This is a genomic window from Candidatus Pelagibacter sp. PS_11 (genome assembly GCF_059417975.1).
This window is the reverse complement of record NZ_CM182075.1, coordinates 1258120-1314887: the sequence shown is the minus strand read 5'-3', so window position 1 is coordinate 1314887 and position 56768 is coordinate 1258120. Positions and strand designations below refer to the sequence as shown.

General features: G+C 28.3%; 62 protein-coding genes and 1 pseudogene (2 of these 63 only partly in view). 31 read left to right on the top strand and 32 right to left on the bottom strand.

Features of this window, described 5'->3' with window-relative positions:
• The 6 genes in view from lnt to AC5SLT_RS06925 are tightly spaced (at most 9 nt apart) and all read right to left on the bottom strand, a layout consistent with a single transcriptional unit that may run on beyond the window.
• Positions 1-1149, bottom strand: the 5' portion of a protein-coding gene (lnt, locus tag AC5SLT_RS06950; protein WP_494591882.1) for an apolipoprotein N-acyltransferase. Its footprint begins 396 nt before the window's first position; the window shows 1149 of its 1545 coding nt (coding positions 1-1149); the start codon lies at positions 1147-1149; its stop codon lies off the left edge, out of view.
• A 1-nt stretch (position 1150) separates the two neighbouring features.
• Positions 1151-1612: an rRNA maturation RNase YbeY gene (gene ybeY / locus AC5SLT_RS06945; protein ID WP_494591880.1), complete on the bottom strand. Its 462-nt coding sequence runs from the start codon at positions 1610-1612 to the stop codon at positions 1151-1153.
• The gene (locus AC5SLT_RS06940) at positions 1605-2606 is read right to left on the bottom strand and encodes a PhoH family protein (protein WP_011281670.1); all 1002 of its coding nucleotides are present in this window, start codon (positions 2604-2606) and stop codon (positions 1605-1607) included. Before AC5SLT_RS06940 ends, ybeY begins: the two co-directional genes overlap by 8 nt.
• A 2-nt stretch (positions 2607-2608) precedes the next feature.
• On the bottom strand, positions 2609-3976 hold the full coding sequence (gene miaB / locus AC5SLT_RS06935; RefSeq protein WP_494591878.1) for a tRNA (N6-isopentenyl adenosine(37)-C2)-methylthiotransferase MiaB: 1368 nt from the start codon (positions 3974-3976) through the stop codon (positions 2609-2611).
• Complete coding sequence (locus AC5SLT_RS06930; RefSeq protein WP_415278291.1) at positions 3954-4364, bottom strand: Fur family transcriptional regulator; 411 nt, start codon at positions 4362-4364, stop codon at positions 3954-3956. Before AC5SLT_RS06930 ends, miaB begins: the two co-directional genes overlap by 23 nt.
• Before the next feature lie 9 nt (positions 4365-4373).
• Complete coding sequence (locus AC5SLT_RS06925; protein ID WP_494591876.1) at positions 4374-4760, bottom strand: peptidase M22; 387 nt, start codon at positions 4758-4760, stop codon at positions 4374-4376.
• Between the two features lie 7 nt (positions 4761-4767).
• Between AC5SLT_RS06925 and AC5SLT_RS06920 the strand changes: the two genes are divergently transcribed.
• Positions 4768-5766: a polysaccharide deacetylase family protein gene (locus AC5SLT_RS06920; RefSeq protein ID WP_484013902.1), complete on the top strand. Its 999-nt coding sequence runs from the start codon at positions 4768-4770 to the stop codon at positions 5764-5766.
• Here AC5SLT_RS06920 and AC5SLT_RS06915 read toward each other — a convergent pair.
• The 4 genes from AC5SLT_RS06915 to murJ all read right to left on the bottom strand — a co-directional run bounded on the left by AC5SLT_RS06915 (position 5763) and on the right by murJ (position 9984).
• The gene (locus AC5SLT_RS06915; RefSeq protein ID WP_494591874.1) at positions 5763-6686 is read right to left on the bottom strand and encodes a glucosaminidase domain-containing protein; all 924 of its coding nucleotides are present in this window, start codon (positions 6684-6686) and stop codon (positions 5763-5765) included. The two genes, AC5SLT_RS06920 and AC5SLT_RS06915, sit on opposite strands and share 4 nt — an antisense overlap.
• A gap of 175 nt (positions 6687-6861) precedes the next feature.
• On the bottom strand, positions 6862-7404 hold the full coding sequence (locus AC5SLT_RS06910; RefSeq protein WP_494591873.1) for a NifU family protein: 543 nt from the start codon (positions 7402-7404) through the stop codon (positions 6862-6864).
• Positions 7405-7457: 53 nt separating this feature from the next.
• Entirely contained in the window at positions 7458-8459 is a 1002-nt protein-coding gene (gene trpS / locus AC5SLT_RS06905) for a tryptophan--tRNA ligase (protein WP_494591871.1), read from the bottom strand.
• Position 8460: 1 nt separating this feature from the next.
• Positions 8461-9984 carry a murein biosynthesis integral membrane protein MurJ gene (gene murJ / locus AC5SLT_RS06900; protein WP_494591869.1) on the bottom strand — a complete coding sequence of 508 codons (1524 nt, stop codon included), beginning with the start codon at positions 9982-9984 and terminating at the stop codon, positions 8461-8463.
• Positions 9985-10034: 50 nt separating this feature from the next.
• Here murJ and AC5SLT_RS06895 point away from each other — a divergent pair, with 50 nt between their 5' ends.
• Positions 10035-12323 carry an NADP-dependent malic enzyme gene (locus tag AC5SLT_RS06895; protein ID WP_494591868.1) on the top strand — a complete coding sequence of 763 codons (2289 nt, stop codon included), beginning with the start codon at positions 10035-10037 and terminating at the stop codon, positions 12321-12323.
• On the opposite strand, the gene AC5SLT_RS06890 is transcribed toward AC5SLT_RS06895, so the two are convergent.
• Positions 12320-12913 (bottom strand): BON domain-containing protein, encoded by a 594-nt coding sequence (locus tag AC5SLT_RS06890; RefSeq protein WP_494591866.1) that lies wholly within the window; start codon positions 12911-12913, stop codon positions 12320-12322. The two genes, AC5SLT_RS06895 and AC5SLT_RS06890, sit on opposite strands and share 4 nt — an antisense overlap.
• Positions 12903-13766 carry a 16S rRNA (cytidine(1402)-2'-O)-methyltransferase gene (rsmI, locus tag AC5SLT_RS06885; protein WP_494591864.1) on the bottom strand — a complete coding sequence of 288 codons (864 nt, stop codon included), beginning with the start codon at positions 13764-13766 and terminating at the stop codon, positions 12903-12905. Before rsmI ends, AC5SLT_RS06890 begins: the two co-directional genes overlap by 11 nt.
• A 32-nt stretch (positions 13767-13798) precedes the next feature.
• Here rsmI and AC5SLT_RS06880 point away from each other — a divergent pair, with 32 nt between their 5' ends.
• The gene (locus tag AC5SLT_RS06880; RefSeq protein WP_494591862.1) at positions 13799-14950 is read left to right on the top strand and encodes an ABC transporter substrate-binding protein; all 1152 of its coding nucleotides are present in this window, start codon (positions 13799-13801) and stop codon (positions 14948-14950) included.
• Here the strand turns inward: AC5SLT_RS06880 and rdgB are convergent.
• Positions 14934-15536 (bottom strand): RdgB/HAM1 family non-canonical purine NTP pyrophosphatase, encoded by a 603-nt coding sequence (rdgB, locus tag AC5SLT_RS06875; RefSeq protein WP_494591861.1) that lies wholly within the window; start codon positions 15534-15536, stop codon positions 14934-14936. The two genes, AC5SLT_RS06880 and rdgB, sit on opposite strands and share 17 nt — an antisense overlap.
• Before the next feature lie 36 nt (positions 15537-15572).
• Here rdgB and AC5SLT_RS06870 point away from each other — a divergent pair, with 36 nt between their 5' ends.
• From AC5SLT_RS06870 to AC5SLT_RS06845, 6 genes are all read left to right on the top strand, one after another.
• Positions 15573-16208, top strand: coding sequence for a nucleotide exchange factor GrpE (locus AC5SLT_RS06870; RefSeq protein WP_494591860.1), 636 nt, complete (start codon positions 15573-15575; stop codon positions 16206-16208).
• A 62-nt stretch (positions 16209-16270) separates the two neighbouring features.
• A complete protein-coding gene (dnaK, locus tag AC5SLT_RS06865; RefSeq protein WP_494591858.1) occupies positions 16271-18214 on the top strand; it encodes a molecular chaperone DnaK in 1944 nt (647 codons plus the stop codon).
• Between the two features lie 32 nt (positions 18215-18246).
• A complete protein-coding gene (gene dnaJ, locus AC5SLT_RS06860; RefSeq protein WP_494591856.1) occupies positions 18247-19377 on the top strand; it encodes a molecular chaperone DnaJ in 1131 nt (376 codons plus the stop codon).
• 36 nt (positions 19378-19413) lie between these two features.
• Positions 19414-20190, top strand: coding sequence for a 4-hydroxy-tetrahydrodipicolinate reductase (gene dapB / locus AC5SLT_RS06855; protein ID WP_494591855.1), 777 nt, complete (start codon positions 19414-19416; stop codon positions 20188-20190).
• A complete protein-coding gene (gene nth, locus AC5SLT_RS06850; RefSeq protein ID WP_494591853.1) occupies positions 20190-20843 on the top strand; it encodes an endonuclease III in 654 nt (217 codons plus the stop codon). Before dapB ends, nth begins: the two co-directional genes overlap by 1 nt.
• 1 nt (position 20844) lies before the next feature.
• Positions 20845-21774, top strand: a complete 930-nt coding sequence (locus AC5SLT_RS06845; protein WP_494591851.1) for an adenosine kinase — start codon at positions 20845-20847, stop codon at positions 21772-21774.
• Positions 21775-21780: 6 nt separating this feature from the next.
• On the opposite strand, the gene AC5SLT_RS06840 is transcribed toward AC5SLT_RS06845, so the two are convergent.
• A complete protein-coding gene (locus AC5SLT_RS06840; RefSeq protein ID WP_494591849.1) occupies positions 21781-22362 on the bottom strand; it encodes a winged helix-turn-helix domain-containing protein in 582 nt (193 codons plus the stop codon).
• Positions 22363-22394: 32 nt separating this feature from the next.
• Between AC5SLT_RS06840 and AC5SLT_RS06835 the strand changes: the two genes are divergently transcribed.
• Entirely contained in the window at positions 22395-22871 is a 477-nt protein-coding gene (locus tag AC5SLT_RS06835) for a L,D-transpeptidase family protein (protein ID WP_494591847.1), read from the top strand.
• Here the strand turns inward: AC5SLT_RS06835 and AC5SLT_RS06830 are convergent.
• On the bottom strand, positions 22868-23530 hold the full coding sequence (locus AC5SLT_RS06830; RefSeq protein WP_494591846.1) for a YggS family pyridoxal phosphate-dependent enzyme: 663 nt from the start codon (positions 23528-23530) through the stop codon (positions 22868-22870). The two genes, AC5SLT_RS06835 and AC5SLT_RS06830, sit on opposite strands and share 4 nt — an antisense overlap.
• On the opposite strand from AC5SLT_RS06830, the gene AC5SLT_RS06825 reads away from it, so the two are divergent.
• Entirely contained in the window at positions 23525-24073 is a 549-nt protein-coding gene (locus AC5SLT_RS06825) for a thiamine phosphate synthase (protein WP_494591845.1), read from the top strand. The two genes, AC5SLT_RS06830 and AC5SLT_RS06825, sit on opposite strands and share 6 nt — an antisense overlap.
• Positions 24074-24082: 9 nt before the next feature.
• Positions 24083-25633 (top strand): tetratricopeptide repeat-containing sulfotransferase family protein, encoded by a 1551-nt coding sequence (locus tag AC5SLT_RS06820; RefSeq protein WP_494591844.1) that lies wholly within the window; start codon positions 24083-24085, stop codon positions 25631-25633.
• A 61-nt stretch (positions 25634-25694) separates the two neighbouring features.
• Here the strand turns inward: AC5SLT_RS06820 and AC5SLT_RS06815 are convergent, their stop codons facing one another.
• Entirely contained in the window at positions 25695-26720 is a 1026-nt protein-coding gene (locus AC5SLT_RS06815; protein WP_494591843.1) for a hypothetical protein, read from the bottom strand.
• Positions 26721-26894: 174 nt separating this feature from the next.
• Here AC5SLT_RS06815 and AC5SLT_RS06810 point away from each other — a divergent pair, with 174 nt between their 5' ends.
• The 4 genes and pseudogenes from AC5SLT_RS06810 (at position 26895) to holA (ending at position 31516) form a co-directional block, all read left to right on the top strand.
• Entirely contained in the window at positions 26895-27467 is a 573-nt protein-coding gene (locus AC5SLT_RS06810) for a DUF3576 domain-containing protein (protein WP_494591842.1), read from the top strand.
• 46 nt (positions 27468-27513) lie between these two features.
• Positions 27514-30068 (top strand): annotated as a pseudogene (gene leuS / locus AC5SLT_RS06805) (leucine--tRNA ligase).
• Positions 30068-30517, top strand: a complete 450-nt coding sequence (locus AC5SLT_RS06800) for a hypothetical protein (RefSeq protein WP_494591841.1) — start codon at positions 30068-30070, stop codon at positions 30515-30517. Before leuS ends, AC5SLT_RS06800 begins: the two are co-directional and overlap by 1 nt.
• Positions 30518-30520: 3 nt before the next feature.
• A complete protein-coding gene (holA, locus tag AC5SLT_RS06795; RefSeq protein WP_494591840.1) occupies positions 30521-31516 on the top strand; it encodes a DNA polymerase III subunit delta in 996 nt (331 codons plus the stop codon).
• On the opposite strand, the gene AC5SLT_RS06790 is transcribed toward holA, so the two are convergent.
• The 9 genes from AC5SLT_RS06790 to hemE form a co-directional block, all read right to left on the bottom strand.
• Positions 31506-32354: a ParB/RepB/Spo0J family partition protein gene (locus AC5SLT_RS06790; RefSeq protein WP_494591839.1), complete on the bottom strand. Its 849-nt coding sequence runs from the start codon at positions 32352-32354 to the stop codon at positions 31506-31508. The genes holA and AC5SLT_RS06790 overlap by 11 nt on opposite strands.
• Positions 32354-33148, bottom strand: coding sequence for a ParA family protein (locus tag AC5SLT_RS06785; RefSeq protein WP_494578050.1), 795 nt, complete (start codon positions 33146-33148; stop codon positions 32354-32356). The genes AC5SLT_RS06790 and AC5SLT_RS06785 overlap by 1 nt, the downstream gene beginning before the upstream one ends.
• 8 nt (positions 33149-33156) lie before the next feature.
• Complete coding sequence (locus AC5SLT_RS06780) at positions 33157-33798, bottom strand: 16S rRNA (guanine(527)-N(7))-methyltransferase RsmG (protein WP_494591837.1); 642 nt, start codon at positions 33796-33798, stop codon at positions 33157-33159.
• Positions 33798-35669, bottom strand: a complete 1872-nt coding sequence (mnmG, locus tag AC5SLT_RS06775; protein WP_494591835.1) for a tRNA uridine-5-carboxymethylaminomethyl(34) synthesis enzyme MnmG — start codon at positions 35667-35669, stop codon at positions 33798-33800. The genes AC5SLT_RS06780 and mnmG overlap by 1 nt, the downstream gene beginning before the upstream one ends.
• 165 nt (positions 35670-35834) lie before the next feature.
• The gene (gene mnmE / locus AC5SLT_RS06770; RefSeq protein ID WP_494591833.1) at positions 35835-37166 is read right to left on the bottom strand and encodes a tRNA uridine-5-carboxymethylaminomethyl(34) synthesis GTPase MnmE; all 1332 of its coding nucleotides are present in this window, start codon (positions 37164-37166) and stop codon (positions 35835-35837) included.
• Between the two features lie 68 nt (positions 37167-37234).
• Positions 37235-38503 (bottom strand): transcription termination factor Rho, encoded by a 1269-nt coding sequence (gene rho, locus AC5SLT_RS06765; protein ID WP_006997560.1) that lies wholly within the window; start codon positions 38501-38503, stop codon positions 37235-37237.
• Positions 38504-38569: 66 nt separating this feature from the next.
• A complete protein-coding gene (hemJ, locus tag AC5SLT_RS06760) occupies positions 38570-39004 on the bottom strand; it encodes a protoporphyrinogen oxidase HemJ (protein WP_494591831.1) in 435 nt (144 codons plus the stop codon).
• Positions 38997-40031: a ferrochelatase gene (gene hemH, locus AC5SLT_RS06755; RefSeq protein WP_494591829.1), complete on the bottom strand. Its 1035-nt coding sequence runs from the start codon at positions 40029-40031 to the stop codon at positions 38997-38999. Before hemH ends, hemJ begins: the two co-directional genes overlap by 8 nt.
• The gene (gene hemE / locus AC5SLT_RS06750; RefSeq protein ID WP_494591827.1) at positions 40032-41033 is read right to left on the bottom strand and encodes a uroporphyrinogen decarboxylase; all 1002 of its coding nucleotides are present in this window, start codon (positions 41031-41033) and stop codon (positions 40032-40034) included. It abuts the gene before it with no gap.
• A gap of 284 nt (positions 41034-41317) precedes the next feature.
• Between hemE and AC5SLT_RS06745 the strand changes: the two genes are divergently transcribed.
• From AC5SLT_RS06745 to dnaQ, 5 genes are read left to right on the top strand one after another with little or no spacing between them, the layout of a single operon-like run.
• Positions 41318-42142, top strand: coding sequence for a pyruvate, water dikinase regulatory protein (locus AC5SLT_RS06745; RefSeq protein WP_494591825.1), 825 nt, complete (start codon positions 41318-41320; stop codon positions 42140-42142).
• Complete coding sequence (locus tag AC5SLT_RS06740; RefSeq protein WP_494591823.1) at positions 42135-42722, top strand: Maf family protein; 588 nt, start codon at positions 42135-42137, stop codon at positions 42720-42722. Before AC5SLT_RS06745 ends, AC5SLT_RS06740 begins: the two co-directional genes overlap by 8 nt.
• Positions 42719-43516 (top strand): shikimate dehydrogenase, encoded by a 798-nt coding sequence (gene aroE, locus AC5SLT_RS06735; protein WP_494591821.1) that lies wholly within the window; start codon positions 42719-42721, stop codon positions 43514-43516. Before AC5SLT_RS06740 ends, aroE begins: the two co-directional genes overlap by 4 nt.
• Positions 43513-44082, top strand: a complete 570-nt coding sequence (gene coaE / locus AC5SLT_RS06730) for a dephospho-CoA kinase (RefSeq protein WP_494591819.1) — start codon at positions 43513-43515, stop codon at positions 44080-44082. Before aroE ends, coaE begins: the two co-directional genes overlap by 4 nt.
• Position 44083: 1 nt before the next feature.
• The gene (gene dnaQ / locus AC5SLT_RS06725; RefSeq protein ID WP_494591817.1) at positions 44084-44755 is read left to right on the top strand and encodes a DNA polymerase III subunit epsilon; all 672 of its coding nucleotides are present in this window, start codon (positions 44084-44086) and stop codon (positions 44753-44755) included.
• On the opposite strand, the gene AC5SLT_RS06720 is transcribed toward dnaQ, so the two are convergent.
• The gene (locus tag AC5SLT_RS06720; RefSeq protein WP_494591815.1) at positions 44748-45170 is read right to left on the bottom strand and encodes a protein-export chaperone SecB; all 423 of its coding nucleotides are present in this window, start codon (positions 45168-45170) and stop codon (positions 44748-44750) included. The two genes, dnaQ and AC5SLT_RS06720, sit on opposite strands and share 8 nt — an antisense overlap.
• Complete coding sequence (locus AC5SLT_RS06715; RefSeq protein ID WP_494591814.1) at positions 45154-45576, bottom strand: FxsA family protein; 423 nt, start codon at positions 45574-45576, stop codon at positions 45154-45156. The genes AC5SLT_RS06720 and AC5SLT_RS06715 overlap by 17 nt, the downstream gene beginning before the upstream one ends.
• A gap of 58 nt (positions 45577-45634) precedes the next feature.
• Between AC5SLT_RS06715 and AC5SLT_RS06710 the strand changes: the two genes are divergently transcribed.
• Both AC5SLT_RS06710 and AC5SLT_RS06705 read left to right on the top strand, forming a co-directional pair.
• Positions 45635-46228, top strand: coding sequence for a Tim44/TimA family putative adaptor protein (locus tag AC5SLT_RS06710; RefSeq protein WP_494591812.1), 594 nt, complete (start codon positions 45635-45637; stop codon positions 46226-46228).
• Positions 46229-46750: a Smr/MutS family protein gene (locus tag AC5SLT_RS06705; protein ID WP_494591810.1), complete on the top strand. Its 522-nt coding sequence runs from the start codon at positions 46229-46231 to the stop codon at positions 46748-46750.
• On the opposite strand, the gene hslU is transcribed toward AC5SLT_RS06705, so the two are convergent.
• Positions 46740-48107 (bottom strand): ATP-dependent protease ATPase subunit HslU, encoded by a 1368-nt coding sequence (gene hslU, locus AC5SLT_RS06700; RefSeq protein WP_494591808.1) that lies wholly within the window; start codon positions 48105-48107, stop codon positions 46740-46742. The two genes, AC5SLT_RS06705 and hslU, sit on opposite strands and share 11 nt — an antisense overlap.
• Positions 48107-48622 carry an ATP-dependent protease subunit HslV gene (gene hslV, locus AC5SLT_RS06695; RefSeq protein WP_006997574.1) on the bottom strand — a complete coding sequence of 172 codons (516 nt, stop codon included), beginning with the start codon at positions 48620-48622 and terminating at the stop codon, positions 48107-48109. Before hslV ends, hslU begins: the two co-directional genes overlap by 1 nt.
• A gap of 91 nt (positions 48623-48713) precedes the next feature.
• Here hslV and hisB point away from each other — a divergent pair, with 91 nt between their 5' ends.
• From hisB to AC5SLT_RS06660, 7 genes are read left to right on the top strand one after another with little or no spacing between them, the layout of a single operon-like run.
• A complete protein-coding gene (gene hisB, locus AC5SLT_RS06690; RefSeq protein WP_018413686.1) occupies positions 48714-49304 on the top strand; it encodes an imidazoleglycerol-phosphate dehydratase HisB in 591 nt (196 codons plus the stop codon).
• Positions 49305-49309: 5 nt separating this feature from the next.
• Positions 49310-49936: an imidazole glycerol phosphate synthase subunit HisH gene (gene hisH / locus AC5SLT_RS06685; protein ID WP_271767318.1), complete on the top strand. Its 627-nt coding sequence runs from the start codon at positions 49310-49312 to the stop codon at positions 49934-49936.
• A 2-nt stretch (positions 49937-49938) separates the two neighbouring features.
• On the top strand, positions 49939-50658 hold the full coding sequence (gene hisA / locus AC5SLT_RS06680) for a 1-(5-phosphoribosyl)-5-[(5-phosphoribosylamino)methylideneamino]imidazole-4-carboxamide isomerase (protein ID WP_271767316.1): 720 nt from the start codon (positions 49939-49941) through the stop codon (positions 50656-50658).
• Positions 50651-51406, top strand: a complete 756-nt coding sequence (hisF, locus tag AC5SLT_RS06675) for an imidazole glycerol phosphate synthase subunit HisF (RefSeq protein WP_271767314.1) — start codon at positions 50651-50653, stop codon at positions 51404-51406. Before hisA ends, hisF begins: the two co-directional genes overlap by 8 nt.
• Before the next feature lie 2 nt (positions 51407-51408).
• Positions 51409-51714, top strand: a complete 306-nt coding sequence (gene hisE, locus AC5SLT_RS06670) for a phosphoribosyl-ATP diphosphatase (protein WP_271767312.1) — start codon at positions 51409-51411, stop codon at positions 51712-51714.
• Positions 51714-52079 carry an HIT domain-containing protein gene (locus AC5SLT_RS06665; RefSeq protein ID WP_494591806.1) on the top strand — a complete coding sequence of 122 codons (366 nt, stop codon included), beginning with the start codon at positions 51714-51716 and terminating at the stop codon, positions 52077-52079. The genes hisE and AC5SLT_RS06665 overlap by 1 nt, the downstream gene beginning before the upstream one ends.
• A complete protein-coding gene (locus tag AC5SLT_RS06660) occupies positions 52076-52579 on the top strand; it encodes a GNAT family N-acetyltransferase (RefSeq protein ID WP_271767308.1) in 504 nt (167 codons plus the stop codon). The genes AC5SLT_RS06665 and AC5SLT_RS06660 overlap by 4 nt, the downstream gene beginning before the upstream one ends.
• Here the strand turns inward: AC5SLT_RS06660 and AC5SLT_RS06655 are convergent, their stop codons facing one another.
• Positions 52580-53134, bottom strand: a complete 555-nt coding sequence (locus AC5SLT_RS06655; RefSeq protein ID WP_494591804.1) for a LolA family protein — start codon at positions 53132-53134, stop codon at positions 52580-52582.
• On the bottom strand, positions 53134-55224 hold the full coding sequence (locus tag AC5SLT_RS06650) for an FtsK/SpoIIIE family DNA translocase (protein WP_494591803.1): 2091 nt from the start codon (positions 55222-55224) through the stop codon (positions 53134-53136). Before AC5SLT_RS06650 ends, AC5SLT_RS06655 begins: the two co-directional genes overlap by 1 nt.
• A 65-nt stretch (positions 55225-55289) precedes the next feature.
• Here AC5SLT_RS06650 and AC5SLT_RS06645 point away from each other — a divergent pair, with 65 nt between their 5' ends.
• Positions 55290-56384, top strand: a complete 1095-nt coding sequence (locus AC5SLT_RS06645; protein WP_494591801.1) for an FAD-dependent monooxygenase — start codon at positions 55290-55292, stop codon at positions 56382-56384.
• 1 nt (position 56385) lies between these two features.
• Here the strand turns inward: AC5SLT_RS06645 and AC5SLT_RS06640 are convergent, their stop codons facing one another.
• Positions 56386-56768 carry the 3' portion of an LON peptidase substrate-binding domain-containing protein gene (locus AC5SLT_RS06640; protein WP_271766961.1) on the bottom strand. 250 nt of this gene lie beyond the right edge of the window, so the window shows 383 of its 633 coding nt (coding positions 251-633); its start codon lies beyond the right edge, outside the window; the stop codon is at positions 56386-56388.

Genomic DNA, 56768 nt, shown 5'->3' with positions numbered 1-56768 from the left:
TATCTTGTCATTTTTTATTAAAAGTGCTTTTTGGTTCTCACCTTTTGAAAAAGATTGGTAATCATTGGTTACTGTTTTAAGTCCTATTAAACTAAGTACCGATTCAAATGGAGTAAACTCTCCAAATGGCACTAAATTAATTTTGTTATAACTATGAATTAAATCCAATTTATTATTAAAAATCGCCATTGAATTAAAAAATAAATTTTCACTATTTTTAATTTTTACACTATTTAGACCCATGATAATTAAATCATCACTCGAAAAACTATTTGAAAATAATTCCTTATATATATCCATATCTCTTAAATAACTGTCTGGAATAATTCCTTCAGGCCATAAAAAAATCATTGGTTCTTTTTTTTCTGGATTACTCAAGGTAATTAGTTCTTGGATAATCTTTAATTCATCCTGCTTTGAATAAAATCGGTCTAAACTAATATTGGGTGATACGGCTCTTATTGTAAAATTATTTTTAATATCAGCTGTAGTATTAAATTGATTATATTTTAAATTGCCAAAAACTAAAAAACCTACAGAAATTATTATAAAAAAAAAACAGACAATAATTTCTTTTCTGGTTTTTCTTAAGATAAATACAGATGGAACAGTAAATAAAGATATACAAATTAAATTGAAAGAATAAGTCCCAATAAGTGAAAGAATTTGAATAAAATAAATACTTTCTGAAAAACTAAAAGCAATTAAATTCCATGGAAAACCAGTAAGTATAGACCCTCTAATAAATTCAATAGATCCACATAAAATTGAAAAAATAAAAAATGTACTAACAACATCTCTAGAATAAAAAACAGAAAACAAATAAGTTATTAATCCATAAAATATTGCAAGAAAAGCAGGAAATAAAACTATAGCTATTGGTATTAAAAATTTAAAGCTTTCATCAAAAGTTAAGGAAATTGCAATCCAATATAAACTACATAAAAAATAACCAAAACCAAAAAACCATCCATATTTAAAGAAGGATTTATTTTTTGGATTAGTTTTTTTTTGTGTAAAAAGAAAAATAAAAAATAACGAAAAAGTAAAAAAATTAATTATAAAATAATTATAAGGTGGCAAGCTGTAAGAGCTGATAGCACCTAAAAAAAATACATATAATATGTTTAAAAAATTTTTTTTAAGCAAGTTAAACAACTTTTGTTTTAATGAATTTATAAATTAAATCTTCTTCTTTGATCATTTTTTGAAAGTCTTTTAGTTTTATATGATCGTGTCCTAATAAATGAAGAAATCCATGAATAAAAATTTTAATGACTTTTTGTTTAAACTCTAAAATGCTTATATTTTTTGGTTTATTCATAAACTCATAGCTAATTACTATATCACCAAGATAATTTGATTTTTTTGGGTTAAATTTTTTTTCAAATGGAAATGATAATACATCTGTAGGTTTATTTTTATTTCTAAAATCTTTATTTAGCTTTTTAATATTCTTATTATTTGAAAGTAAAATTGTTAGATCTATTTTTTTACCGATAAATTTATATTTTTTTGGAAAAAATTTTAGAATAGAATCAAAAAAAATTTTATTTCTTTTGATTTTTTTGCTCCAGAGAGTGCACTCCGAAACTACATCAATTTTAATCATTTTCTTGGTCAGAGTACGCTTTTACAATCTTAGATACCAAAGGATGTCTCACCACATCTGAATGATCAAAATCTACAACTGAAATTTCTTTTAAGTGTCCAAGTAATTTCTTAGATCTACTTAGGCCTGACATGTTTTTATTTGGTAGATCTATTTGAGAAGGATCACCATTTATAACAATTTTAGAATTCTCACCTATACGTGTTAAAAACATCTTAATTTGAGTATCTGTTGCATTTTGGGCTTCATCTAAAATTGCAAAAGAATTCTTTAACGTTCTTCCTCTCATGAAAGCAAGTGGTGCTATTTCAATATCACCAATTTCAATCATTCTCTGTATTTTTTCAAAATCAAATAAATCATAGAGAGAATCATATAGAGGCCTTAAATAAGGATCTACTTTCTCCTTCATATCTCCTGGTAAAAAACCAAGTCTTTCACCAGCTTCTACCGCTGGTCTTGATAGAATAATTCTTTCAATCTTTTTATCAAGCAACATAGTTAATCCAACTGCTACTGCTAAAAAAGTTTTACCTGTTCCTGCAGGGCCTGCAGATATGACAATATCACTTTGTCTTAAAGCTCTAACATATTCTTTTTGCCTCTCTGATCTGGGGATAACAGATTTCTTTGGTGTTTTAATTATGTCAGAAACATTTTGATTTTTTACTTTTTCTTCAATCATAAATTTATCTATAGATGAGATTATATCTTTTTTTTCAATACTGCCATTATTAATAAATTGATTTGCAAGAAATTGAATAGCATTTTTTGTAATTTCGTTTTGTTCTGGGGTTGATTTTATTAAAATAGAATTTCCCCTTGAATAAAGATTTGTATTAGTAATTTTTTCAAGTTCTTTTAAATTTTCATTAAACTCACCAACAACACCCATTAATAAATCATTATCATGGAAGATAACACTTAAAGAGTTATTATCAGAGTATACAAATTTTAATGTTGAATTAATTTTTTTTGAAACTGTATTATTCAATTTTAAGCTACCTTTTTTTTAGAGCTTTCGGTTAATTTTCCAAAAAGACTATTTTGATTGCTACTTGTTATTTCGACTTGCACAAGTTTTCCAATATTTTCTATATTACCATCAAAAATTACTGATGTCATATATTCTGTTCTGCCAAATAACTTAATCCCATCTTTCATTTTATTTTCTACTAGAACATTTAAAATTTTATTTTCTAGAGATTTATTTTTTTGTATTTGGTTATTAAATAATTTCTCCTGAATTATCTCTAATCTTTGTTTAGATTTTTTTTGATCCACAAGTGTTAAATTTGCAGCAACGGTTCCTGGTCTTGGGCTAAAAATAAACGAATAAGAGTTGATAAATTTTATTTTTTCAATTAGTTCCATTGTCATTTTAAAATCTTGCTCATCTTCTTCTGGGTATCCAATAATAAAATCACTGGAAAACTCAATTTTTGGGTTAATCTTCCTAAGTTTTTCATAAACTAGTAGGTATTCTTCAATGGTGTGTTTTCTATTCATTAGATTTAAAATTTTATTTGATCCACTTTGTACCGGTAAATGTACAAGAGGCATCAGTTTAGATGATGTCTTATAAACATTAATCAAACCATCTGTCATATCCTTAGGATGAGATGTTGTGTATCGAATTCTTTCAAGTTTATCAAAGCTATCCAATTTGATTAGCAAATCTGATAGTCTATATTCTTTACCTTCCTCATCATAACTGTATGCGTTTACATTTTGACCTAACAATATAATTTCTTTTGCACCACTTTGAACCAATTCTTTTGCTTCATTTATGATTTGGTCAAAAGGTCTGGAGTATTCTGGTCCACGAGTATAAGGCACTACACAAAAATGACAGAATTTATCACAACCTTCTTGGATTGTTAAAAATGAAGAGACTTTACTGTCTTTATTTTTAATCTGACTTAAATAATTAAATTTAGAAATTGTATCAAATTCTGTTTCTTCCTCTTTTTTTTTGTTTTTTAAATGATTTAATATTGCCTCATTTATTTTATGGTAAGACTGTGGACCAATTACAATATCAATATAAGGTTCTCTTTTTAACATTTCTTGATTTTCAGCTTGAGCGACACAACCAGCAACAATTACAATTGGTTTTTTTTTCTCTCTAAAAATTTTTTTGACTCTTCCTATTTCATGGTAAACCTTTTCTTTTGCTTTATCACGAATATGACAGGTGTTTAAAAGATAACAATTTGCATCCTCATATTTTTCAGTTTTTTCAAAACCTATTTTTTTTACAGTATCAAATATACGATTTGAATCGTATTCATTCATTTGACAACCGAAAGTTTTAATAAAAATTTTTTTTACCATTATGTTAGGGCTTTTTTTTAACCCCATATAATTCTAATTTGTGATCAACTAATCGATAACCGTATTTATCAGCAATTTTTTCTTGTAGCTTTTCTATCTCTTCATCCACAAATTCAATAATTTCTCCTGATTTAACATCAATTAAATGATCATGATGTCCTTCATTTAATTCCTCGTATCTAGCTTTGCCTCCTTTAAAATCATGTTTAGCTAAAATTCCAGACTCCTCAAAAAGTTTTACTGTTCTATATACTGTGGCAATACTTATTTTTGGATCAATCTTTGAAACTCTATTATATAGTTCATCTACATCTGGATGGTCATTAGACTCTGACATTACTTTTGCGATAATTTTTCTTTGATCCGTTAGTTTAACACCTTTAGCTAAACATTTTTGTTCAATATTTTCTGACATTTTTTAATTTTAACTTAAATAAATAGGATTAATCAAATTCTTTTTAATTTTAAATTTTTCACATAAACTAGGGACTTCTTCATACTTAACTTCTTTAAATCCTTTAAAATCTTCAAAACTAAAACAATAATAATTGATTTTTTGTGTTAGAAATAAAGCTTTAATCGTCGCTAATGAATTTCTAATTCCCGCAAAACTACCAGGTCCTCTGTTAACATAAATAATATCAATTTGATCTAAAGTAGAGGAATTTACCTTTAAAAAATCATTAATTAAGATCATTAATTTTTCAAAATTAATTTTGCTATTTTCATGAGTACAAGTATAAATATTTTCACTAACTATGAGTGTTAAAAAAATTTTATCTCTTGTGGCATCTACTATTAAATTTTTCATTATAATAATGTTATTTGCTATCAATTCTAAAGCAGAAGAAAATAATATCAAATATTATTCTGAAGATAGTGGCATTCTTTCTTTGATGTATCACCGATTTGATGAAAATAAATATCCTTCAACAAATATACAAATGGATATTTTCAAAGAACAAATGTCTATAATCAATACCTCAAATTATAAATTTTTTGATCCACAATACTTACAAAAAGAATTTAATTTTCCAAAAAATAAAAAAGAAATACTTATCACTGTAGATGATGCGTTCTTATCTTTTTATAAAATTGCGTGGCCATATTTGAAAAGAGAGAAAATTCCTTTTATTTTATTTGTTTCAACTGAGACCGTAGGTAAAACTGGCTATATGAGTTGGCAACAAATACAAGAAGTAGAAAAAGAGCCATATGCTTACATTGGCAATCATTCACATTCTCATAATTACCTGGTTGATCTAGAAACAAAAAATTTTTTGGCTGATATTAATACTTCAATTGAAATTTTTAATCAGAACTTAGGTTATAACCCAATCTTTTTTTCATACCCATTTGGTGAATATAGCAAAACTATTAAAGATTTTATTTCCAAAAATTTTGATTTTGCTTTTGGACAACATTCTGGTGTCATTGATATTAATAAAGATCCTCATGAATTACCCAGATTCCCAATTAATGAAAAATATGGTGACTTAGAAAGATTTAAATTTTTGATTAATCTTGGTCCACTTCCATACAAATCTTTAAACCCTGAAGACAAGTATATTATCAATAACAATCCACCAAAACTATCTGTTGAATTTTTTGAAAATCAAAAAAATATAGAAAATATTAATTGTTTCTCTGATGAGGGTAGTGGATGGGATAAGTCAAATATTACTTTTAATAAAAATATACTAAACATAAATTTTAGAGAAAAATTTACATTCAGAAGAGGTAGAGTTAATTGTTCACTTAATGATGATGGAATATGGAGATGGTTCGGCGTTCAATTTTCAGTGAATCAAAATTAAATTAAACTTTCTAAATCTTTGCTAGATGGTAATAACTTTGCATCATCAAAATCTGTTAAATCATTTTGTCTAATAATTTGTTGTAAAATTTTAACATACTCTTTTCCTGTCTCCGCATATTTATCTAAATATTCGGTAAGAATCATGCTGTCCAATTCTTTTCCTTCATCTCTCAATTCTGCTCTTGCACTTCTAAAATCTTTATAAGACGAGTGTGTGTTTAAATTTCTTTGATAAGCTTTTACAGACGCTTGCAAAACATTAAATCTCATAACTTTATGTGTACTATCATTTTCGGCATCAGCTGGTTTTATTCCTTCACCACTCCACGTCCACTGACCAAACAATGCATTTCCCTCTTGAGCAAATCTTGATGTTCCCCAACCAGTTTCCTTTGCAGCTTGTGCAATTGCCATTGAAACAGGCACTTCATCCATTCTAATTTTCAATGTTGATAAATCTTTATTTACAACTCCATATTGTTTAAATTTTATGTTTAACCACTCTTGTTCTGTCTTTGTATTTTTGCTTTTATTTAAAATACTAAAGAGCTTTATTCTATCTAGTTTAATACTATTATTTTCATCAATGACTAAAGGCAAAATTATCTGAATGAATAAGTCTTTTCTTTTTTTAGTATTTTCTATTTTTCCAATTTCTTTTGGTAATAGATCTAAATTTATAGGCTTTACTAATTTATTTTCTCTAACATCTTTTAAATTATAATTTGTTGATTTAAAAAGTTCTTCAATTGTTGCAGCACTTAATAGTATGGCATCTGATGGCTGCTCATCAAATGTTAAAACATCTTCATATAAAAACTTTTTATTTAATTGTTCATCTAGTTTTGTTGTTTTATTTTCTAATAATTTTTTTAAATTATTCTTTGAATTATTTTCATAGTCCTTAGAAAATATCATTTTTTCTTTTGTAAGATTAATGGCAAATGGAGCTATAAAAAAAATTGATATAATGATTAAACTTGATAAAAAAGTTCTTGAAAGATTATCTAGTCCACTTTTTTGTGCTTTTAGTTTATTTTTTTTTTTAAATCTTTTGCAGTTTTAAAAAACGATGTAAGTTTTTTTCTCATAACTATATTGCAACCACTTCTTTAACCTCAGGCAAATAGTGACACAAAAGATTTTGTACTCCTTGTTTTAAGGTCATTGTCGAGCTGGGACAACCAGAGCAGCTTCCCTGTAATTCTACCTTAACAATTCCATCTTTAAATTCTTTAAATTTAATATCACCACCATCTTTTGCAACAGCAGGTCTAATCTTTGATTCTAAGATACTTATAATTTGCTTTTCGATTTCAGTGTGTTCCTCTTTTTTTTCACCAAGTAACTCATTGGCAATTACAAATTCTTTTCCTGTAGAATAAAAATCATTAATCAGTGAAATAGCTATATGTTTAATATCTTCCCAATTTACTTCTTCATTTTTATTTACAGATATAAAATCTTCTCCTAAAAATACGCCTGTTACCCCATTAATTGATAAAATATTTCTTACTAATTCATTATCAGTTTCTTCTTTTTTTATCACTTCAAATGAGCCATTATTGGAAACTGTTTTTCCAGGCAAAAACTTTAGTGAATTTGGATTTGGTGTTACTTCAGTTTGAATAAACATCTTTTTATATATAATGATTACTGAGAAAATTTAAACTAATTAATATAATCTTATTAAAAACCTACTAAATCTTTAATTTCTTTTATTTTTTTTGAAGCAATTTTATTAGCTTTATTAGAACCTTCTAAAAGAATTTTATCTAAATAACCTTCATCATTTAATAATTTTTTTATTTCTTTTGAGATTGGGTCAATAGTTTCAATTAAAGTCTCTGATAACTTCTCCTTAAACTCTGAAAAATTTTTTCCTTTAAATTCAATAATAGATTTTTCTAAATTTTGATTTTTTAAACTTGAATAGATCCCTAATAAATTTTCAGCTTCTGGTCTTACGTTTAAATCTTTAATATCTGAAGGAAGTGGCAAAGGATCCGTTTTTGCTTTTTTAATTTTATTTAAAATCTCTTCGCTATTATCTGTAAGATTAATTCTACTCAAGTCTGAAGGATCTGATTTGCTCATTTTTTTTAAACCATCTTTAAGACTCATTATTCTAGAAAACTCTTTCTGTATTAAGGGCTCTGGAACTTTTAAAAAATCTGTTGCATTAAAATCGTTATTAAATTTTTGTGCTATATCTCTACAAAGTTCTAAGTGTTGTTTTTGATCATCACCAACAGGAACATGAGTTGCGTCATACAACAGGATATCAGCAGCCATTAATACCGGATAGGAGTAAAGGCCAATACTAGCTTTTTCCTTATCTTTTCCAGCTTTTTCCTTAAACTGAGTCATTCTATTAAGCCAGCCAATTCTTGAAACACAACTTAATATCCATGCGGCTTCAGAGTGAGCTGGAACCATTGATTGATTAAAAATTATACTTTTGTTAGGATTTATTCCACTTGCAATAAATGTTGCTGCAGTTTCTCTTATATTCTTTTTTAGTTCCTTAGGGTCTTGTTTTACTGTAATTGCATGAAGATCAACTACACAAAAAATACACTCATTTTCTTTTTCATTTTGGAGTTTTACAAAATTTTTAATTGCTCCAAGATAGTTTCCTAAATGTAGGTTACCAGTAGGTTGTACTCCAGAAAAAATTTTTTTAATCATATCAATAGTTTAAATTAATATCCGATCTTTTAAAAGCCTTGATTAAAACTGCAATGAAAAAATAAAATATAAGACCAGCAATAACAGCACCCATTAAATAGATCGCTTTGAAATTTTCTTGATAGGACAATTCATTATTAAAAAAATAAATTATATAATTAAAAAATATTCCCATAATCACTGATGTTGTTAAAATTTTAATTAATCTATCTATAAAAATAAGATTAAAATTGAAAAAACTTTCTTTTTTTAAAAATATGAACAATAGCAATGCATTCAACCAAGATGAAATGGTAGTTGCGATTGGTATGATTATAAAACCAATTTGTTTAAAAAAGATAACACTTATAAATACATTTAATAAAACAGATAATAATGAAATATAAAACGGTATTTTTGTATTATGTCTTGCAAAAAAAAATGTCGAAAAAACTTTTATTAATGAAAAAGCAGGCAAACCAATTGCAAAATAAAATAGAGCTTTTGCTGAATTCTTAACACTTAACTCATCAAAAGAACCATAGCCGAATAATGAAGAAATAATTTCTTCTGAGGCAATTAATAATGCAACTGTTGCTGGGATACTCAAGAATAGACTAAGTTCTAAAGCTTTATTTTGAATTAAGTTTATTTTATCTTTATTTTGACTTTTAACATATTTGGATAGTTGAGGTAAAATAACTGTACCAATTGCAATTCCAGCAATGGCTAAATTTATTTGATAAACTCTGTCAGCATAATAAAGGTAAGAAACTGCACCAGCTTGAAAAGATGCAATAATTGTTCCTACTAAAATATTTATTTGAGTAACACCTGATGAAAAAATACTAGGTAATAATTTTTTAAAAAAGTTTTTAATTTTTTTATCAATGTTAATTTTAAATTTAATCTTTGGTGAAAAATTTTTTTTTACAAAAAAGTATAGAAAAATAAATTGTACAGCACCTGAAATAGTTACAGCATAAGATAAATAATAAACAAGATTATCGTCTAATATTTTTGCAAATAACAAAACTCCAATTAAAAGTATATTTAAAATAATTGGAGCAGCGGACGCTATTGCAAATTTATTATGTGAATTTAAAATTGCAGAAAAAAATGATGCTAAACTTATAAAAATTAAAAATGGGAAAGTTATTCTTGTTAAGGTTATAGCTAGTTCCATTTTATCATAATCGCCTTCAAAACCTGGTGCAATTAGATAAACAAATAAAGGCATCAATATCTCTACAATCAGAACTAAAACTATTAGACCTAGGGTGAGTAGATTAAAAATACTATTAGCAAAATTTTGTGCTTTTTTTTTATTCAATAATGATGAGTAGCTTGGAACAAAAGCTGCATTAAATGTTCCTTCAGAAAATAATCTTCTAAAAGTATTGGGAATTCTAAACGCCACAAAGAAAGCATCTGCCAAAATTCCAGTTCCAAGGAATACTGCTATTAAAATATCTCTTAAATAGCCCAGTAACCTACTAATTATTGTAAAAAAGCTAAACGTGCTTGTTGACTTAATAAGGTTCATAAATCATATTAGTCTTAAATTTGCTCCATTTGTATATCTAATTAACATAAATGAAAAAAACTAAAATAGATCATTATACTGATAAAGAAGCTCTAGAATTTCACAGCTTAAATAAGCCAGGAAAAATAGAAATAAATTCTTCAAAACCAATGACAACTAAGAGAGATTTGGCATTAGCTTATTCTCCTGGTGTTGCAGTTCCAGTTCAAGCAATCGCTGACGATCCAGAGACAGCATACGATTATACATCTAAAGGAAATTTAGTTGCAGTGATAAGTAATGGATCAGCTATTTTAGGAATGGGTAATTTAGGAGCACTTGCATCTAAACCTGTCATGGAAGGAAAGGCAGTTTTATTTAAAAGATTTGCCGATATAGATTCTATTGACTTAGAAATTGACTCTCAAGATTCCGATGAAATTATTAATAGTATTAAAAACTTTGCATGCAGTTTTGGTGGTATTAACTTAGAAGATATCGCAGCTCCTGATTGTTTTATAATTGAAGAAAAATTAAAAGAAATTTTAGATATTCCAGTTTTTCATGACGATCAACATGGAACAGCAATTATAACTACAGCTGCATTAATTAACGCCCTAGATATTAGTGGTAAATCAATAAAAGACATTAAAGTTGTTGTAAATGGAGCAGGTGCATCAGCAATTGCTTGTACAAATTTGTTTAAAAATAGTGGTGTACCTAGTGAAAATGTAATCATGCTTGATCGTAAAGGGGTGGTCTATAGAGGTAGAACTGAGGGGATGGACCAGTGGAAATCTGCCCATGCAATAGAAACTAAAAAAAGAACTTTAGAAGAAGCTATAAATGGAGCTGACGTATTTTTAGGATTATCTGCCAAAGGAGCTTTGAAAAAAGAGTTAGTAAAAACTATGGCTAAGAACCCAATAATTTTTGCCTGCGCAAATCCTGATCCTGAAATTACACCTGAAGAAATAATGGAAGTTAGAGATGATGTCATTATTGCTACTGGAAGATCTGATTATCCCAACCAAGTAAACAATTTAATTGGTTTTCCTTATATTTTTAGAGGAGCATTAGACGTAAGAGCTACAACTATTAATGAGGAAATGAAGGTTGCAGCTGCAAACGCAATTGCAAAATTAGCAAGAGAAGATGTTCCAGATGAAGTTGTTGCCGCAATGGGAGGAGATCGTCCTAAATATGGAAAAGATTATATAATTCCATCCACGTTTGATCCAAGACTGATTAGTGTAATTCCTGCAGCTGTTGCAAAAGCTGCTATGGATAGTGGTGTTGCAAAAAAACCTATAAAAGATTTTGAGGCTTATAGAGACCAACTCAAACAAAGGCTAGATCCCTCAGTAACTATTATGCAAGGTATTAACTCTCATATCAAAAAAAATCAAAAGAGAATTGTTTTTGCAGATGGAGAAGACGAAAACACTCTTAAGGCGGCAATTGCATTTAAAAATTCTAAATTAGGTACACCAATTTTAATTGGTAAAAAAAATAAAATTAAAGAAAGAATAAAAGAAATTGGCTACAATGAAAATTTTGATATCGAAATAGTTAATTCTGAAGACACAACAAAAAGAGAGAAGTACGTAAACTTTTTATTTGAAAAATTGCAAAGAGAGAAAGGTCTTTTGGAAAGAGATTGTGATAGATTAGTTAGAAATGATAGGGTTATATGGGCATCTTGTATGGTTGCTTGTGGTGATGCAGATGGTGCTGTCACTGGAAATACTAGAAGATTTGGAGCTTCTTTTGATAAAGTTACACAAGTTGTAGATGCTAGACCAGGTGAAATCATGTTTGGATTAAATATGGTTGTTGCTAAAGGAAAAACTATTTTTGTTGGAGACACAAGTGTAAATGAATATCCAAGTTCAGAGGAGCTTGCAGAGATTGCAATTTCATCCGCTAGAGTAGTTAAAATGTTTGGCTTTGTTCCAAAAGTTGCTTTTGTTTCTCACTCTACTTTTGGTCAACCTCTAACAAGTAGAACTAAACATATAAAAAAAGCTGTTGAAATTTTAAAAGATAAAAATGTAGATTTTGATTTTGATGGAGACATGCAGCCAGATGTTGCCTTAAATGAAGAATACAAAGAATTATATCCTTTCTCAAGTATTGTAGGAAATGCAAATATATTAATAATGCCGGGCCAACACAGTGCTGCTATTTCTTATAAAATGATGAAAAGCTTAGGTGAGACAAAAGTTATTGGTCCTCTATTAATTGGATTGGGTCAACCCATTGAAATAGCTCCTTTAAGGTCATCTACTTCAGAAATCATAAATTTAGCATCAGTTGCTGCCTACTCCGCTGATGTAATTAATTATAAAAAAAGTTAATTTTTTTGAATTCTTAAATCTTCAACCAAGACAATACTTGCAATAACATCTTCTACATCTAGTATTTCTTTTGCTTCATTTATTACTTCTTTTCTTTCTTCTGTGGTTAAAGAAATCCCATAAATAAATATTTTTTTCTTATAAGTGTCAATTTGATAATTGGTTGCTTTAATTTTTTTGTTAAATATTAAAGCAGTACGAAGTTGGGATGTAATTAACAAATCTTTAGCTGATTGTTTGAAATTAAAATCTTCTTTTATTTTAATATCGTTTTTAACTGACCTTGCACCTTTTGTTTCCCATGCAAGTTTAGTAATTTGAAGTTTTTCTTCAGGATCATCTACTTTTCCTGTTACAAATATTTTTCCATCTAAAACTTTTGTGTTAACAGCTAAGATATAGCTCTTGTCTCTTAGGGCTAATTTTGCAGCTAAACTTTTTTGCATCACAGAATCATCTATTTGAGTCCCTAAAGATCTTGGATCAAACGCAACACTAACACCTGTTCCAAAAACTCCTTTTGAGCTAATCCCAACACATCCTGTTAAGATTAAAAAAATCAAACTTATTAAAAATATTTTATTTTTCATTTTTCATTTTTAGACAATAATTATAAATTTCTTTTTTTGATACATTCGTATTTTGACTAATTAAATCTGTAATATCTTTTATACTTAATTTTTTAATTAATTTTTGAATATTTATTTTATCAGATTCTTTTAACATTATCGATGAATTTTTTTCTTTTACCTTTTCAGAAATAACAATTGTTAACTCTCCTTTGGGATCAGATTTAAATGGTTCAAGTGTCTTTACATCTGTTCTTATATATTCCTCATAAAATTTGGTCATTTCTCTGCAAACCAAAATTTTTCTATTTAAAAAGTAACGTTTTAAATCTTTTATTGATCTATTAAATTTTCGTGGAGAAATAAAAAAAACAATACAACCCTCTAAATTTGCAAGTCTTTCGAAATCTTCGTTTAATTTGGTATTTTTCTCCGGAAAAAAACCATAAAAAAAATATTTTTCATTAAATCCACTTATGGAAACTGCAGAAGAAACAGCTGACGCACCCGGAATTGGGAAGATATCTATTTCGTTAATAACACATTCATTGACCAATATAGCCCCTGGATCTGAGACCGATGGAGTTCCAGCGTCAGAAATCAAAGAAACAACCAATCCTGATTTTAAAATATCAATTACTTTCGATAAATTTTTTTTTTCATTAAATTTATGATTTGCAATAAGTTTTGATTTAATTTCATACCGTTCTAATAAATTTTTTGAAATACGTGTATCCTCACACAGTACATAATCGGATTTTCTTAATACTTCTAGGGCTCTTAAAGTGATGTCGCTTAAGTTTCCAATTGGAGTAGATACAATATAAAGACCACTTTTAACTTTATTATTTATATTTTCAGTATGTAGAATCATCAAATTATAATAGTTATAATAATAACATTAAAATGAACAAAATTATTAAAATTATACTTTTTTTAGCTTTTGGTTTCTTAATTACTCCAGTAGCACTCTTGGCAAATGAGAAAATTAGGATTGGTCTTCTTGTCCCTTTAACTGGAAAGAACTCTGAAATTGGTCAATCTATAATTAGATCTACACGTCTTGCAATTAATACAATAAACAATGCATCAATTGAGATTATACCAAAAGATACACAGTCAAGCCCTGAGGTCACTTTAGGGGCAGCCAAAGAGTTAGCTAATTTAGGAATAAAAATTGTTGTTGGTCCAGTTTTTAACGAAAGTTTAATTTACCTAGATGAGTTAAATGAATTAACATTCTTGGCTCTAACTAATAAAAATGATAATTTTTCTAAAAACATTATTAACACTGGAATTAATGCAACTTCACAACTAAATGCAATTAAGAAGTTTATAGAATTAAACGAAATAAAAAAAACTATCTTTCTTACTCCAGATGTAAGTTTTAAAAATGAAATTGAAAAAGCTATTTCTAATTCTAAAATAAAAATATTAGAAAATTATATTTATAATACTGACCCGACTAAACTTACCAAACAAATTGAAAAAATTACACGTTATGAAATTAGAAAACAAAACCTTGAAGATGAAATAAATAGACTAGAGAAATCGGAACAAAGCAATAAAGAGTTCTTAATTGAAAGGTTAAAAAAAAGAGATACTCTTGGTAGCGTAAAATTTGACTCAGTGGTAATTTCTGATTTTGATGAAAGTTTAAAAAGTGTAACAACTTCCCTGCTTTATACGGATATAACTCCTAAAGAAAAATATTTTATTACTCTTAATCAATGGTTTGATGAGTCTCTTTTAAAAGAGACAAGCTCACAACCCTTGTATTTTCCCTCTGCAAATAAAGATAATTATGATGAATTTTCTAATGAATATTTTGAAAAATATAATCAGTACCCTAATCAATTGTCATTTTTAAGTTATGACTTGGTTGGGCTTGTGTATTATTTAATTCTTCAAAACGAATCTGTTATTGATAAAAAAATGTTTACTAAAAAAACCTTGTTTGAAGGAAAGGTTGGAGTTTTTGAAATTAAAAACAATAAGATTAATCATATTTTAAATTTTTATAAAGCTGAAGATGGAGAATTTAAAAAAGTTTTTTGATTTTTTTAAAAGCTCTAAATCTATGATCTATTTTATATTTCTGTGATGCTCTCATTTCACCAAATGTAATTTTTTTTCCAAGTGGTATGAAAATAGGATCATAACCAAAACCATTTTTACCTTTTATAACTGGTGAAATAAAACCCTCAATCTTTCCAATAGAATTTATTATTTCTTTATTTTTATTATAAATGGTTAAGGCACAAATAAACCTGGCCTTAATTTTTTTCTCTCGCCAATTTTTGTCTTTTTTATCTAACTCCTTAAAAATTCTATACATTGCTTTTTTAAAATCGCCTTTTTTACCTCCCCATCTAGCTGAATAAATTCCAGGATCTCCATCTAAAATATCTATTTCTAAACCTGAGTCATCAGACAGACATGTCATTTTTGATTTTTTAGAAAAAAATTTAGCTTTGATTAAAGAGTTTTCCTTAAATGTCTTGCCATTTTCAGGAGGGCTTTTTATTTTAAAGTCCTGTGGAGAGTATATTTCAACATTTTTAGGCAATAAATCCTTAATTTCTCTTAATTTTCCTTTATTATTAGTGCCTACCAACAATTTTATAATTTTATTCTTTAACATCTAGCAATTATCAAATTTCATACCATATAAGTTGTTATGGAAAAAGATCAAAACATTAATTCTGAAAACCAAAATGAAGAAATTAAAGAGAATGAAGCTGAGGAGCAGAACCAAGTAGAACAAGAAATTTCAGCTGATAAAACAGAAGAAGCAAAAGAGATTACACTTGAAGAAAAAATTAAGGAGTTAGAAGATAAGCTTACCAGAACTTTTGCTGAAATGGAAAATCAAAGAAGAAGATTTGAAAAAGAAAAAGATGATGCTTTTGATTATGGTGGATTTTCTTTTGCAAAAGAAACTTTAAATTTAATTGATAATCTTGAGAGATCAAAACAAATTTTAGAAAGTGATGAAGTATTAAAAGATACCGAAGCTTTAAAAAAAACTTTAGAGCATTTTGAAATTATTAGTAAAGATATGGTGTCAATTTTTTCAAAAAATGGAATTACACCTGTTGTTTCTATTGGTAAAAAATTGGATCCCAATCAACACCAAGCTATGATGGAAATTGATGATGATCAAAAAGAACCTGGGACAATAGTTCAAGAAATTCAAAAAGGTTTTATGATGAAAGATAGACTTTTAAGACCAGCATTAGTCGGAGTTTCAAAAAAAACTAAAACTCCAGATGATCAAAAAAGCGAGGAAAATAAAGAGAATTCAGACATTTAATTATAATTGTAAGAACTTGTAGATTGAAAATTAACACTTATATGAAGGGAAGGAATTAAATTATGAGCAAGATTATAGGAATAGATTTAGGAACAACAAATTCATGTGTGTCTATCATGGAAGGTAGTCAGCCAAAAGTTTTAGAAAATGCTGAGGGTGCAAGAACAACTCCTTCGGTTGTAGCATTTACTGAGGATGGGGAAAAACTAGTAGGTCAACCTGCAAAAAGACAAGCTGTGACCAACCCTGAAAATACTATTTTTGCCGTAAAAAGATTAATTGGAAGAAATTTTGAAGACCCTACTGTAAAAAAAGATATTGCAGCTGCACCTTTTAAAATTGTAAATTCAGAAAAAGGAGATGCTTGGATTGAAGCTAGAGGGGAAAAATACTCACCCTCTCAAATTTCAGCTTTTATTCTTCAAAAAATGAAGGAAACAGCTGAAAAATATTTAGGCCAAGAAGTAACTAAAGCTGTAATTACGGTTCCTGCATATTTTAATGATGCTCAAAGACAGGCAACAAAAGATGCTGGTAAAATTGCTGGCCTTGAAGTTTTAAGAATTATTAATGAACCAACGGCTGCTTCTCTTGCTTACGGTTTAGATAAAAAACAAAATAAAAAAATAGCTGTTTATGACCTAGGTGGTGGAACTTTTGATGTCTCTATCCTTGAGTTGGGTGATGGTGTATTTGAAGTTAAATCTACAAATGGAGATACATTTTTGGGTGGCGAAGACTTTGACAATACAATCGTTGATTATTTAATTGGTGAATTTAAAAAAGATTCTGGAATTGATTTAAGATCAGATAAATTGGCTCTTCAAAGATTAAAAGAAGCTGCTGAAAAAGCAAAAATTGAATTATCTTCTGCAGAGCAAACAGATGTTAATTTACCTTTTATAACAGCTGATAAAACTGGTCCAAAACATATCAATCTAAAAATGACTAGAGCAAAATTAGAAGCTTTGGTTGAAGATTTAATCTCAAGAACATTACCACCATGTAAAACTGCTCTTAAAGATGCAGGGCTTACTGCTAGTGAAATTGATGAAATTGTAATGGTTGGTGGAATGACAAGAATGCCTAAAGTTCTAGCTGAAGTTAAAAACTTTTTTGGTAAAGAACCTAATAAAAGTGTAAACCCTGATGAAGTTGTTGCAATGGGTGCTGCAATCCAAGCTGGTGTTCTTCAAGGAGACGTTAAAGATGTCCTTCTTTTAGATGTAACACCTTTATCGCTTGGAATTGAAACATTAGGTGGAGTTTCAACAAAATTAATTGAAAAAAATACAACAATACCAACAAAAAAAAGCCAAGTATTTTCAACAGCTGATGACAACCAACCTGCTGTATCAATCAGAGTGCTTCAAGGTGAAAGAGAAATGGCATCTGACAATAAAATGTTAGGAAACTTTGAACTAGTTGGGATCGCACCTGCTCCAAGAGGAGTGCCTCAAATAGAAGTGACTTTTGATATTGATGCAAATGGAATTGTGAGTGTTTCTGCTAAAGATAAAGGAACTGGAAAAGAACAAAAAATTCAAATCCAGGCCTCAGGTGGCTTAAGTGATGAAGAGATTGAAAAAATGGTAAAAGATGCTGAAGCAAATAAAGAAGAGGACAAAAAGAAAAGAGAATCTGTTGATGCTAGAAATCAAGCAGACACTCTTTTACACTCTACTGAAAAAAATTTAAAAGAGCATGGTGCCAAAGTTTCAGATGCTGATAAAAAAGCAATTGAAGATGCCTCAACTGACTTAAAAGAAGCTATTAAAGGAACTGATACTGAAGAAATTAAGAAGAAAACTGAAACTTTAGTTCAAGCCTCTATGAAATTAGGTGAAGCAATTTATAAATCTCAAGAGAAAAAAGAAGGTTCACCAAAAGAAGGTGATAAAAATGATGAAGGAAAAAAAGACGATAATGTAGTTGATGCTGACTTTGAAGAAGTTAAAGAAGAAAGCAAAGAAGGCAAAGAAGAAGATAAAGAAAAAAGCGCCTAAGACTTACAGCAACTATCATCTTAAAGTAACTTATGGCTAAAAGAGATTTTTATGACGTCTTAGGGGTTAGCAAAAGTGCAAGCCCTGAAGAATTAAAATCTGCTTACCGTAAATTAGCTGTAAAATATCACCCAGACAAAAACCCAGGTGATAAAGCCTCAGAAGATAAATTTAAAGAAGCTGGTGAAGCTTACGGCATCCTTTCAGATAAAGAAAAGAAACAAAACTACGATAACTTTGGCCACGCTGCTTTTGAGGGTGGTGGAGGCAGACAAGGAGGAGGCTTTGGTGGTGGTTTTGGTGGAGCTGATTTTTCAGATATATTTGAAGATTTTTTTGGAGATTTTGGTGGTGGACAATCAAGGGGAAGAAGAAAAACTAATAATAGAGGTTCTGATCTTCGATATGATTTATCTATTACCCTTGAAGAAGCATATGAGGGTAAAAAACAAGATATAAAATTCTCAACTACAGAAAAATGTAATACTTGCAGAGGTAATGGTTCTAAACCTGGTCATTCTCCAGACAGATGTACGGTTTGCGGTGGAAATGGTAAAGTAAGATCTAACCAAGGTTTTTTTACAGTTCAACAAACTTGTCCTCAATGTGCAGGCTCTGGTGAAGAAATAACAAATCCATGCACAGATTGTAATGGTCAAGGTAACAAACAAGCTTCAAAAAAAATATCAGTTACAATACCCAAGGGTGTCGATGATGGAACTAGGATTAGATTAGCTGGAAAAGGTGAAGCAGGATCCAAAGGTGGGGCAAGCGGTGATCTATATCTTTTTGTAAATGTACATTCACATGATTTATTTAAAAGATCTGATGAAAACTTATTCTTTGAATTTCCTATATCTTTTGCAGATGCTGCATTAGGAACCACAATAGAAATACCAACAATTGATGGTGGAAAAGCCAAAATAAAAATACCTGATGGAACTCAAAATGGAAAACAATTTAGATTAAAGGGTAAAGGTATGCCCTATATGAGAGGTAGTGGAAATGGAGACCTTTATGTCCAAGTAAATACTGAAGTTCCTATTTCTTTAAATAAAGAACAAAAAGCGTTACTTGAAAAATTTAGAGAAATTGAAAACGAAAAGTCCAATCCAAGTATCAAACAATTCTTTCAAAAAGCTAGGAGTTTTTGGAAAAACTAAAGACTAATTAAGTAAAAAAGGTTAATATTTTCCTAAATGAAAAAGATTAATTTAGCTATTTCTGGCTGTTTAGGGAGAATGGGTCAACAGCTTATTAAATCCTCAAAAAATAATAAAAACTTTAGATTAGTTTCTCTTACCGAAAATAAAGCTATCAGTAAAAAAATTGCTGGCATCAAGCTTGATGTAAACACTGAACAAGCTTTTAAAAAAACTGATGTAATAATAGATTTTACAGTCCCAAACTGTACTTTAGATATTTTAAAAATTGCATCTAAATTAAAAAAAAGAGTAGTAATTGGAACAACAGGATTTAATCAAAAAGAAGAGGCCTTGATTAAAAAATTTTCTAAAACTATTCCAATTTTAAAAGCTGGGAATATGAGCCTTGGTGTTAATTTATTAATGTATTTAACTGAAATTGCCTCAAAGTCACTAAATGAAGAATATTTAAGCAAGGTATTTGAAGTTCATCACAAACACAAAAAAGATTACCCATCAGGAACAGCTTTAATGCTAGGAAAAGGAATTGCAGATGGAAAAAATAAAACCCTTTATAACTTAATGGGTAAAAAATTTTTAAATAAAAAATCTTTTCCTTATGGAAAAAAAATTAATTTCAATTCAATTAGAAAAGGTGAAATTATTGGTGAACATGAAGTTACATTTTCTAGTGGAAAAGAAATAATAAAATTAAATCATGAGGCTTTTGATAGAGCACTTTATTCAGATGGAGCTCTAACTGCTGCAAAATGGTTGATTAATAAAAAACCAGGACTTTATTCGATGAGAGATTTATTGAACTTTAGATAATGGATGAAAAAGATAAAGCAAAAAAAATACTAAAAATTTTAAATAAACTTTATCCAACAACCCCTATCCCACTAGATCATACTAGTAACTTTACTCTCTTAATGTCGGTTCTTTTATCAGCACAATGTACTGATCTAAATGTTAACAATGTAACTAGAAATATATATCCAAAATATAATAAACCTGAGCATTTTGTAAAATTAGGCAAAAAACGAATAGAAAAATTAATTAAAAGTATTGGCCTTTTTCGAGTTAAAGCAAAAAGCATCTATTTAATGTCTAAACAGCTTCTAGAAAAGCATGGTGGCAAAGTGCCCAAAAGCTTTGAAGACCTCGAAAAACTGCCCGGTGTAGGCCATAAAACAGCAAGTGTGGTTATGTCTCAAGGTTTTGGGGTTCCAGCCTTTGCAGTTGATACTCACATACATCGATTAGCTCAAAGATGGGGCTTAACAAATGGTAAAAATGTTATTCAAACAGAAAAAGATTTAAAAAGAATATTTCCAGAAAAAACATGGAGTAAATTACACCTACAAATAATTTATTATGGAAGAGAGTTTTGTAAAGCCAGAGAGTGTCATGGTTTGACTTGTAAAATTTGTACGACTTGTTATCCTAATCGAAGAAATCCAGTTAAAATAAAAAAAACTTAATATGAAAATACTAGGAATTGGTAATGCAATTGTTGATGTTATTTGCAAAGTTGACGATCAATATCTGATAAATAATCAATTAACAAAAAGCACAATGAAACTAGTTGATGAAAGTGAGTTTAAAAAACTTTTATCAACTCTTAAAATTGAAGAAACAGTTTCTGGTGGATCTGTTGCAAATTCTATTGTTGGCCTGTCTCAATTGGGAAATGATGTTGGGTTTGTGGGTAAGATTAATGCTGATGAATTGGGAAAAAAATATGAAGAAGGTCTGACTAAAGAAAAAGTTCAATATTTTTATAATAAAAAAGAGGAAGTTTCACCAACTGGAACTTGTTTAATCTTGATCACACCTGATGCAGAAAGAACTATGGTTACATTTTTAGGAATTGCAGGAAAAATTAACCAAAATGATATTAATGAAAAAGCTGTAAAAGAAAGTGAAATGATATTTTTAGAAGGATATTTATGGGATGAAGGAGAACCAAAGTCAGCTTTTGATAAAGCGATGTCACTCTCTAATACTAAAGCAATGTCTTTATCAGATCAATTTTGTGTGGAGAGACATAAAAGTGACTTTTTAGATTTAGTTAAAAATAAACTTGATATTACCTTTGCTAATGAACAAGAAATCAGAGCATTAATTGATGCTAAAAGCTTTGAAGATGTTACTGAATTTGGAAAACAACTAGGAAAACTTTTAATTATCACACGTGGTGAAAAAGGAAGCATTGCTATTAAAAATCAAGAAATTATAGAATGTCAAAGCAAACCAAATTTAAAAATTGTAGACTTAACGGGTGCTGGAGACCTCTTTGCGGCTGGTTTTCTTCATGGGTTAATTAATAATATCTCAACAAAAGAATGTCTTGAAAAAGGAACTGAAATGTCTTCAAAGATAATCCAAAAAGTTGGCGCTAGACTAGATTAAGCTATTTTAGTCAATAAAATAGCCTTTTTTATGGCTTAATATAAATTTTTCATCATCAAATAAATCGCTTATTTTTTTTCGCAATCTATATATATGTGTTTCTACAGTATGGGTTTCCATATTTGCTGAGTAACCCCATATATTTTTTTGTAAATCTGCAACATTGTGTTTAATTTTTGTATTATTTAAATATAAAATAATTTCAATTTCTTTTTCTGTTAATTTTAACTTTAAATTGTCTTTAGAGAGAAATTTAGAATTTAAATTTAAATCATATCCTTTAATAACCAATTTAGATTGTTGGTTAAATTTTAATTTTATTAATTTAATATTGATTAATTCTAATAATTTTTTTAAGGATAGAGGTAAATCATTAAAATCTAAAAAGTTTTTATCAGTTATATTATTATTTAATAATAATTTATAGTCAGTTTTTGATATTACTAGAAAATCTATTTTATCTAAATCAAGATTGTTTCTTAAATCTTCTTCATTCTTAATTTTTATAATTTTAAAAGATAAATTTTCTTTTATCTCGTCTAAAATTTCATATAGTGAATTAAAATTTATAATAAAAACATTTTGCATAATTATATTTAATATCACCTATGATAATTCATGTGCCAAATAAAAACACTCTTATAATTGATGATTTTAGATTAAGATGTTGTATTGGAAAAAATGGCATAAATTCTAACAAAAAAGAAGGTGATCATTCAACTCCTAAAGGGTTATTTAAATTAAGAAAATTATATTTTAGAAAAGATCGTGTTGGTATTCCGGAGTGCAAAATCTATAAAAAAAATATAAAAAAAAATATGGCTTGGTGTGATGATCAAAACCACAAAAAATACAATGAAGAATTTAAAACTCAGAATAAAAGACTTAAAGAAAATCTACACAGAAATGATCATAAGTACGATTATATAATTTCAATTAGTCACAATGAAAGAAAAATACCAGGCAAAGGAAGTGCTGTGTTTATTCATTTAACAAACAATTACAAACCCACAGCAGGATGTATTGCTTTAATAAAAAAAGATTTTGAAATATTGTTAAAATTAATTGATCAAAAAACTAAAATCAAAATAGGTTAAGTTCTGTTACCAAATATTTTTGAACCTACTCTGACATATGTTGCACTGTTTTTAATTGCCTCCAAGTAATCTCCTGACATGCCCATACTTAATTCTGTAAAATTTAACTTTTGGTTTACTTTGCTCATCTCAAAGAAAAATTTTTCTGTATTTCCGTTGTTTGGTGGAATGCACATTGTGCCAATAATATCTAAATTCAAGTCCTTACAAAATTTATAAAAATCATCCAATCTTTCTTTATTTATTCCAGATTTTTGATCTTCATTACCAATATTAACTTGAATAAATATCTTGGGTTTTTTTCCTTGTTTGATTTGTTCATCAGAAATTTTATTAGCTAATTTTTCACTATCCAATGAATGAATATAATCAAATATTTTTAAAGCAAATTTAACTTTATTAGTTTGAAGTCTTCCAATTAAATGAAGTTTTATGCTATTCTTTTTATTTTTTATATCACTCCATTTATCTATTGCTTCTTGTACTTTATTTTCACCAAAATCTAAATGTCCATGATTTATCAATGGCAATATACTGTCTATAGGATGTGTTTTACTTACAGCAATAATTTTTGGTGATTTAGTAATGGTATTAAGATTGATAATATTTGATTGTATTTCTTTTTCAATCTGAATTAAATTATAAACACTTTTATGCATAGCAAGTTACCTAAATTATATTTTTTTATTAATACATATGATGAAAATCATATCAGAAAATTGCCAAAAAAAGTTGCAATAATTTTTAGAAATTATGAAACAGAATATGATGAGGGGTTAATTCTTAATATCAAAAGAGCTTGTCAAAAACAAGGTAGAAATTTTTTCTTATCCAACAATTTAAAATTAGCAATAAAACTTAATTTGGATGGTGTGTATTTGCCATCATTTAATAAAAGTATAAATTTTAATAAAAGTAATTTCAAAAAAGATTTTATTATTATTGGCTCTGCACATTCTGTACCAGAAATAAAAATAAAAGAACAACAAGGTGTAAAATTAATTTTTTTATCACCTATATTTAAAATTAATAAAAGTAAAAAATTTTTAGGCCCTATAAGGTTTAATCTGCTTGCAGCAAAGACAAATGTAAGAGTGATTGCTCTAGGTGGTATTAATCAATTAAATATTAACAAACTAAATTTGTTAAAAAACTATGGTTTTGCAGGAATTTCTTATTTTATTAATCATAATAATATATAAAAAATAACAATGAATAATATTGAAAATGAAATTAAAATTTTACTAAATTTATTTAATAGTGCTAAATATGATATCTTAATCAGTAAAACAAAAAAGCTTATTAAAAAAATTCCTGAATATTTAATTTTATACAATATTTTAGGATCTGCCTATCAAAGTATTGGTGATCTAAAACTAGCTAAAGAGACTTTTATCAAAGGTTATAAAATGGATCCAAACAATATAGCAATCATGAATAATTTAGCTAATGTTTACAAAAATATCGGTGAAATTGAACAATCTGAAGATTTATTTAAAAAAATAATAAAAAAAAAACCTGATTACGTTAATGCCTATGTAAACTATGGTAACCTTAAACGAGATAATAACGATTTTGAATTTGCTATAGATCTATACAACAAAGCCTTAGAAATAAATCCACAAATTCCAACTATTTTTTATTCTTTAGCTCTTGCTTATCAAGGTTTAGGAAATTTTGACCTTGCAATAGATTATGCAAAAAAGACTCTTGAAATTGAACCAAGGTTTACACAGGCAGATATGTTAATTTCTCAGTCAAAAAAATATCAAGTTAAAGATTCACATTACGAAGAAATGAATTCTAAAAAAGATAATCTAATATTAAATGATGACCAAAAAACAAATTTATTTTTTGCTCTTGCAAAAGCAGAGGAAGATATGGGTTTAATTGAAAAATCATTCAACAATTTGGATTTAGCTAATACAATACGTAGAAAATCATTAAACTTTAATATCAATAATGAAACTAATTTTTTTGATCAATTAAAAAATATTTTTTCAAAAGCTAAATTTGACACAAATATTACTGACACAATAAATAAAAAAAAAATAATATTTATTCTTGGAATGCCAAGATCTGGCACTTCTTTAACTGAGCAAATAATAACCTCTCATTCAAGTGTTTTTGGGGCAGGAGAACTTCCTCAGCTCTCTAGAATAGTCAAGACTAAGCTTATGATGAATGACGATTTATCAAAAGAGAATATATCCAATTTATTTTCAAATGAAGAATTTGTTAATGAATTAAGAGCTGATTATTATGATTTTTTAAAAAGATTTAACGCATCTGAGCCTTTTATAACTGATAAAGCTCCATTAAATTTTAGATGGATTGGCTTTATTAAAATACTTTTTCCTAATTCTAAAATTATACATTGCTCAAGAGATCCAAAAGATAACTGTCTATCAATTTTTAAAAATTTCTTTGAGGGGGGGTTAGATTTTGGATACAATCAAAAAGAGCTTGGTACATATTATAATCTTTATTTAGATCTTATGAGATTTTGGAAAGAAAAATTTCCCAATTCAATCTATGATGCTCAATATGAAAAAATCATTGAAGATCCTGAAAATGAAATTAAAAAGATGATAAAATTTTGTGATCTAGATTGGGAAGAAAATTGCTTGAAATTTTATAACAACAAAACTCCAATTAAGACATTAAGTACTGCACAAGCTAGAAAACCAATTTATACAAGTTCAAAAAATTCATTTGAAAAGTTTGCTGCTTATCTTACTGATTTAAATAAATTAATTTAGATTTTAGACAAAAAAAAAGCCCCAATAAATTGGGGCTTTTTTCTATAATTTTTAAACTGTATTAGAATGCAAATGAAACAGCAATTTCTGTCATTTTATCATTTGATCCAGCAGATCCAGCCATGTTAGAACCTTCGTTTTGGTTTCCAGCAATTTTCATTGAACCCATAGTGTATGCAATAGCGATACCTTCTAAGTCTTCAGTTACGTGTGCAGCTGAATTGTTAGCAAACTCAGTTTCTGCTTCACCGTAAGAAACTGAAAGGTTTTCATTGATGTTAAAAGCAACACCCCATCTGTTAGAGTATTGACTTACACCATTGTTTCCACCAGCATCTTCAGTTGACTCTTGGTAACCAATTGTTACAGGTCCGATAGAGTAATTAACGAAACCAGTCATATTAGTTGTATCACCATTATCACCTGCAGTTGAAGCTGTTTGTCCCGCTTCTACTTCACCATAACCAAAACCTAGTGCTAAGCCATCAATGCCTAACATAGAGCCATCAGTTGTTAATGCGAAGTCATAACCAGAACCTTCACCATCAGCAGATGAAGCACCATCAGCGTTAGATGTGCCTGATCCTCTTTTGATAGCACCATTAAAAGTTACACCACCGAAAGTGTTAACGTAATTTAATACACCAGAACTTCCAACAGCACCAACTCTACCACTTGTAGTAGTGTCTAGACCATCCCAGATTTCTTCAGCAGCAGTCGGCGTTTTATCATCGATTGTAGCTAATCCAGATCCTGAACCTTGGTCTAATGATAAGTTTCCTAAATCACCCATATCAACTGATAATCTAGCTGATGACATTCCAGCAAATTGATCTTTTGATACTTGCATGTAAGAAACAGTCATTCCGTTAACTTCACCTGAAGCAGTAAATGCTAGGTTAGTTTTCATACCAAGTGGGTTACCAGTTACTTCTGTACTATCTTCTGATGTGTAAGTTAACACAGTAGCACCACTTACTGACATTTCTGCAGCGTTAGCTGAGAATGCAACAAGAGAACCAGCTAAAGCTGTTAATCCTATTTTTTTCATATCATTCATGTTTATTCCTTTTGTTATTGTTTTCATTAATGAATGCATAATAAATATACGTAAATTTATATATTTGCTGTTTTTTAGCATTTTTTAACAATTTTTTTTCTATTTGTTGCATAAATATCACATTTTTTATGACTATTTTGCTTGTTTTTTCAAGCAATTTTCCTGAAAAGTGTTAATTAACTAAAAACCTTATTTGCACTAATGAACAAAATTTTACAATTCAAAAAAATAATCTTGATTTTAATTTTAATCACATTTTCCCTAACGCTTAATTCTTGTGGAATTTACAGAAAAACTGATGCTAGAGAAATTCCAACAAATGCTAATGACAGAATAGCAAAGAATGTTAAAGAAGGTAGGGGTTTTAAAATTGGCAACGTTGGAAATCGTGGTTCTGGTGATTTTCAATTTGCTTCATCAAATCCTCTATGGAGAGCTTCATTAGAAAAATTAAATTTTGCCCCTTTAAACAATGTTGATTATGCAGGTGGAATAATTGTAACTGATTGGTTTAGTAACGAAACTTCCAATGAAGAGATCAAAATTACCATTAGATTTTTAACTAACGAAATAAGATCTGATGCTATCAATGTAATCATTCATAAAAAAATTTGTAGCGCTCAAAATAATTGTAAGATTACTAAAATTGAAAATGATTTAAATGGAGAAATAAAATTCGAAATTTTAAAAAAAGCAGCACAAATTAAAAATAATGACGTTGCAACAATAAAAGAAGAAACTGGAGATTACAAAATCCCTGGAAAAAATTTTTAAGTAATTTAAATTGTTTTATTATTTAATTGATTAAACCATTTTATTTATGGATCCTGAAAGATATAATTTTAAAGTTGTAGAAGAGAAATGGCAAAATTATTGGCTTGAAAACAAAACATTCAAAGCAGAAATAGTTGAGGGTAAAAAAAAGTTTTATTGCTTGGAAATGTTTCCCTACCCATCTGGCAAAATTCATATGGGCCATGTCAGAAATTATACTATTGGTGATGTTTTGGCACGGTATAAATCTCTTCAGGGTTATAATGTTCTGCATCCAATGGGTTGGGACTCATTTGGTATGCCTGCTGAAAATGCGGCTCGACAAAATAATTTAGATCCTAAAGATTGGACTGAAAAAAATATTTTTACAATGAAGGCTCAGCTTAAAAAGTTAGGACTTTCAATCGATTGGGATAGAGAAATATCTACTTGTTCCCCTGATTATTATAAACATCAACAACAATTTTTTTTGGAACTTTATGATAAAGGGTTGGTTTATAGAAAAGAAAATTATGTTAATTGGGATCCAGTTGATCAAACAGTTCTTGCAAATGAACAAGTAATTGATGGAAAAGGTTGGAGATCAGGAGCTCCTGTTCAAAGGAAAAAGCTTAGTCAATGGTTTTTTAATATATCTAAATTTTCAGATGATCTACTGCAAGGTCTCGATCAACTTAATGAGTGGCCTAATAAAGTTAAAGTTATGCAAAAGAATTGGATTGGTAAATCTTTTGGTTGTGAAATAGACTTTAAAGTTGAGGGTAATCCAAACGTTAAAAGCATTAGCTGCTTTACAACTAGACCAGATACTTTATTTGGTTTTTCATTTTTAGCTGTATCAGTTGATCATCCAATATCAAAATTATATGAAAATAATGAAGAATTTATTAATTTTAAAGCCGCTTGTTCAAAAACAGGTACAACAGAAGAATCTATCGCTCAAGCTGACAAAATTGGATTTAAAACTAATTTAACTGCAATAAACCCACTTGATGAAACTAAGCAAGTGCCTGTTTATTTTGCGAACTTTGTTTTAATGGATTATGGCTTTGGGGCAGTATTTGGCTGTCCAGCGCATGACCAGAGAGATTTAGATTTTGCTTTGAAATATAATTTAGATGTCATTTCTGTAGTTAAACCTAATGATAAAGGTAATGATTTTAAAGTTTCAAAAGAAGCTTATACAGGGCCAGGAGTTATCTTTAATTCTAAATTTTTAGATGGCTTAAAAGTTCCTGAACAATCAATTATAGAAACTATTAAAATATTAGAAGAAAGAAAAATAGGAAAAAAAAAATAAATTTTAGATTAAAAGATTGGGGAGTTTCTAGACAACGATATTGGGGTTGCCCCATTCCAATTGCTTATAAAAAAAATAATGAAATAGTTAAAGTGCCTTTGGAAAAACTTCCAATTAAATTACCTGACAACATAAACCTTAATACCAGTGGCAATCCATTAGATCACCAAGAAAATTGGAGGAAAATTATTATTGATGATGAGGAATGCATGCTAGAAACGGATACGCTTGATACGTTTGTAGATTCCTCCTGGTATTTTTTAAGATTTTGTTCACCTAAAAATGAAGATTTAGGTTTTGATATAGATGAAGTTAATTATTGGATGCCTGTTGATCAGTATATAGGTGGAGTAGAACATGCTATATTGCATCTTTTATATTCACGATTTTTTACAAGAGCACTAGATTATAAAATTGATAAAATTAAAGTTAAAGAACCGTTTAAAGGTTTATTTACTCAAGGAATGGTTTGTCATGAAACGTATAAAGATCAAAATAATAAATGGCTAAGCCCAGATGAAGTTTTTTCTGAAAATGGAAAAGATTTTTTTAGTAAAATTAATACATCAGAAAAAGTAAAAGTTGGTCCCTCAGAATCAATGTCTAAATCAAAAAAAAATACCATTGATCCAGAACAAATGATTAAAGATTATGGGGCAGATGCAGTTAGATTATTTATCCTATCTGACAGTCCACCAGAAAAGGATGTACAATGGTCAGACCAAGGAATGATTGCATCATACAAATTCATACAAAAATTTTGGATATTGCATAAAAAAATAGTTCTTAGTTCTCAGCAGCAACAAAAAGAAGATCAAATTTTTAGTGAATCTATAGAAGAGTTTACCAATCAAACAATAAATAAAATTAACGTTAGCTTAAATAAGTTTAGCTATAATGTTATCATCGCAAATTTACATGAAATCTATACTTTTTTTAATAAATTATTAGAGGGGAAGTCGTTTAATAAGAACTTAATTGCTAACTATATAAAAATTCTAACTATAATGCTTCCTATTACACCACATCTTGCAAGCGAATGTCTGGAAGAAATTACCACTAATAAAAATTACTTATGGCCTGAAATTAAAGATAGATATCTTCAAAGTAATCTGTGCAAGATAGTTATACAAATTAATGGAAAAAAAAGAGGTTTAATTTTAATGCAAAAAAATATTAAAGAGTCAGATTTAATTGAAGAAGTTAAAAAAACAAAAGAACTACAAAGATTTATAGAAGAAAAAATTATTATTAAAACTATCTTTATAAAGGATAAATTAATAAACTTAATTTTAAAATAATGTTAAAAAAAATTACTTTATTATTGTTATTTTGTTTTTTTTGGGGTTGCGGTTATGAGCCTCTTTATCTAAAAAATGATTTAAAGCAGCAAATAAATATCATCACTCTTAACGGAGATCAAAAAATAAATAAAATGGTTATGTCTTCTTTAGGAATCAAAGAGGATAAAAACTCAACGTCTGGATACGCCTTAATATTAAAAAGCTCAAAAAAGATAGATGTTATTTCAAAGGACAAAACTGGAAATCCCTCAGTCTATAGATCCTCTATTATGGTAAATTTTTCTCTTACTGATGATGACACAATCATTAAACAAAAAGAATTTTATTCAAGTTTTACTTATAATAATACTGAAAGTAAATTTGATCTTTCTCAATACCAAAAAAATATTGAAATAAATTTAATTAACGAAATATCAGAAAAGATTTTTATTTATTTAAGGACATAGGAGATGATTTTAAAATCATTTGAACTAAATAAATTAAAATTAGAAAATTATAATTTTTATCTTTTTTATGGAGATAATGAGGGTTTAAAAGAAGATACTATCAAAAATTTTTTTTTAAAAAAATATCAAAATAAAATTCATAGGTATGAGGAGAAAGAAATATTAGACAATATAGATGATTTTTATAATAATGTTTTTACAAAGTCATTTTTTGATAACGAAAAGCTTATAATCATAAATAGAGTAACAGACAAAATTAGAGAGATCATTGAAGAGTTAATAGAAAAGAAAACTGAAGATATTCAATTTATTTTAAATTCAAAAAATCTAGAAAAAAAATCAACTTTACGAAAACTATTCGAAAAACAAAAATCAATTGTATGCATCCCGTTTTATGAAGATAATAATCAAACTTTAAACTCAATTATTAGTCTTTTTTTTAGAAATAAAAAAATCCCAATATCTCAGCAATTAATTAACGTTTTAGTAGAAAGAAGCAGGGGTGATAGAAAAAATCTGAATAATGAATTAGAAAAGATTGAAAATTTTTCATTAAATAAAAAAAATTTGAACATTCAAGAAATAATTAAGTTAACTAACCTTGCAGACAATTATAGTGCTTCAGAACTCGTAGATCACTCATTAGCTAAAAATACTAGGAAAACAGTCACTATTTTAGGTGAAAACAACTATTCAGACGAAGATAATATCATAATTATTAGAACATTATTAGCTAAACTAAAAAGACTAGTTAAAATTTATGAATTAGTTGATGAAAAAAATAATATTGAACAAGCAATTTCTGCTTGTAAACCACCAATTTTTTGGAAAGACAAACCTCTTGTTATTCAACAAATAAGGTCTTGGAAAAAAGATGGATTAGAACAGTTAATTTATAAAACTAATGAAATTGAACTTTTAGTTAAAAAAAACTCAGCGCTTGCAAAAAATATATTAGCAGATTTTATAATTAATAATTCAAAAAAAACTAATAATTAGATTTTATAATTTCAATTATTTTATTCAACTGATCTAGATCTTTATATTCTAATAATAAAGATCCTGAATTATTTTTTTTATTTTTAATTAAAACATTAAGACCAATTTTTTCTCTAATTGAGTTCTCCAAGACTTGTAGGTTAATATCCTTAGATGTTTTAAGAGAGTGCTTTTTAGTTTTAAATATTTTAACAAAATTTTCTACTTGCCTAACTGAAAGATTTTTTTCAATTATTTTATTTGCAACAAACTCTGCATTATCCAGACCTACTAAAATTTTTGCATGTCCTGCTGATAATTTTTGCGTTTGAATTAACTTTAAAACTGCTTGTGGAAGGTTGAGTAACCTCAAACAATTAGCAATATAGCTTCTACTTTTTCCAATAAATTGCGCTACTTTTTCTTGATCATATGAAAACTCTTCAATAAGACGCTGGTAACCCTGTGCTTCTTCTATTACGTTTAAATCATTTCTTTGAACATTTTCAATAATTGCAAATTCTAAAGATTTTAAATCGTCTACGTTCGTTATAACCACTGGAACTTCGTGTAGCCCTGCTTTTTGTGCTGACAACCACCTTCTCTCACCTGCAATTATCTCATACTTTGAGTTATCTTCAATAGACTTTCTGACAATAATTGGCTGAATAATACCCCTCTCTTTTATTGAGTTAGTTAAATCTTGTAAACTTTCCTCATCAAATGTTTTTCTTGGCTGAAATTTATTACTTACGAGATCAGATATCGAAACTTTATTGATATTTATTTCTACTTTTGTTTCACCTATTAAAGATGACAAACCTCTACCTAGGCCTTTTTTTATTTTATTTGCATCCATTATGCGGCGCTCCCTATTTTTTGTTCTTGATTAATAAATTCATCTGTAAAGTTAAAATATGATTTACTACCGGGACAAGATTTATCATACATTAAAACTGGCATGCCATGAGATGGTGCCTCAGACAGTCTAACATTTCTTGGAATCACTGTTAGATAAACTTTTTCATTAAAATAGTCTCTTGCTTCTTTTTCAACTTGTGTGGATAGCTTATTTCTTTTATCAAACATTGTTAAAAGTATGCCTCTAATTTTTAATTCAGGATTTAAATTAACTTTTATCCGTTCTATAGTTTTCATTAGCTGGGTTAAACCCTCCAGAGCAAAAAATTCAGTCTGCAGTGGAACTAATAGTGAGTGAGAAGACACAAGAGCCATAACTGTAAGCAAGCTTAGTGATGGTGGACAGTCTATAAGCACATAATCATAGGTTGCTCTAGAATCATTTAAATAAGCGGTTAATTCACGTTTTAAAATAAATGCTCTCATGCTATCATCAGCTGTCTCAACCTCAAGCCCAGATAAATCGACATTCGAAGTAATGATATCTAAATTTTTGAACTCCGTTTTCTTAATAACATCAGAAATCACCTTCGAACCATTCAACACTCCATAAATAGTTTCGGTTGAACTTTCTAAATTGGATAGACCCAGTCCTGTAGTAGCGTTTCCTTGTGGATCAAGGTCGATTACTAAAACTTTTTTCTCTTGTTGGGCTAAACCTGCTGCAAGATTAATTACTGTTGTTGTTTTTCCAACTCCACCCTTCTGATTTATGACAGAAATAATTTGCATTTAGTTTTTTAATTTTTTTTTTTAATGTTTTTTATATTTAATAAAAATGAGTCTTCGCTCGTAATACTTTTTTTTTTTTCAAAATCAAAATCCCAATTCATTAAAGTTTCTTCTAAAACTTTTTCTCCGTTTTTTCCCATGAATACAATTAAATTTTTATAATTGCTAAAATTTTTATAAACTAAATCTAAAATTATTGGTAAAGGTTTAAAAGCTCTTGCCATTATTGTACCCGAGTCTAAATTTTGTGCCTCAAAAATATTTTCTTGCATAACTTCAGTATTTAATTTTAAATCTCTAGATACTTTTCTTAAAAAAGAGCTTTTATGGTGACTTTTTTCATATAAATGAACTTTGGCTAAATTTTTTCGATTTTTAATCATAATTGATATAATTATACCTGGCATACCTCCACCTGAACCTATATCTGTTATAATATTGCTATTTAAATCAACAAATTCAATGATTTGTGCTGAATCAATTATATGACGAGCTCTAATAACTTCATTTTTGGCAGTTTCTTTACTTATTATATTAATTTTATCATTTCCCTGCTGTAGCATTGATATAAATAGCTCAAACTCAATTAATGTTTCACGTGGAACATTTTGGTATTTTAGTAGTGAATATTTTTTAAAAATTTCTTCCATTAAGCTATTAGCTTAATAGACTTTCTTTTTACATGTGACAACAAAATATATACAGCTGCAGGAGTTATTCCATCAATTCTCAGTGCTTGTCCCATAGTTTTTGGCTTTATTTGTTTAAATTTGGCTTTTACCTCATTTGATAGTCCAGAAAGATCATCATAATTAACATTTTCAGGTATAACTAAGTTTTCGTCTCTTTTAAATGCTAATATATCTGCTTTTTGTTTTTTAAGATAACCTCTATAATGAGCATTTATTTCAATTTGCTCGTCTATTTTTTTATCAAAATAAGGAATTTCAGGCCAAATTTCTCTTATTTTTTTCATATTAACACCTTTTTGAGTTAATATTTCATTAGATTTCCTTATAATACCATCTTTTGCAATTTTAATATTAAAATTGTTTATTTTTGTTGGAGATATTGATGATTCAGACATTATTTTGGATATTATTCCTAATTTATGTTCTTTATCTTTAAAAATATCTTCCCTTTGTTTTGATATTAATCCAATTTCAATTCCTTTATTTGTTAACCTTTGATCGGCATTATCTGCTCTGAGACTTAATCTGTATTCTGCTCTTGAAGTGAACATTCTGTAAGGCTCTGCAACACCCTTCGTTACCAAATCATCTATCATAACTCCAATGTATGCATCTGACCTATCTAAAATAAATGGCTCTTCTTTCTTAAATGATAACGCAGCATTAATTCCAGCAATTAATCCTTGAGCTGCAGCTTCTTCATAACCAGTCGTCCCATTTATTTGTCCAGCAAGATATAAATTTTGAATTTTTTTAGTTTCAAGAGTTAAAAATAGTTCTCTAGGGTCAATATAGTCATATTCTATGGCATATCCTGGTCTAATTATCTCAACATTTTCTAAACCGTTGATATTATTACAAATTTCTAGCTGAACATCTTCAGGTAGTGAAGTAGATATTCCATTAGGGTATATTGTGTGGTCATTTAGGCCCTCAGGCTCTAAATATATCTGATGACGGTCCTTATCTGCAAACTTTACTATCTTATCCTCTATTGAAGGACAATATCGTGGACCAACCCCCTGTATGCTACCTGAATACATCGCGCTTCTTTTTAAATTTTTTTGGATTATCTTATGAACTTTTTCATTCGTATAAGTCATCCGACATGAAACTTGCTTATTTATATTTTTTTTAGTTAAGAAAGAAAAAAAGTAAGGATCCTCATCTGCAAACTGTTCTTCTAAATTGTCATATTTAATTGTTCTAGCATCTAGTCTTGGTGGTGTCCCTGTCTTAAGTCTTCCTATTTTGAAATCATATTTTTCAAGTTGTTCACTTAACCCTGTTGAAGGCTTCTCATCAAACCTTCCAGCTGGTGTTCTCTCATCACCAATATGAATCAAACCATTCAAAAATGTGCCCGTTGTTAAGATTAGCTTGTTACATAAAATTTTTTTTCCTGACTTTGTTTCAAAACCACTTATAGTGTTTTTATTAAAAATAAATCTTATTACAGGATCAGAAAAAACGCTTAAATTACAGCAGTTTAGTAATTTTTCTTGCATATATTTACGGTATAATGATCTGTCTGATTGTGTTCTAGGTCCTTGTACCGCTGGCCCTCTGCTTCTATTTAATAATCTAAATTGTATACCTGATTTATCAGCAACCTCTCCCATCACACCGTCTAAGGCATCTATCTCTCTAACAAGGTGACCTTTACCAAGACCACCTATCGCTGGGTTACAAGACATCTCTCCTATGGTCTCAATTTTGTGTGTAAATAGGGCAGTGTTAACACCAAGACGAGCAGACGCTGCGGCAGCTTCACAACCAGCATGTCCTCCTCCAATAACTACTACCTCAAATGATAAATCATTTTTCATAAGTTAAATTTATAACTGATATAAATATTTACAAGCAGACAGTATTTTTTTAATAAATATTTCTTAAGCTAATTAAGACTACATTTTTATGATTAAAATTGAAGAATTAGTTATAGCTATCAACTAAAATAGAGAAAATAGGCTAAAAAACCCCTTAAATGTTGATTATTTGCCAATGCAAAAATCATTGAAAATACTACCTAATATCTCTTCAACATCTACTTTTCCAACTATCATTCCTAAGTGTCGTGTGGCTAAACGAAGATCTTCTGCAGCTTTATCAAAATCCTCTGCTTCATTTTTTTCTTCAAAGTTTTTCAAATAATTTAAGCTTTGTTCAAGATGTTGTCTATGTCTTGCACGGGTAATTAAAATATCTTCACTTGTGATAAATTTATTTTTCAATTTATTTTTAATTTTTAAAATTAAACCTTCTACGTTGAGATTGTTTTTTACTGAAATTAAAACATGTTCATAATTTTTTATTTCAAAATTTAAATCTTCTTTTAAAAGGTCAGATTTATTAACTACAAGAATTGCATTTTCATCCATCAATTCCTTCAAAACTCCTTTAAAATCAATGTTTTTAGCGTCTATAACGATCAGCTTTAAGTCTGCATTTTCTGCTTTATCAAGTGCTAATTTTATTCCTTTTTTTTCTATTTCATTTTTAGAATCTCTAATTCCCGCAGTATCAGAAACAACAACTGGATAACCATCAATATTTAAATGCGTCTCGATCACATCTCTTGTAGTTCCAGCAATTTCTGAAACGATTGCTACATCTCGATTAGAAAGGTGATTTAGTAAACTAGACTTTCCAGCGTTGGTTGGTCCTACGATTGCAATCTTAAAACCTTCTCTAATCCTTTCTCCAACTTTTTGATCATCTAAAATTTTTTTAATATTTAAAATTACTTCATTGGAAATTTTTTTAATATTTTTCAAAATATCTTCAGGCAGGTCTTCATCTGGAAAATCTATTTTTGCTTCAACGTGAGATAAAATTTTTAAAAGTTTTTCTCTTAAAATATTAAATTTATATGCAGATTTTCCATTCATAATTTTTATTGCTTGTTGTCTTTGAATTTCAGTTTCTGCCGAAATTAAATCTGAAACACTTTCTGCTTTAAGCAAATTTATTTTTCCGTTTTGAAAAGCAAGTTTTGTAAACTCTCCAGGATCAGCTAGACGACAGTTTTCAATTTTTGAAATAGAGTGGTGCAAGGCGTCAATTACAGCTTTGCTACCATGTATATGAAATTCGGCCATATCCTCGCCTGTGTAGCTCTCAGGGCCAGGAAACCACAATATTATACCCTCATCAATTAGCTCAGAAGTATTGATTTTGTTGATTTTTCTTAATGTAGCAACTCTTGGCTTAGGCAGCTGTATATTTGTTAATAGCTTTATTACTTTCTTGGTGTCTTCTCCAGAAACTCTAACAATTGCTATTCCAGAAATTCCTGGACCAGTAGAGAGAGCATAAATTGTCATGCTAATATTATAGCTTCAATTTTGTAGTTCTGTAAAACTTTAAATTAATTGGTGAGGGTACAACTGTGTTAAGCTGGTTTATTCATTGAGCTAAAGAAATCTGCATTACTTTTTGTTTCTTTAAGTTTTGAATTAATAAACTCAATAGCATCCATTGTTCCCATTGGACTGATAATTCTTCTTAGCACATTCATTTTTGAAAGGTCATCTTTATCAAACAATAATTCTTCTCTTCTTGTTCCAGATTTAGTTATATCAATTGCTGGATAAATTCTTCTTTCAGCAATTTTTCTATCTAGAACTGTTTCACTATTTCCAGTTCCTTTGAATTCTTCAAAAATTACTTCATCCATTCTTGATCCCGTATCAATCAAAGCTGTTGAGATGATTGTTAAAGATCCACCTTCTTCAATGTTTCTTGCAGCACCAAAAAATCTTTTTGGTCTTTGAAGAGCGTTCGCGTCAACTCCACCTGTTAATACTTTTCCAGAACTTGGGATTACTGCATTATAAGCCCTACCCAATCTTGTGATTGAATCTAATAAAATTACTACATCTTTTTTATGCTCGGTTAATCGTTTTGCTTTTTCAATTACCATTTCAGCTACAGCAACGTGTCTTGATGCAGGCTCATCAAAGGTAGAACTGATAACCTCACCCTTAACCGTTCTTTTCATATCCGTTACTTCTTCTGGTCTTTCATCAATCAATAAAACCATCAAGTAACTTTCTGGATAGTTTTTTGCAATTGAGTTTGCAATACTTTGTAAAATCATTGTCTTACCTGCTTTAGGAGGAGATATAATTATTGATCTTTGACCTTTTCCAATTGGACTTACAAGGTCAATTAATCTTGGGGTTAAATCTGGTTTTTTTTCAATTTTGGTTGTCTCAACTTCCATCACCATTTGTTTATTTGGGTAGAGTGGGGTTAAATTATCAAACGCAATTTTGTGACGAGCTTTTTCTGGTTCTTCAAAATTTATTTTTTCTACTTGTAATAATGCAAAATATCTTTCTCCCTCTTTGGGCGCTCTAACAGGGCCCTCGACTGTGTCTCCTGTTCTTAAACCAAATTTTCTAATTTGACTTGGACTAACATAGATATCGTCTGGTCCAGCTAAATAGTTTGATTCCATTGCTCTTAAAAAACCAAATCCATCTTGTAATAATTGTAACACTCCAGCTCCAGTTATCTCCTCTTTTTCTGCAACTTTTTTTAGTATAGCAAATAAAATTTCTTGTTTTCTAAGTGTGCTAGCATTTTCAATCCCAAGCTTTTCTGCTTGAGCTATTAATTGTTCGGAGGATTTTAGTTTTAGTTCTTGAATATTCATGTTGAGGGATTGTGATTAAGGTTGTTGGATGATTTGAATATATATACTCTAACGAGTATTTCAAGCCTAGATCGGTTTAAATATAACAATAAAAACAACCAAAATAAGCAATATTGTTGGTACTTCATTAATTATTCTAAAAAATTTAGAGGATTTAGTATTTTGATCTAGTTTAAAATCATTGAGTAATTTACCTAAATAGAAATGATAAATTGTTAATAAAGTTATTAATATTAATTTTAGTTTTAACCAAAGGGTTAAAATAATTTCAAAGCCAATAACAGAGATTAATATTAATCCAAAAATCCAGGATAAAATCATTGCTGGCATCATGATAAAATAAAATAATTTTCTTTCCATTGTTTTAAATATTGTGGATGAAATTTTATGATCAATATTTTCAACATGGTAAACAAAAATTCTTGGAAGATATAAAAGGCCAGCCATCCAAGAAATTATGGCTATTAGATGAAGACTTTTAAACAGTAAATAACTATTCATAATTTAAACAAGGACACTTTTTGAAATTTGAAGGACACTGAATTTTTGGAGGATAAAGATTTTCACTTAATTTATATTCATTTTTTTTTATTATTAATTCCGACATTGCTTTAATAAAATCCTCATTAATGCCAAGAGCCGGAACACGTGTATAATTTTTACATCCATTAGCATTTGCTATTTCCCTATATTCTATATCTAGTTCAACCAATGTTTCTGAGTGTTCAGAAACAAATGCGATAGGGACCAACACGATATGCTTGCCGAGTTTAGAATTTTCAACAATTATATCTTCAGTGGATGGTCCTATCCATTTCAGTGGACCAACTCTACTTTGATAACTTAATATCCAATCCAAGTTTTCAATGTTCAAATTCTCAACTATTTTTTTAACAGATTGTTCTACTTGCCATTGATATGGATCTCCCTTTTTAATATTTTTTTCTGGCAGGCCATGAGCAGAAAATATTAGTTTAAAATTTTTAAGATCCTTAATTTTTTTTATTATTTCTTTTGTGTGTGCGTTGATAAAATTTTGATCTGTAGGGTAACAACAAATTGTGCTTGTTTTAACTTTGTAGTTATTTTTTTTACAGACATCTTTCCATTCTTTAATTGAAGACCCAGAGGTTGCGGCAGAATATTGTGGATAAAGGGGCATTAAAATAACTTCTTCGGGGTCAAATAGCTGAACATCTTTGATCACATCATTTGCTCTTGGGTTCCAACATCTCATTACAATAAAACATTTATATTCATTGTCAGTTTCAGCTTGGTTTAACTTTATTTCAAGCGCTTCTGATTGTTCCTTGGTTAATTTTAATATCGGTGAGGAGCCACCAAGCTCTTCATAGATTTTTTTAGCAACTGGTGCTCTTCTGTTGGATATCAATTTTGCCAAAGGGTATCTTAATATAGTTGGTAGATTTAAAATTGCAGGATCATTAAATAAGTTAAATAAAAATGGCTCTACATTTTCAATTTTATCAGGACCACCAAGGTTAAATAAAATTACTGCTTTTTTCATTTAATAATCTTTCACTGTTTTGACCAAGTAGTCGACCATGTCGGGATTGGTTTCGGGTAACACCCCATGACCCAAATTAAATATATAGGGATGATCTTTAAAGATGTTTAAATATTTTAATGTTTCTTTTTTCAAATTTTCATTATCTGTTAACAAAACTTTAGGATCAAGGCCACCTTGAACTGGTATTTTTATTTCTCTACATATCGAGACAGGATCAACATCATAGTCAATATTAATCACATCAGGTTTAACAATATCACAATAATTTTTATAATTTTTTATTCCTCTTGGAAAACAAATTACAGGAATATTTAGTGATTTAATGTAATTCACTAAATTTAATGTTGGCACATATACATAGTTTGGTAGATCTTTTTTTTCTAAGAGACCAGCCCAACTGTCAAAAATTTGAATTACTGTTGCACCGTTTTTAATTTGCTGGTCAATATGTAATTTCAAAAACTTTTCTAAAATTATCAAAATTCTATTTATTAAAAATTCATCTTTAAAAAAATCTTTTACTAATTTTTTTTTGGGGGAATGTTTATTAATCATATAAACTAATAATGTCCATGGTGCACCCACAAACCCTATTAAGTTTTTATTTTTTATTAAAGTGTTTTCACTGACCTTTTTAATTGATTTATAAACAGGATATAATTTTTCTATAAAATCAATTTCATCAATCTTAGATATTTTTTCTAAATCTAATGAACCTAGTTTTGGACCAAAATTTTTTTCAAATTTTACTTCTTGGTTCAATCCATGTGGGACCATTAAAATATCAGAAAAAATTATTGCAGCATCTAAATCAAATCTTTTAAGAGGTTGTAAGGTTATTTCTGAAGATAAGTTTTCATTTAAACATAAGTTTATAAAATCTGAATTTAATTTTCTAATTTCTCTAAATTCTGGTAAATATCTACCCGCTTGTCTCATCAACCATATTGGAGAATTATTTGTTTTTTTGTTTATTATGGTGTCTTGAATAGGTGTCATAATAATAAGTAAATAATTAATTATAGTATTAGTTATATAGTATGTGAATAATGGTAATTAATTGTTTTTCAGTTTTTATACATTATTTATCAACAATTAATAATTTATAGAATTAGAACATAGTCTTAAATTTAAGGGTTTATTTAATATTATTAGATAAAATGTATATTATTTCTTAACATGTTTATTAATGTTTATAAAAATGGGTTTTTACAAAGAAAAATAACAAACAAGATTATTTTAAAGAATGATAAAAATAATACTTAATTATCAACATTTTATTTATGAGTAATACATATCAAATATACCTTATTTCTGACTCCACGGGTGAAACACTGGATAGGGTTTTTTTAGCGATTAAAGCTCAATTCAAGAACATAGAATATGATGTTAAATCTTATTTTTTTACTAGAACAGAAAATCAAGTTTCTAAAATAATCGATGAGGCGAAAAAAAATGATAATGCAATAATTTTATATACAATTGTTGACACTTCTCTTGCAAAGTTTTTAGCAAACAAAGGAGATGAAAAAAAAATTCCATGCTTTAGTGTTTTGGGAAATTTAATAATGAACTTCTCTAAACTTTTAAATCAAAAGGCATCCCACGTCCCAAGTGGGCAACATGCTTTAAACGAGGAGTATTATGAAAGAATAGAGGCCATCCAATTTACCATGGCCCATGATGATGGAAATCTTGTTGAAGATGTAGATAAAGCGGATTTAATATTATTGGGAGTAAGCAGAACAAGCAAAACACCAACATCAATTTATCTTGCTAACAGAGGTTATAAAACTTTAAATATTCCTTTGGTAAATGAGCAATCAATACCAGAAAGCTTAAAAAAGAATCCTAATCTTTCTTGTGTAGTTGGTTTAACAACTGAACCTCAGCGATTAGTTGATATTAGAAAAAATAGAATGAATGCGCTTAAAGAAAAGGAAAATACAAATTATACAAATATCAATAAGATAGAAAAAGAAATTAATGAAGCCAAAAAAACATTTACCAGATATAAATGGCCAACAATTGATGTTACTAGAAAATCAGTAGAAGAAACCGCAGCATCAATAATTAAAATATATGAAATAAAAAAAAATAATGGTTAAAGAAATAATACTTGCATCAAAAAGTGTTGTGAGAAAAAAGATTTTAGAGGCAAATAACATTAAGTGTAAAATAGAACCATCCAATGTGGATGAGGACAGTGTTAAAGAAAGTTTGCAAAAAGAAAAGGCAACTCCAACAATTATTTCAAAAAACTTAGCAGAATTAAAAGCTAATAAAATTAGCCAAAAATTTATAGAAGAAATAGTTCTTGGAGCAGATAGTGTAATAGATTTAGAAGGTGAAATAATATCAAAGCCAAACGATAGAGCAGAGGCCCTAGAAATACTTAAAAGGATGAATGGAAAAACTCATCAATTGATAAGTTCAGTTTGTATATCAAGGGGTGGATCGATGATATGGAATTACACTGATAAAGCCTCATTAACCATGAAAAATATGACTTTTTTAGAATTAGAGAACTACTTAAAAAAAATTTCTGATAAGGATCTCTATGCTTATAATGTTTATCAAATTGAAGGAGAAGGAAGAAATTTATTTTCAAAGATAGAAGGAGATGAAGATACAATTATGGGCCTTCCAGTCAAAAAAATTAAAGAATATCTTAAAATTATAAAATGAAAAAAACTTTTTTAGTTATAGGAAATCCAATTGATCATAGCTTATCACCAAAATTACATAATTATTGGATAAAAAAATATAAAATTAATGCAACCTATGAAAAAAAGCTTTTAAATAATAATGAGATAAAAGATTTAATTTTTAATATCAGAGAAGAAAAAATTCATGGAATAAATGTAACAGTACCATTTAAAAAAACGGTTGTACCTTTTTTAGATGAATTAAGCGAAGAAGCAAAAATTTCTCAATCAGTGAACACAATCTATAAAAAGGATAATAAAATTTTAGGCGATAACACTGATATTGAAGGTTTTAAACTTAGTTTAGAAAAAACAGAACAAGAAACTAAAAATAAAAAAGCTCTAATACTTGGGGCGGGTGGAGTTGTTCCTTCAATTATTGTTGCGCTAAAAAAAATGCAAATTGAAAAAATTTATTTAAGTAATCGAACAGAATTAAAAGCAATAGAGTTAAAGAAACACTTTCCAGAAATTGAAATAGTTAAATGGGGAGAAATTTTAGATTTTGATATAATTATAAATGCAACAAGCATTGGATTAAAAGTGGAAGATGAAATTAATATTAATTATAAAAAAATAAGCGAAGACAAATTTTTTTATGATGTAATTTATAACCCACCAGAAACAAATTTTTTAAAAAATGCAAAAAAGTACGGTGGAATAACAAAAAATGGTAAAATGATGTTTATTTATCAAGCTCAAAAAGCCTTTTTTATCTGGCATAAAGTTGTACCAGAAGTAGACAATGAAATAATTAATCTTTTAGATGTATGATTAAAATTGCAGTTGTAGGAGATATTGGTTCTGGAAAAAGCCATATTGCTAAACTTTTTGGTTATCCAGTTTTTAATGCTGATCAAGAAGTAGCAAGCATATATAAAAAAAACAAAAATTGTTTTAGAAAATTAAAAAAAAATTTACCTAAATATTTTTCAGTATTTCCAGCAAACAAAATACAAATTATAAAAGCAATAGAGGATAGTGAAAAAAATTTAAAAAAAATTACTAAAATTATTCATCCAGAAGTTAGAAAGAAATTAACTATTTTTTTAAAAAAAAATAAAAAAAGAAAAGCTATAATTTTAGACATTCCTCTTTTATTAGAAAATAAATTAAACCAAAAAAGTGATATAATAGTTTTTGTTCAGTCAAAAAAAAGTGAAATTATTAAAAGACTAAAAAAAAGAGATAATTTTAATTTAAATTTATATAATCAGTTTAAAAAAATACAGTTACCACTAAACTATAAAAAGAAAAAAGCCAATCATGTTATTAAAAATAATTTTACCAATAAGCTTGTTAAGAAAAGTGTAAAAAAAATACTAAAAAAAATTATATAAAATGAAAGAAGTGATACTAGACACTGAAACAACAGGACTATCTGTTAGAGACGGACATAGAATTGTAGAAATTGGATGCATCGAGTTAGAAAATTTGATACCAACCAAAAATAGATTTCATTGCTATCTTAATCCTGAAAGAAAAGTTTCTGAAAAAGCCCTAGAAGTTCATGGTTATACAGATGAATTTTTATCTACCCACAAAAAGTTTGGAGATATAGTGGATGAGTTTTTGGGTTTCATAGAAAATAAGAGACTCGTAATACATAACGCTGAATTTGACTTATCTCACTTAAATAATGAATTAGCATTACTAGGTAAGGAAAAATTAGACAGTAAAAATGTTGTAGACACACTTGCTTTAGCTAGGGATAAATTTCCAGGCTCTCCTATAAGTCTTGATGCATTGTGCAAAAGATACAGAGTAGACAATTCAAAAAGAACACAACATACCGCCCTTATAGACTGTGATTTATTAGCCAAAGTTTATATTAATTTATTAGACCAAAAAGAGCCCACATTAAATTTTAAAAATGAAGATAATGAAAAAATGATAATAAATGCAAACAATATTAATCAGTATTATAAAAAAGTTATTAAGCCGACTGAGGATGAGCTTAAGTTACATAAGGAATATCTAAAAAGCAGTTTAAAGAAAAATTTTTTTAATTAGCTCTTTGTTTATATAGCTCTGTAAAATCTATTTTTTTATCTATGGTTACTTCTGGAAATCCAGAATTATGAATTAAATTTAGAAATGCTTTTTCCAGGTTGGGGTAAATTTTATTTTGAACATCGCATAATATAATTTTTTCCAAATCTTTTTTATCATTTATAGCATCATCAATTTTAACAATAGAAGTATAAATTATTTCAAAGTATGATCTTTTTTCACTTAATTCCTTATCATCAAACTTCAAGGTTGTATTAACCTCAATCATTTTATTTTTTAAAGCTTTTGAATTTATATCTATATTTAGATGATATTTTGAAATTTGCTCTTTAACAAAAATATAAGTTTGAATATCTGCTGTTTCGCCTGAAATATCTTTTACAAACTCAGCTAATATTTTAAAGTTTTCTGTCATTTTCATCCTCTATATCTTCAAATTCACCATTAATAAAATCTTGTTTTTTATTTATGGGTTTTTGTTTAATTGATACTTTTTTAAATATCAATTTTCTTGTCGGTGGAAATATTATCAATAATCCTAAGAAGTCTGTAGCAAAACCAGGTAAGATCAAAAGTAATGCTGCAAACGCTAAAGCAGCCCCTGAAATAATCTCATAAACTGGAAGTTCATTTTTTACCATTTGGGACATTCCAGACTTAAGAGTGTTAAAACCTTCATATCTTGCGTAGATAATGCCAAAAAAAGCTGTAATAAAGATAAGTAAAATGGTGTTAAAGGTTCCAATTTGAGAACCCAGCTTGATAAACAAATAAATCTCAACGATTGGAATACCAACTAATAATAATAAAAATGTGTTCATTTGTCCTTAGTCTAAATTGCTAGTTGTAATTAATCAACATAGTAAATATTATTAAATTATGAGTTATAGTTTTGAGTACATTGATATTATTCTTTTAGCAATGATTGCTGGTTTTATTTTTCTTCGTTTAAGAGGAATACTTGGTAAAAAAACTGGTTTCGAAGGAAAAATTCCACCACAATTTGAAAAGGAATTTCAAAAAACAAATATAACTCCAAAACCAGTTAGTGAAAATTTTGATGAAGTGTCACAAAAAGAATTTTTAAAAGGTGCAAAAATTGCTTATGAAACAATTATTACAGATTTTAGTGATAGTGATAATAAGCTGATAGCAAGTAAACCTCTTTTAAGTAAAAAAATTTATGATCAGTTTAAAGAGGCGCTTGAAGATAGAGCTAATAAAGGTCATTTTGCTGAAATAACTTTTATAGGGATTAAGTCAGCTGTAATTAAAACGCATAAAAAAATTGAAGATAGCTTAGAAGTTACTGTGGATTTTGTTAGTGAAATTATAACATGTATAAAAGACAAAGATAAAAAAATTGTGTCAGGAGATAGTGAGAAAATCAAAACCGTTTATGATACTTGGGTTTTTTCAAAAGACATTAAATCATCAAATCCAAATTGGCTATTAATTAATACTATTACCTAATTGATTAAGAAGATAACAGACAAAGATAAAGAAGATTGGGAAAATTTCCTAAATAATAAAAAAAAAATTCTTAATAAAAATTCAGTAAAACAAAAAGATATAAATAACCCAGACAAAAACAAGCAGGACTGGGAAAACTTTTTAAACACTAAAGAGAAAATTCCCAATAAAGATTTTATTCTTAAAAAAAATATAAGATACGAGAAGATAAAGAAAATAGATCTGCATGGTTACACTATTGAAGAAGCAAATAAGGCCGTAGAACAATTTATTCAAAAATGTTTTGATGAAAATGTTACTAAAATAATAGTGATTACAGGCAAAGGACTAAGATCTAAAAATATAGAAAATCCTTACCTCTCAAAAGATTTGAGCATACTAAAATATTCAGTTCCAGAATTTATTGAAAAAAATAAAAGTTTAACTCAATTTATTATTGAAACAACAGATGCTAAGATTGAAGATGGTGGCAGTGGAGCTTTTTATATTTATCTTAAAAATAAAAACAAATTTAAAGAATAAATTTAGATAAATCCGTATCCTTAACGAGCTCATCTAGATTTTCTTTCACATAGTTAGAATCTATTATAATTTTTTCACCTGCCCTATCTGTTGCAGTAAAACTAATATCATCTAATATTCTTTCTATAATAGTATGAAGCCTTCTAGCGCCAATATTTTCTACAGTGTTGTTAACTTCTGAAGCCATATTGGCAATTGCATCAATACCATCATCAGAAAATTCTAGCTCAACGTTTTCTGTTTTTAAAAGAGCAACATATTGTTTTATCAAACTATAGTCTGGTTCTTTAAGAATTCTTTTAAAGTCATCACTGGTTAAAGCTTCAAGTTCAACTCTTATTGGAAGTCTACCTTGTAACTCTGGAAGTAAGTCCGAAGGTTTAGCAAGCTGGAAAGCTCCAGATGCAATAAATAAGATATGATCAGTTTTAATTGTACCGTACTTTGTACTTACTGTTGTTCCCTCAATTAAAGGAAGTAAATCCCTTTGTACTCCTTCTCTAGAAACATCTCCACCAGATCTATCTGTTCTTCCTGAAATTTTATCTATTTCATCTAAAAAAACTATCCCATTATTTTCCGTTGAATCTTTTGCTGATTTTATAATTTTATCTTCTTCTATTAACTTGTCAGCTTCATCATTAATTAAAATTTCATGAGATTCTTTGACAGTCATTTTCTTCTTTTTCTGTTTATTACCAACAGATTTTCCAATCATCTCTCCAATATTTATCATTCCAATGTTTGCTCCGGGCATTCCTGGAATTTCAAATGCAGCTTGAGAGCCACTATTATTTACTTCAATTTCAATTTCGTTATCATCTAAATCACCATCTCTTAATCTTTTTCTAAAACTTTCTCTAGTAGCAAGACTTGCTTTATTTCCAACTAGCGCATCCAAAACTTTTTCTTCTGCTAATTTTTGTGCCTTCGTATGAACTTCTTTTCTTTTTTTTACTTTCTCCATTGCAATTGCAATTTCAAGAAGATCCCTTATGATTTGTTCAACATCTCTTCCAACATATCCAACTTCAGTAAATCTTGTAGCCTCCACCTTTACAAAAGGAGCTTCAGCTAACTTAGATAGTCTTCTAGAAATTTCTGTTTTACCAACTCCAGTTGGCCCAATCATTAAAATATTTTTAGGTAAAACTTCATTCTTCATTTCACCTTTTAAAGCTTGTCTTCTCCACCTATTTCTTAAAGCTATAGCCACTGCCTTTTTAGCTTTATTTTGTCCAACAACATATCTGTCTAATTCAGAAACTATTTCTCTAGGTGATAAAGAACTGACTAAAGAGCTATCTTTCTTTTCAGTCTTTTCTTTTGGAAAAGGTGTAACGTTTGTGTCTTTCATTAAATTTTTTCAATTTTAATATTATTATTAGTGAATACACAAATTTCAGATGCAACTTGAATTGCTTTTTTAGCAACTTCTTCAGCACTCAAATCTGTATCTAATAAAACTTTAGCAGCAGCCAAAGCATAATTTCCACCTGATCCTATACCTATGGCATCACCCTCTGGTTCTAACACATCACCCGTTCCTGAGATTATAAAGCTATTCTCTTTATCGCCAATAGCCATTAAAGCTTCAAGTCTTCTCAAGTATTTGTCAGTTCTCCAGTCTTTTGCTAACTCGACAGCTGCTCTTGGAAGATTACCAGCATGTTTTTCAAGTTTTGCTTCTAGTCTTTCAAACAAAGTTAAAGCATCTGCAGTTGATCCAGCAAATCCAGCTATTACATTTCTTTTTTCAATTTTTCTAACTTTTGCAGCAGTACTTTTTATAACAGTATTGCCCATACTAACTTGCCCGTCTCCAGCAACCACTACTTCATTGTTTTTTCTAATAAGCACTATTGTAGTCATAGATTATAAATGGATATTAATTTTTATTCTTCAAGTAGTAGATTGCAAATATTGATATAGTTAATTAATCCCTATATATATATTATATATTATGAGCAGAATTGGAAAAGTTTCCAGAAAAACAAAAGAAACCAGTATTAGTGTTGAAGTTAATATTGATGGCAAAGGTCAATATAAAATTGATACTGGAATAGGTTTTTTAGATCATATGCTCGAACAATTATCAAAGCATTCACTGATTGATTTAAAAGTTAAAGCAAAAGGTGACACTCATATAGATCTTCACCACACAACAGAAGATACTGGAATTGCTATAGGTGAGGCTTTAAAAAAAGCATTGAAAGATTTTAAAGGAATTAAGAGATACGCTCATGCAATGATTCCAATGGATGAAACATTAACAAGAGTTGCAATTGATGTTTCAAATAGACCTTATTTAATATGGAAAGTTAAATTAAAAGTAGAAAGACTTGGAGAGATGGACACAGAACTTTTTAAAGAATGGTTTCAAGCTTTCTCTCAATCAGCAGGAATAACTTTGCACATGGAAAATATTTATGGAGATAATAGTCATCATATAATTGAGTCTTGTTATAAGGCTCTAGCAAGGTCATTAAGAACAGCTTTAGAGATAGACCCTAGAAATAAGAAGAGCATTCCATCAACTAAAGGCTCATTATAAGTTTAATGAATGTCACAATTGTTGATTATAATTCAGGAAATATCAGCTCTGTAATAAATTCCTTTAAAGAAGTCGCCAAAGATAAAGTTAATATCGAAGTGACTTCAGATTTAAATAATATTAAATCAAGCGATAAAGTAGTTTTACCGGGACAGGGATCGTTTAAGAGCTGTGTTGATGCGTTAAACAGTATAAACGGTCTAGTAGAGACACTAAATGAGTTTGCAGTCACTAATAAAAAACCTCTACTTGGAATTTGTGTTGGTTTGCAGATGTTTGCAGATCTTGGATATGAAGAAACTGAAACAAAAGGACTTGGTTGGATTTCAGGAAAAGTTTCAAAGATCGATAATCAAAATAATAAATTTAAACTTCCACACATTGGTTGGAACGAAATTAACATTATTAAAGATAGTAAAATTTTTAAGAATATAGAAAATAAATCACACATGTATTTTGTGCACAGCTACGAATTTATTCCAGATGATAAAAGTGTAATTTCAGCAACAACAGATTATTCATCAAATATTGTTTGTTCGGTTGAAAAAGAAAATATCTATGGAACCCAGTTTCACCCTGAAAAGAGTGATAAATTAGGACTTAAAATTATAGAAAATTTTTTAAATTTATAAATATGAAAATATTTCCAGCAATAGATATTAAAGATAAGAAATGTGTAAGATTAATTAAAGGGGACTTTAACAATAAAACTGAATATGAAATATCACCGGTTGACCAAGCTGGTAAATACAAAGATCATGGCTTTAAAAATTTACACATTGTTGATTTAGATGGCGCCTTGATGGGGGAGACTGTTAACCTAGATATTATTAAAGAAATAGTTCATAAATTTGATTTAAAAATTGAAGTAGGTGGAGGCGTTAGAAGCATTGATAGTATTAAAAAATACATAGATGCAGGAGTTGAAAAAGTTATTTTAGGAAGCGCAGCTATAAAAGATAAAAATTTTTTAAAAGAAGCATGTCAAAAATTTCCAAACAAAATTGCCTTAGGTCTAGATGCTAAAAATGGATACTTGTCAGTTTCAGGATGGAAGGAAAATTCTAATCAAATGACTTTAGATTTTTTAAAAGAAGTAAACGATTATGGTGCAAGCAGATTAATCTATACAGACATAAATAGAGATGGCACTAAAGAAAGTCCTAATTTTGAAGAAACAACCAATGTTGCAAATGCATCTAATTGCCCAGTAATTATTTCAGGAGGGGTGTCTTCAATTGATGATGTTATAAAAGCAAAAGATTTAAAAAATATTGAAGGAATAATAGTTGGTAAGGCTATTTATGATGGTGATATTAAATTGGAAGAATTAGTAAAAGAATTAGATGCTTAAAAATAGAATTATACCCTGTTTAGATGTTAAAAATGGGAGAGTTGTTAAAGGAATTAATTTTGTAGATTTAAAAGATACTGGCGATCCAGTTGAACAAGCTAAAATTTACAGTGATGGTGGCGCTGATGAGATTTGCTTTTTAGACATTACAGCTTCCAATGAACATAGAGACACAATTTATGATGTGGTTGAAAGAACATCTAAAAAATGTTTTGTGCCGTTAACGGTTGGGGGTGGGGTTAGAGGAGTTGAAGATATTAATAAATTATTAAATTGTGGCGCAGATAAAGTTTCAATCAATACTGCGGCAGTTCAAAACCCTGAAATGATAATTGAAAGTTCAAAAAAATTTGGATCACAGTGCATTGTTGTTGCAATAGATGCTAAAAAAAATGGCAATAAATGGGAGGTTTTTACTCATGGTGGAAGAAACAACACAAATATAGATGCAATAGAATTTGCAAAAAAAATGGAAGATAATGGAGCGGGAGAGTTATTAGTTACATCTATGGATAGAGATGGCACTCAAATTGGCTATGATAATGAATTAATGTTTAAAATATCTTCAACAGTTAATATACCAGTGATTGCCTCTGGTGGAGTAGGTAACTTGGATCACCTGGTGGATGGTATAAAATTGGGAAATGCTAGCGCGGTGCTTGCAGCTTCAATCTTTCATTATGGAACTCACTCAATTAATGAAGCTAAACAATATTTGAATTCAAAAGGAATTCCTATTAGGATTTAGAGATGTCAGAAAATCTATTAAATTTAGTAAAAACAATTAGAAATAGAAAGAATAAGGATGAAGATAAATCTTATACTTCGTCATTATTATCAGGTGGCCTGTCAAAATGCATAGATAAAATGGAAGAAGAATTTGATGAGCTTAAAGAGGCCCTAAATGATAAATCTAATATAGTTCATGAAGCAGCAGATACAATTTATCATATACTGGTTGCACTTGAGGCAGCTGATATTAAGTTTGAAGACGTTTTAAAAGAGTTGGAAGATAGAAAAAAACAGTCAGGCATTGAAGAAAAGAATAACAGATAATGAGTTACGACAAAAATAATATTTTCGCAAAGATTTTAAGAAAAGAAATTCCTTGTAAAAAAATATTTGAAAATGAACATGTTCTTTCTTTTCATGATATAAATCCTCAAAAAAAAATACATGCACTAGTTATTCCAAAAGGTGAGTACATTGATTTAGATGATTTTAATAATAGAGCCTCAGATCAAGAGATAGTTGCATTAAGCAAAGCTATTACAGAAGTTTCAAAAATATTAAGTATATCAACAGACACAGGTAAAGGTTATAGAGCTTTAACAAATTTAAGTGAAGATGGCGGTCAAGAGGTTCTACATTTACACTTCCATTTATTTGGAGGAGAAAAAGTTGGAAAAATGGTTGAGTGACAGAAAAAATTTATCGAAGTTATTTAGAGATAAGATCTCTAGATGAATTAAAAGAAGTTAAGAGGCCTGCAGAGAATTACTCCGTAGAGCTTTTAGACCCAAAAGATTTCCAATTGAATAAATTTTTTTACAAATCTATTGGTAAGAATTGCCAATGGATTGATAGACTTATTTGGACAGACTTAAATTGGACAGATTATGTTTCTAATGATCATTTATTTACATACATTCTTAAAGATAAAAGTGAAATAGCTGGTTATTTTGAATTGCTATTTAACAAACAAAATAAAGAAGCCGAAATTGCTTATTTTGGAATTTTGGAAGAATATTTTGGAAAAAAATTAGGAGGATATTTATTAAGTGAGGCAATTAAGCGTTCATTTAATATGGGTAGTGTAAGAGTTTGGGTTCACACTTGTTCTCTAGATCACAAAAATGCGTTAAAAAATTACCTAGCTAGAGGTATGAAAAATTTTAAGTCTGAAACTTTAATTAGATGATTAATTATATTCAGGTAATTTAAAAATCTTTTCATCTATCTCTTGGTTTTTTTTAACAGAAGAAATAAATGTTATTGATAAATTTTGATAAATATCTTCAGTTTGCCATCCAATTAAATTTAAATCTTTCTTATCAAAAAAAATATTAATTTCATTATTATTCTCAAAAATTTTAAAATTTAAATACTTATTATCAATATCTCTTGGCTCAAGTTCTTCTATTTTAGAAATTAGATATTCTTTATCTAGTAAAAATTCTAAAGGAGTTTTGTTAAGTGGATAACGATAATAACTTCCTTTATTATTAGTCTCAATAACTAAAGAACGTCCATTTGAAACTAAAATTTTTTTATTAGCATTATTGTATACACAAAAAATTTTTTTAGGATATTCAATGATACATTTTCCAGCTTCACTCTTATCATTAATGGTTTGTTTGAAATTAAAACTTAGATTTTTAGTAAGTTTCATTTGTGAAATTATCTTATCTTTTGGGGATGAGTTTGCTGGAAGATAAAAACTGAAAAACAATAAGATGATTATTACTTTAAGCATTAAAGCACATCTCTTTTACCAACATGATTAGCTTTACTCACAACCCCGTCAGCTTCCATCATATCAATAATTCTTGCAGCTCTATTATACCCTATTTGTAATTTTCTTTGTAAAAACGAGGTAGATGCTTTGCCCTCAGATCTAATAATATCAAGTGCAGCCTGGTACAACTCATCTTTATCCCCTGAGCCAGAAGCTTCTCCACTCAATTCTTTCTCGTCAGCGAAATTTAGGATTTCATCTATATAATCTGGCTCTGCTTGACTTCTTAAATAATTGTTAACTTTTTCAATTTCACTTTCTGACACAAATGGAGCATGAATTCTAACTATTCGGTTAGCAGAAGACATATAAAGCATATCTCCCTTTCCAAGTAATTGTTCGGCACCCTGTTCACCTAAAATTGTTCTGCTATCTATCTTTGAAGTTACTTGAAAAGATATTCTTGTTGGAAAATTTGCTTTAATAGTTCCTGTAATAACATCAACACTTGGTCTTTGTGTGGCCATTATAATATGGATCCCAGCTGCTCTTGCCATTTGTGATAATTTTTGAATATAATTTTCTATCTCTTTTCCAGCCACAAGCATTAGGTCAGACATTTCATCTACTACAACAACAATATAGGGCATAGCCAAAGTGTGCTTAGCATTGTAGCCATCAATATTACGGACTCCTTCTTTGGTCATAAGTCGGTATCTATTTTCCATCTCTTTAACAACCCAACCTAAGACAGAAGCAGCTTTTTTTGCCTCAGTAATTACAGGACATAATAAGTGAGGTATGCCCTCATAGGTTGATAGTTCAAGCATTTTAGGATCGATTAGTATGAACTTACATTTGTCTGGTGTGTGCCTGTAGAGTAAAGACAAGATAATAGTATTTATGCAAACAGATTTACCTGATCCAGTAGTTCCAGCAATTAATAGGTGAGGCATAGAAGCTAAGTCTCCAACAATAGGAACACCAGAAATGTTCTTACCAAGTGCAATTGGTAACCTGATATCTTTTTTATTAAAATCAGAGTTAGAGAGTATTTCACTTAAATAAACATTCTCACGGCTTGAATTTGGAAGCTCTATACCGATAGTACTACGTCCTGGAATAGTAGCAATTCTTGCAGATTCAGAGCTAGTGTTTCGAGCAATGTCATCTGAGAGATTAATAATTTTTGATACTTTAACACCGGCTGCTGGCTCAAATTCATTTAGAGTTACTACAGGGCCATGACTAACCTTCTTTATATCCCCACTAACCCCAAAATCTAATAAGATTTTTTCTAAAAATTTACTATCAATATAATCTTCGTCTTTTAGTTTTCCCCTATCTTTTTGTGTTGGGATTTTAAGTAAGTCGATAGTAGGTAGTTTGAAGCGAATTTTTTTACTAGGAGATTTATTTTCACTTTTTATAAAAGGTAAATCTTCTTGAATTAAATTTGTAATTTCTTCTTGTGGTATAAACTCGCTAATTATTTCATTTTCATTAGTATAACTTTTTTCTTTTTTTATAAAGATAAATTTAAAAAATTTTTTTATAATTTTATAAAAATAACTAATTTTAAAATGGATACTAATTAAAAATAAAATTGAAATAATTAAAATTAAAAAGTAATAAGAAATTTGAGAATTAATATTAATTAAAGAAGTTAAAAAAGTTGTTTCTAAATATTTTCCAATAAAACCTCCATTTCCATTAATATAAAGGTTGAATGCTGTAGGGTAAAAAAAAGAAAAAAATAGAGAACCAAATGAAGAATAAAGAACTGAATAAAAAATACTTTCAAATATCAAAAAAATTTTCTTATTCAGAGTTATATTTATGCCAGAAAATATGAGTGTAAATGGAGTCAATAAAGCAATGAGTCCAAAAGTTTGAAAAAAAAGATCAGCTATGTAACTTCCCTTAAAGCCAAGTAAGTTTTTAATCTCAGTATTGTCTGGAAAAATAAAATTAGGGTCGTCAGGAGAAAAGGTTGCAAGAGAAATCAGCAAAAGAAGACCAATTACAACAAGAGCAATACCAATAATTTCAATAATTCTATTTATACCGAAGTTAATTGAAGTGCTGGCTAATTTTTTAAATTCCATAAATAAATGAGTCTAATTAATCACTTTGTATCATCTAATTTTTATTGTTAAAATTAAAAAATATTATGAATGTATGCATTATAGGAGAAGGATTAACGAGTCTAGCTTTAGCTAAAAATCTTATAAATAAAAAAATAAATGTTCATATTTATTATAAAACTAAAATTCAAAAAAAAATAACTAGTAGAACTATTGGTATATCAAAAAATAACTTAGAATTTTTTAAAAAAGAAATTTTTGAAATCACCAAAATAAATTATTGGAAAATAAAAAAAATAGAAATTTATTCACAAAAAATTAAAAATGAAAATATCTTTAATTTTAATAATGAAAAAGATGATTTATTTTATATGGTTAAAAATGAGAGACTTTATGAATTGTTAAAAAAAGAAGTTTTAAAAAGTAAGTTTATTAAAAGAATAGCAATCAATAAAAAATTAAATGAGAAAAATCTTAATAAAAAAAATTATGATTTGATAATAAATAGTGACCCAAATAATTTTATTGCAAAGAAATATTTTACAAAAAAGATAGAAAAAAATTATTTTAATTTAGCCTACACAGCAATTTTTAAACATAAAAAAATAGAAAATAATACTGCAGTTCAGGTATTTACGGAGTTCGGTCCTATTGCATTTTTACCTATTTCAAGTAATGAAACTTCAGTCGTATGTTCGTTGGATACAAAAAGTAAAAGATTCTCAAACTCTGAAATAGTAGAATTGATTAATAAGAATAATCCCAAATATGTAATAAATAAAATTTTTGGTATTAATAGTTTTAAATTAAGTTCATCTATTTTAAGAAATTATTATCAAAAAAATATTTTAGCTTTTGGGGATATGCTTCACAGAATTCATCCCTTGGCTGGGCAGGGTTTCAATATGATTATTAGAGATATAAAAATTTTATCTGAAATTATTCAAAATAAAATTGATTTAGGTTTACATCTAGATATTTCAATTTTAAGAGATTTTGAAAATCAAGCTAAAAATAAAAATTTTATGTTTTCAAATGGAATCGATTTTATTTATGAATTTTTTAGTTTAGAAAAAAAATTAAAAATTAAAAACTTAACTAAAATTCTTAAAGTAGTTGGTAAAAATAATAATTTTAATAATCTATTGATTAAAATTGCAGATAGGGGAATAAATCTATAATTTATTGAATGGTTGAATTATCAAAGTTATCATAATTATAAGTATTTAAAATTTCTGCAATTTTATTTTTTCTATTTTCTAAATCTTGGCTTTCCAGTAATATTTGTTTTTCTTCTAATGAAAAAGGAGAGGCCATTGCAAGAGCATTAATTGTTTCATTTAAATCTTGTTTTTCAAGTGATTTCCAATTGATTATATATCCTTTTTTTTCAAATAATGTTTTTAAGTCTTTAAAAATTAATTCAAGATCAGAAAATTTTAATTCTTTTTTTTCAATTTGTAAATCATCAGAAAAATCATCAAAAGTAACTTTACATTGACGATAAGTCTTATCTGTCTCAATTTCTTTAATTATTTTAAATCGAGTTATTCCATTTAGGTCAA

Excerpts from the sequence above, each read along its gene's own strand:
- AC5SLT_RS06915 (WP_494591874.1), bottom strand. The coding sequence starts at position 6,686 with ATGATATTTTCTAAGGACTATGAAAATAATTCAAAGAATAATTTAAAA.
- AC5SLT_RS06785 (WP_494578050.1), bottom strand. The coding sequence starts at position 33,148 with ATGCAAATTATTTCTGTCATAAATCAGAAGGGTGGAGTTGGAAAAACA.
- AC5SLT_RS06815 (WP_494591843.1), bottom strand. The coding sequence starts at position 26,720 with ATGAAAACAATAACAAAAGGAATAAACATGAATGATATGAAAAAAATA.
- hisA (WP_271767316.1), top strand. The coding sequence starts at position 49,939 with ATGAAAATATTTCCAGCAATAGATATTAAAGATAAGAAATGTGTAAGA.
- hisB (WP_018413686.1), top strand. The coding sequence starts at position 48,714 with ATGAGCAGAATTGGAAAAGTTTCCAGAAAAACAAAAGAAACCAGTATT.
- dapB (WP_494591855.1), top strand. The coding sequence starts at position 19,414 with ATGAAAAAGATTAATTTAGCTATTTCTGGCTGTTTAGGGAGAATGGGT.
- AC5SLT_RS06740 (WP_494591823.1), top strand. The coding sequence starts at position 42,135 with ATGGTTAAAGAAATAATACTTGCATCAAAAAGTGTTGTGAGAAAAAAG.
- miaB (WP_494591878.1), bottom strand. The coding sequence starts at position 3,976 with ATGGGGTTAAAAAAAAGCCCTAACATAATGGTAAAAAAAATTTTTATT.
- hemH (WP_494591829.1), bottom strand. The coding sequence starts at position 40,031 with ATGAAAAAAGCAGTAATTTTATTTAACCTTGGTGGTCCTGATAAAATT.
- AC5SLT_RS06870 (WP_494591860.1), top strand. The coding sequence starts at position 15,573 with ATGGAAAAAGATCAAAACATTAATTCTGAAAACCAAAATGAAGAAATT.
- AC5SLT_RS06920 (WP_484013902.1), top strand. The coding sequence starts at position 4,768 with ATGTTATTTGCTATCAATTCTAAAGCAGAAGAAAATAATATCAAATAT.
- AC5SLT_RS06930 (WP_415278291.1), bottom strand. The coding sequence starts at position 4,364 with ATGTCAGAAAATATTGAACAAAAATGTTTAGCTAAAGGTGTTAAACTA.
- AC5SLT_RS06665 (WP_494591806.1), top strand. The coding sequence starts at position 51,714 with ATGAGTTACGACAAAAATAATATTTTCGCAAAGATTTTAAGAAAAGAA.
- nth (WP_494591853.1), top strand. The coding sequence starts at position 20,190 with ATGGATGAAAAAGATAAAGCAAAAAAAATACTAAAAATTTTAAATAAA.
- hisH (WP_271767318.1), top strand. The coding sequence starts at position 49,310 with ATGAATGTCACAATTGTTGATTATAATTCAGGAAATATCAGCTCTGTA.
- hslU (WP_494591808.1), bottom strand. The coding sequence starts at position 48,107 with ATGAAAGACACAAACGTTACACCTTTTCCAAAAGAAAAGACTGAAAAG.
- AC5SLT_RS06790 (WP_494591839.1), bottom strand. The coding sequence starts at position 32,354 with ATGGATGCAAATAAAATAAAAAAAGGCCTAGGTAGAGGTTTGTCATCT.
- AC5SLT_RS06910 (WP_494591873.1), bottom strand. The coding sequence starts at position 7,404 with ATGTTTATTCAAACTGAAGTAACACCAAATCCAAATTCACTAAAGTTT.
- dnaQ (WP_494591817.1), top strand. The coding sequence starts at position 44,084 with ATGAAAGAAGTGATACTAGACACTGAAACAACAGGACTATCTGTTAGA.
- hisF (WP_271767314.1), top strand. The coding sequence starts at position 50,651 with ATGCTTAAAAATAGAATTATACCCTGTTTAGATGTTAAAAATGGGAGA.
- trpS (WP_494591871.1), bottom strand. The coding sequence starts at position 8,459 with ATGATTAAAAAAATTTTTTCTGGAGTACAACCTACTGGTAACCTACAT.
- hslV (WP_006997574.1), bottom strand. The coding sequence starts at position 48,622 with ATGACTACAATAGTGCTTATTAGAAAAAACAATGAAGTAGTGGTTGCT.
- coaE (WP_494591819.1), top strand. The coding sequence starts at position 43,513 with ATGATTAAAATTGCAGTTGTAGGAGATATTGGTTCTGGAAAAAGCCAT.
- AC5SLT_RS06710 (WP_494591812.1), top strand. The coding sequence starts at position 45,635 with ATGAGTTATAGTTTTGAGTACATTGATATTATTCTTTTAGCAATGATT.
- AC5SLT_RS06820 (WP_494591844.1), top strand. The coding sequence starts at position 24,083 with ATGAATAATATTGAAAATGAAATTAAAATTTTACTAAATTTATTTAAT.
- AC5SLT_RS06800 (WP_494591841.1), top strand. The coding sequence starts at position 30,068 with ATGTTAAAAAAAATTACTTTATTATTGTTATTTTGTTTTTTTTGGGGT.
- AC5SLT_RS06745 (WP_494591825.1), top strand. The coding sequence starts at position 41,318 with ATGAGTAATACATATCAAATATACCTTATTTCTGACTCCACGGGTGAA.
- dnaK (WP_494591858.1), top strand. The coding sequence starts at position 16,271 with ATGAGCAAGATTATAGGAATAGATTTAGGAACAACAAATTCATGTGTG.
- hemJ (WP_494591831.1), bottom strand. The coding sequence starts at position 39,004 with ATGAATAGTTATTTACTGTTTAAAAGTCTTCATCTAATAGCCATAATT.
- rdgB (WP_494591861.1), bottom strand. The coding sequence starts at position 15,536 with ATGTTAAAGAATAAAATTATAAAATTGTTGGTAGGCACTAATAATAAA.
- AC5SLT_RS06890 (WP_494591866.1), bottom strand. The coding sequence starts at position 12,913 with ATGAAAAATAAAATATTTTTAATAAGTTTGATTTTTTTAATCTTAACA.
- AC5SLT_RS06645 (WP_494591801.1), top strand. The coding sequence starts at position 55,290 with ATGAATGTATGCATTATAGGAGAAGGATTAACGAGTCTAGCTTTAGCT.
- rho (WP_006997560.1), bottom strand. The coding sequence starts at position 38,503 with ATGAATATTCAAGAACTAAAACTAAAATCCTCCGAACAATTAATAGCT.
- holA (WP_494591840.1), top strand. The coding sequence starts at position 30,521 with ATGATTTTAAAATCATTTGAACTAAATAAATTAAAATTAGAAAATTAT.
- AC5SLT_RS06925 (WP_494591876.1), bottom strand. The coding sequence starts at position 4,760 with ATGAAAAATTTAATAGTAGATGCCACAAGAGATAAAATTTTTTTAACA.
- AC5SLT_RS06880 (WP_494591862.1), top strand. The coding sequence starts at position 13,799 with ATGAACAAAATTATTAAAATTATACTTTTTTTAGCTTTTGGTTTCTTA.
- hemE (WP_494591827.1), bottom strand. The coding sequence starts at position 41,033 with ATGACACCTATTCAAGACACCATAATAAACAAAAAAACAAATAATTCT.
- ybeY (WP_494591880.1), bottom strand. The coding sequence starts at position 1,612 with ATGATTAAAATTGATGTAGTTTCGGAGTGCACTCTCTGGAGCAAAAAA.
- aroE (WP_494591821.1), top strand. The coding sequence starts at position 42,719 with ATGAAAAAAACTTTTTTAGTTATAGGAAATCCAATTGATCATAGCTTA.
- dnaJ (WP_494591856.1), top strand. The coding sequence starts at position 18,247 with ATGGCTAAAAGAGATTTTTATGACGTCTTAGGGGTTAGCAAAAGTGCA.
- AC5SLT_RS06715 (WP_494591814.1), bottom strand. The coding sequence starts at position 45,576 with ATGAACACATTTTTATTATTATTAGTTGGTATTCCAATCGTTGAGATT.
- hisE (WP_271767312.1), top strand. The coding sequence starts at position 51,409 with ATGTCAGAAAATCTATTAAATTTAGTAAAAACAATTAGAAATAGAAAG.
- AC5SLT_RS06830 (WP_494591846.1), bottom strand. The coding sequence starts at position 23,530 with ATGCATAAAAGTGTTTATAATTTAATTCAGATTGAAAAAGAAATACAA.
- AC5SLT_RS06655 (WP_494591804.1), bottom strand. The coding sequence starts at position 53,134 with ATGCTTAAAGTAATAATCATCTTATTGTTTTTCAGTTTTTATCTTCCA.
- mnmG (WP_494591835.1), bottom strand. The coding sequence starts at position 35,669 with ATGAAAAATGATTTATCATTTGAGGTAGTAGTTATTGGAGGAGGACAT.
- AC5SLT_RS06825 (WP_494591845.1), top strand. The coding sequence starts at position 23,525 with ATGCATAGCAAGTTACCTAAATTATATTTTTTTATTAATACATATGAT.
- murJ (WP_494591869.1), bottom strand. The coding sequence starts at position 9,984 with ATGAACCTTATTAAGTCAACAAGCACGTTTAGCTTTTTTACAATAATT.
- AC5SLT_RS06845 (WP_494591851.1), top strand. The coding sequence starts at position 20,845 with ATGAAAATACTAGGAATTGGTAATGCAATTGTTGATGTTATTTGCAAA.
- AC5SLT_RS06810 (WP_494591842.1), top strand. The coding sequence starts at position 26,895 with ATGAACAAAATTTTACAATTCAAAAAAATAATCTTGATTTTAATTTTA.
- rsmI (WP_494591864.1), bottom strand. The coding sequence starts at position 13,766 with ATGATTCTACATACTGAAAATATAAATAATAAAGTTAAAAGTGGTCTT.
- AC5SLT_RS06780 (WP_494591837.1), bottom strand. The coding sequence starts at position 33,798 with ATGGAAGAAATTTTTAAAAAATATTCACTACTAAAATACCAAAATGTT.
- AC5SLT_RS06650 (WP_494591803.1), bottom strand. The coding sequence starts at position 55,224 with ATGGAATTTAAAAAATTAGCCAGCACTTCAATTAACTTCGGTATAAAT.
- AC5SLT_RS06840 (WP_494591849.1), bottom strand. The coding sequence starts at position 22,362 with ATGCAAAATGTTTTTATTATAAATTTTAATTCACTATATGAAATTTTA.
- mnmE (WP_494591833.1), bottom strand. The coding sequence starts at position 37,166 with ATGACAATTTATGCTCTCTCTACTGGTCCAGGAATTTCTGGAATAGCA.
- AC5SLT_RS06720 (WP_494591815.1), bottom strand. The coding sequence starts at position 45,170 with ATGACAGAAAACTTTAAAATATTAGCTGAGTTTGTAAAAGATATTTCA.
- AC5SLT_RS06895 (WP_494591868.1), top strand. The coding sequence starts at position 10,035 with ATGAAAAAAACTAAAATAGATCATTATACTGATAAAGAAGCTCTAGAA.